Below are 55,905 nucleotides of genomic sequence, written 5' to 3' on the forward strand. Positions count from 1 at the left end.
ACCGACATGTCCATCTACACCGACGAAATCTTCGGACCCGTCCTCTCCGTCGTCCGCGTCGACACCTACGACCAAGCCCTCGAACTGATCAACAACAACCCCTACGGCAACGGCACCGCCATCTTCACCAACGACGGCGGCGCAGCACGACGCTTCCAGAACGAAGTCGAAGTAGGCATGATCGGCATCAACGTCCCCATCCCCGTCCCCATGGCCTACTACAGCTTCGGCGGCTGGAAAAACTCGCTGTTCGGCGACACCCACGCCCACGGCACCGAAGGAATCCACTTCTTCACCCGCGGCAAAGCCGTCACCTCCCGCTGGCTCGACCCCAGCCACGGCGGCATCAACCTCGGATTCCCCGAAAACAACTAGACCCCACGTGAGTGGAAATGTAGGCCAGGGCTCAGGAGCGAAGCCCGCGAAGCGACCAGCGGCACCTACATTTCCACTCACGACGGGGGTCAGGCCGCGTCGGTGGCCGATAGTGTGCAGGTAAGTGCGCTGACGTATCTACAAAGGAGTAGTACATGGTTGCCAACATCTCGTTCCCGCGTTTTCTCAAGCTCGGGCCAGGAGCCGTGGAGAGCCTCGGTGACGTGCTGACCGACTTGAACGTGCATCGGCCCCTGCTCGTCACCGATGCGTTCATGGTGAGCAACGGCTCCGCGGAACGGCTTCTGAAGATCATTGCCGGAGCAGGCAAAGAGGGTGCACTGTTCTCCGGCACGGTCCCGGACCCCACCACCGAGTCCTTGCACGCGGGCTTGGACGCAGCGGCAGCGCACGACGCAGATGCTGTCATCGGGTTCGGCGGTGGCAGCCCGATGGACACGGCCAAAGCCCTCGCGGTGCTGTCGAAGCAGGGCGGCGAGATGCGCGATTACAAGGCGCCACGCCAGTACACCGGGCCTGCGTTACCCATCATCGCGATCCCGACGACCGCCGGAAGCGGTTCGGAGGCAACGCAGTTCACGATCATCACGGACGTCACGTCGGACGAGAAGATGTTGTGTCCCGGCCTGTCGTTTCTTCCCATAGCGTCGATCGTGGATTCCGAGTTGACTGCATCCATGCCGCCCCGCTTGACGGCGGACACCGGCGTCGACGCGTTGACCCACGCGATCGAGGCCTATGTGAGCAAGAAAGCCAACCCGATCTCCGACGGACTCGCTTTGTCCGCGATGCGGACCATCGGCCGGTTTCTGTTGCGCGCGTACCGGGATGGCTCCGACACCGAAGCGCGCGAGGCAATGATGCATGCGTCGACTCAGGCGGGTATGGCGTTCTCCAACGCCAGTGTCTGTCTGGTTCACGGTATGAGCCGTCCGATCGGAGCGCACTTCCATGTCGCACACGGCCTGTCGAACGCGATGTTGCTCACCGCCGTCACTGCGTTCTCCATCCCCGGGGCTCGCGACCGGTACGCCGAGTGCGCTCGCCAGCTCGGGGCGGCCGAACGCACGGATTCCGACGACATCGCGTCCGCGCGGCTGATCGAGTTCATCGACACTCTGTGCGCCGACGTGGAGGTTCCACGCCCGAGCACCTACGGTATCGACGAAGCCAAGTGGGACAGTCTGATTCCGCTCATGGCGGAGCAGGCATTGGCGTCGGGATCGCCGGGCAACAACCCCGTCGTGCCGACGGCCGACGAGATCGCAGATCTGTATCGCACCGTGTTCTGACCGCTCACGGCCACAGCCCACGCGCACAACCAGTACGGCGCTGGGCTTGACCTCGAGTGCGGTCGAGGTTCGAGGATGGTCATGTACCGATCGAACAGACCCGAAAGCGAGATCATGACCACCGACAAGTACGTACTACCCGAACTGTCGTACGACTACGCTGCCCTCGAACCGCACCTCAGCGGCGAGATCATGGAGCTTCATCATTCGAAGCACCATGCGGCCTACGTCGCGGGCGCGAACACCGCACTCGAACAGCTTGCGGCTGCACGTGAATCCGACGATCATTCACGGATCTTCCTGCACGAGAAGAATCTTGCGTTCCATCTGGGCGGGCATCGCAATCACAGTCAGTTCTGGACCAACATCTCCCCGGACGGTGGTGACAAGCCGGTCGGCGAACTCGCAGCCGCCATCGACGATCAGTTCGGGTCGTTCGACAAGTTCCGTGCACAGTTCACCGCTGCGGCGAACGGACTTCAGGGTTCCGGCTGGGCTGTTCTCGGCTGGGACGAACTGGGGCGGAGACTGCTCACTTTCCAACTCTACGACCAGCAGGCAAACGTCCCTGTCGGGATCACTCCCCTACTGCTGTTGGACATGTGGGAGCACGCGTTCTATCTCCAGTACAAGAACGTCAAGGCGGATTACGTCACGGCGTTCTGGAACCTGGTCGACTGGGCGGACGTCGCACGTCGTGGACCGTGGAACGACTAGTGTCTCGCGTATGAGGATTTCGGGACGGCGCTCGGTGTCGACGACGAGCCGATCGTGAGCACCGGGCGAACTCCGGTCACCATCGTCGGCGCGGGAATGGCCGGCGCCGCATGCGCGGTCGCGCTCAGGGACGGCGGCGTCGAGTGTCGTCTCGTCGATCGCGGCCGTGCGGTGGGCGGGCGGATGGCGTCTCCGCAACTGCACGGTCGCCGTGTGGACATCGGCGCGGGCTATTTCACCGTCCGCGACGACGGTTTCGCCGAGCTGGTCGAGGCGTGGGAAGCAGCCGGTCTGGCCAGGCCGTGGACCGACACGTTCGGAGTACTGGCTCCCGACGCTGACACCACCACCACCACAGGTCCGACGAGGTGGGCAACTCCGGGCGGGCTGCGTTCACTGGTCAGGGACGTGTTGGGCGCCGCCGGCCCGGGCGAGATCAAGGCCGAATCCACCGAGCTCACCACACTTCCCGACGGCATCGTCGTGTTGGCGATGCCGGATCCGCAGGCATCGAGACTCGCCGACGTGCCGGACCCGGTGAGCTACGACGCGGCTCTCACCCTGGTCGCCGGGTTCGAGAACATGCCGTTGCCGTTCGAGAAAGCAGCGTTCGTCAATGCGCATCCCGTGATCGAGTTCCTCGCCGACGACGGAGCGCGGCGGGGCGATTCGGCGCCGGTACTCGTCGCGCACACCACGGCGGAGTTCGCCCGTGCGCATCTGAGTGACCCGGACTCGGCGGTGGCGCAGACTGTGGCGGCGGTTCGATCTGTGACCGGGCTGCCGGCACCGTCGTGGACGCACGTTCATCGGTGGACCTTCGCGAAGCCGGCGCAGGCACACGACTCGACTTTCGGTTCGGTCGATCTCGCGAACGGAACCGTGTACTTCGCGGGCGATCAGTGGAGTCCGTCGGCGCCGCCTCGTGTCGAGAGTGCGTGGAGGTCGGGTACGGACGCGGGCCGCGCGATCTGCGCCAGGTTGTCCTAGCTCACGCGAGAGGCCGCATGCGGCTGGTCGAGCTGCATCGATTCGATGTCGTCGTCTTCGTCGTCGGTGAGGGTGAACAGCGCAGCGATCGGTGCCGCGAGCGCCAGGAGTCCGATGACGAAGACCGGGAACAGGAATCCGAACACTTCGAGCCCCGCGGGTACAGGTGCGTCCGGGTCGACGGTGACGCGCATGGCGGCCATTCCGGTGTAGTGCATTCCGACGACGGCGACGCCCATGACGAGACCTGCGGCCAACAACAACATCGGTTTCTGCAGGACCAGGGTGAACCACAGGGACAATGTGCCTGCGACGACGGCGATGGCCACGGAGACAGCAACGAGAGTCGTGTCGTAGGACACCGCGCCCTGGATACGGACCGCGTTCATTCCGGTGTAATGCATGACGTTGACGGCGATTCCCATCACGACGCCACCGACGAGGAGCGTCCAGATGTTGACCTTGCGGCCGATGATGAGCAGTCCGACGAGGGTCGCTCCGATCGCCAGCAACGCCGAGACGACGGTCCACAGAAGGTCGTACCGTGCGACGCTGCCGGTCACGGTGAATCCGAGCATGGCGATGAAATGCATCAACCAGATACCGATGCCCCCGATCGAGACCGCCGCCATCGCCAACCATCCGAATCGAGCACGTGGTGACGAGACGACCGCGGATTGCCTGGTGCAGGCGAGGCCGACGACACAGCCCACGACGGACACCCCGTAGGCGAGGAACACGAGCCAGATGCCCATCGAGAAATGCTGCATCTCGTGTGAATGATCCATGGTGCTGCTCCTAGGTTGCCGAGTGCACGCGGTCGAGGGCGTACTCGGTGAGGATGATGAGGGCGCCGCGTACGGAATCCGCGCGTCGCGCATCGACTTTGACTATCGGCACGAACGGGGCGATCGCGAGCGCTTCGCGGATGTCGTCGATCTCGAAACGCTGCGCACCGTCGAACTCGTTGACGGCGACGACGAAGGGAAGTCCACGAGCTTCGAAGTAGTCGATCGCCGCGAAGCAGTCGTCGAGACGACGCGTGTCGATGAGGACGATCGAACCGATGGCTCCGCGAACCAGGTCGTCCCACATGAACCAGAATCGCCGCTGGCCCGGAGTACCGAACAGGTAGAGCACCAGGTCGTCGGAGAGTGTGATTCTGCCGAAGTCCATGGCAACGGTCGTGGTCGATTTACTGCCCGCGGAGTCCAGTTCGTCGATTCCTTCGGATTCGTCGGTGATCATCGCTTCGGTTCGGAGCGGCACGATCTCCGACACCGCGCCGACGAGTGTCGTCTTGCCGACACCGAATCCACCTGCGACGACGATCTTCGTCGAAGCCGCTGTCCGACCTCTCGTGTCAGAGTGCGCGTAGTCCACGAAGTGTCCTTCCGATGAGTTCGCGGCGCTCGGCCGCGGTGGCGTCGTCGTCGAGAGTCGCCGACACACGCAATGTTCCAGATTCGACGAGGTCGCCGACGAGTACGCGGGCGACACCGAGGGGCAGGCTCAGGCGCGCGGAGATCTCGGCCACGGACGGGCTCTCCGTGCACAGCGCGACGATTTTCGATCTCATGTCGCTGGGCGGCCACATACTCGTCACGACCGGGGAGACGGTGTGCACGGGAGCTTCGAGAGGAAGGTAGACCTCGGATCGGGTTCGGCCCGCGGTGAGGGTGTACGGCCTCACCAGATTGGGAGTTGGTGCCGCGGCGTCGAACTCGTCCGAATCGTCCACGTTCACAGGAGCTTCGGGTGCAGACTCGTCGGTCGACTCGGATGCGCCCGATCGATCGGGTGAGGCGACCTCGACCAGCGCGTCGTCTACTTCAGGTATTTCCGACGGTGCCACCGTGCATCACCGATCTCGTATCCGCGCGGCCGGCTGCACCATACTGCCCACACGATCGACCAGCACGGCCATCTCGTAACCGACTTGGCCGATGTCGCACGATGCCGCCGTCAGTGCGGCTAGGTGCGATCCATCGCCGACGCTCATCAGCAGCAGATACCCGTTCTCCATCTCGACGATGGATTGGAGTACCGGACCACCGTCGAACAGTCGCGCTGCGCCGGAGGACAGGCTCGCCAGCCCGGACGTCACCGCGGCCAGCTGCTCGGCGCGTTCGCGAGGAAGTTGTTCGCTGGTGGCCATCAGCAACCCGTCCGCCGAGACCAGGACGGAGTGCGCGACTCCGACGATGTCGCGTGCGAAGTTCGACACGAGCCAGTCCAGGGACCGATCGGGGGTCGACGCGATGGGGTGGTTCATTCGCCTTCTTCCGTTCTGTGTCGGCCGGTGACGTCTTCGGCGCGCCCGGTGCGGACACCGGTGAAGTGACTGGTGAGTTTCTCGCGTACGGCGTCGGGTGACCGTGTGCGCGACGACGTCGGCGCGTCGTCACGGCTGTGCGTCGGGGTTCGTCCGGTGTCCACGGCGCCCGGGACCAGGCGGGCACCTGGCTTACGCAGCGGCAGCCCGGAGTCCGTTCTGGTGCGTGCGCGTGCGTCGTCGGCGTTCTCGGCGGCGGCCCAGCCTGCGTCCGCCGGTGACGACCAGGTGCGCGAACGGCCTTGTCCGGTAGCAGGGTCGACGAGCCACTCGGAGACCATTCGCTGGTAGATCGGCATCGCCTGGGTCGGCGGTGCCAGCGGATCCGGCGGTGGTGGGGGCGCATCCTCGGTACCCTGTGCGGTGTCGTTCTTCGCCGCGAGTGCCGCCGGGCGGGCGCCGAAGAACGACGAAGTGTCCGAGGTCCGTCTGACGGCTGCCATGTCGCCGGACGGGGCCGATTCTGCTCTGCCGGACGACAGGGCGATGTGTTCGTCGACGCCGCTCGCGCCTGGACGACGCCGGGGCAGCGATGCGGAGGTGACGTCCTTGGTGTCGGAACGACCGTTCCGCGTCTGGGCGACGTATCCGTTCTGCTCGGCAGGCGCCTGTGCGTCGGCACCTGGGGACGGCACTCCGGCCGTCGCGAGTCCGTCGAGCGCCATGAGCGACACCGGACCCGTGCGCTCCGTGGCGGTTTCGGCGTCCGTCGCGGTGTTCGGAGGTGCCCCGTTGCGCGGTGGCAGCGCAGATGCCGATCGACCGGCCGACAGATCCCTGCGGTTGGCGCGGACGTTCTCGGCCGTCGGGAATGCCGTCACGACGAGTGACACGGGGATGTGAACGCTGACGGTCACTCCCGACGCTCCTCCCTGCACCTGTGTCGCGCGTAGTCGTACCGTCACTCCGTGGCGCTGGGCGAGACGTCCGACCACGAACAGGCCCATTCGACGCGCAGTTTCGGGCGTGACTTCGCCGCCGGCAGAGAGACGTTCGTTGGTTTCGTCGATGTCCGCTGCAGGCATTCCCAGCCCGCGGTCGGCTACTTCGAGCAGGATTCCGCCTTCGACTGCGCGCGCGGCGGTGACGGCGACGGCACTGTCGGGCGGTGAGTAGCGCAGCGCGTTGTCGATCAACTCGGCGACCAGGTGCACGATGTCGGCTGCTGCTGCCGCGGTCAGTGCGGCTTCCGGCACGTCGAGCATGAGCACGCGGCGGTAGTCCTCGACCTCCGACACGGCCGCGCTCATCACTGCGTCGAGTGCGACGGGGCGGTCACCCTGTGCGCGGCGCGACGGGGTGCCTGCCAGCACCATGAGGTTGGCACCGTTTCGGCGCATCCGGGTGGCCAGGTGGTCGAGGCGGAAGAGACTGTCGAGGCGGCGCGGATCGTCCTCGTCGCGTTCCAGCTCTTCGATCAAGGCCAGTTGCTGATCGACGAGCGATCGGCTTCGGCGAGAGAGCGTTTCGAACATGTTGCCGACCTGCACTCGAAGTCGCGCCTGTTCGCCGGCGAGCTGCAGCGCTTCCTCGTGGATGGCGTCGACTGCGCGGGCAAGCTGCCCGATCTCCTCCTGTGTGTGGACGGGGATCGGCACGATCTCCGGGGTGTGTCCACCGGATCTGATCCTTTCGATCTCAGCCGGGAGCGCGCGTCGAGCGACACCGAGAGCGCCCAACCGGAGCCTGCGGATGGGGCGGACGAGAGAGCGAGCGACGATCAGCGCGAGCACGAGCGCGGTGAGGACCGAGCCGAGTACGAGGGCAGTGTCGCGCAGCGCCACCGATCGACTCTCGGTGGCCTCGGATGTCAGTGTCTCGACGAGGCGGCCTGCGTAGCGGTCCGCGATGGAGGTGTAGATGTCGGTGGACCGTCCGGCCGAGAGGAACGGATTGGTGGGTCCACCGCTTGCGGCCGCAGAGTACATTCCGAGCCTGGTGTCGAATTGTGCCTGCAGCGCTTGCACTTCGGCGGACTCCGGACCGAGCACGGTCGAGAGTGCCGCGATGTCGGCGGCCTCACTGCCCGCGGCCCGGTTGACCTCGTCGAGAATCGTGACGTCGGGGGTGGAGACGAGTAGCTGCTGGGTCTGCGCGGCGCGACGGCCGGACATGGCGTCGACGATCGTGGACGTGAGGGTTCGAGGCTCGGCGCTCTCGACGGACAGGCCGTCGGCGATCAGCTCTGCAATCGATTCGGTGACGGCCGATGCGACACCGACGCGCTCGACGGGGGCTACCGGGCCTTGCCGCAGCCTGTCGCTCAGTTGCTCCGCGCCGGAGACGGCGCTCTCGAAGTCGACGAGGGCGCCTGCCTCGGGGCCTCCGCCATCCTGGTCACCGCTGGTTCCGAGTGCGTCGCGCACGGCGGTGAGACCGGATTGCACTTCCTCGCCCGAGCCCGGCACACCGCTCAGCGCGAGATCTCCGACTGCCCGGTCGAGGGCGAGGAGTGGCGCCACGATTCGTGAATTGTCTGCAGCGGCAGACAGATCGGCTGCGGCGGACAGTTCGGTCTGGATGCGCAGGGCTCCGAAACCCATTGCGAGGATCAACGGCAGCGCGACGACGGCCGCGACCTTGGCCCGAACGGGCCATGCCGAGAGCGACCACGTGCGCTCGGTGGGCACCGTGTTCGGTGGTTCGGTTCCTATTTCGACCACTAGCCGGACTCGCTTCGACTCTGCCAAGGGGCGGGCGGGGACAAGGGCGGGCTGACAGCTCCCGTGAACACAGACCCGTCCGTGCAGGCTGTGAATAACAACAAACCGCACGGACTTATTCTGTCCCGAGAACATATACCAAGATCCTGTTTCAGGAAAGATTTACGACTTGATGACTTTTTGAGCGTTCTTTGCTGATGAACACGCCTCCTCCCGCGTCCAGTCCGGGCGGTCAGTCCAGCGAACTTGCCGCCGCGACGGCGATCACCGACGCCAACTCGGCCAAAGCGGCCGTTTTCAACGTCCACTGCTGCCAGTAGAGCGTGACGTCGACGCCGGTGCCCGGCGCGAGGTCGACGACGTCCACTCCTGTGCGCATTCTGTCGATCTGCTGTCGGGGCAGGACGGCCCAGCCCATTCCGAGCCTCACCGCTTCGGCGAAGTCGGCCGACGACGGCACGAAGTGCGTGGGACCTGCACGCCTCGTCACACCCCACTGTTCGAGATATCGGTGTTGTAGATCATCGGAGCGGTCGAACACGATCATCGGAGCACGGGACAATGCGTCGCCCGACGGTCCGTCGCGAAACCATGTGTCCCGGAACTCCGGCGAGCACATCGGCCGATACTTCATCACCCCGAGTCGGGTCACGGAGCACCCCTGGACGGCATCCGCCGACGTGGTGACCGCCGCCACGACAACTCCCTGACGTAGCAATTCCGCGGAGTGATCCTGGTCTTCTCTCTTGATGTCGAACTCCATGCGGTGCGACAGCTGTGCCACTGCAGGAAGAACCCAAGTGTTGAGCGAGTCACCGTTCACGGCAATCGGTACCGACGCGGGCGCGCCTGGAGTCAGCTCTGCGACGAGCGTTCCTATTTGCTGCGCCAGCCGCAGGTAGGGCATCCCCGCCTCGGTGATCCGGGCCGGCTTGGAGCGGTGAACCAGCACCGTCCCCACCGATGTCTCCAACGCTTTGATCCGTTGACTGACCGCCGAAGGAGTGATGTGCAATTGCGTGGCTGCGGAATCGAACGAGCCCTCGGAGACGACGGAGGCGAGAGCGTGAAGCTGCGACAGGTCGGGTTCGCGCATAAGTAATACTAATCATGGTGAAGATATATTCGCTGTACTTCAGATCTGACCGTTCTTAATCTTTGCTTCATGACGTGCGCACTCGGTCCTACCCTCGCGGGCCTGGCTTTCGGCCTGTCGCTCATCGTGGCCATCGGAGCTCAGAACGCGTTCGTTCTGAGGCAGGGGATCGCGCGGACGCACGTGCTTCCCGTCGTCGCGGTCTGCGCGGCGTCGGACATCGTCCTCATCGCGGCCGGCGTGGCCGGGGCAGGTTTCCTCGTCGACAACTCCCCCTCCTTGATGACGATCGCCTATTGGGGCGGCGCTGCGTTCCTTCTCGGATACGGCGCATTGTCGATGCGTCGCGCTCTGCGCCCGTCCGCCATGTCCGCGGATCGTGCGTCGCAACCGGCCAGGATCGGCACCGTCCTCGCTACAGCGGTGGCGCTGACCTGGCTGAATCCGCACGTGTACCTGGATACGGTGGTCCTCCTCGGATCAGTGGCGGCAACGTACGACACCGCGCGAATCTGGTTCGGAATCGGTGCGTGTACCGCCAGCGTCCTGTGGTTCACCGCGCTCGGATACGGTGCCCGCCTTCTGCAACCGGCATTTGCGAAACCGATGGCCTGGCGGGTCCTCGACGGCGCGATCGCAGCGTTCATGGTCGCTCTGGGCTCGACGTTGGCAGTACAAGCAGTAAATAGTTAGTGCACTAACCATTCGTGTACTATCAAAAGCGTGTCCGACGACGATCCACTCGCTCTCGACAGGCAGGTCTGTTTCGCACTGGCGGTTGCCAACCGAGCCGTTCTCGCCGTCTACCGGCCCCTCCTGGAGCCGATGGGGCTCACTCATCCTCAGTACTTGGTCATGCTGGCGCTCTGGGAGTCCTCGCCGCGGTCGGTGAAAGAAATCGCAGCGGCATTGCAACTGGACTCCCCCACCCTGTCCCCGTTGCTCAAACGGCTGGAGGCAGCCGGTCTCCTCGTTCGAACCCGCAGCCGTAGCGACGAGCGTCAGCTCGCCGTCGAGTTGACCGCAGACGGTGCCGAACTGAGGACGCAGGCGGAGAACATTCCCCCTGCCGTCGTCGAACGACTCGGAGTGGAGATCACCGAACTCGAAGAACTTCGCACGGTGCTCGGGCGCATCAACCGAGCCGCTATCGATGCAGGGGCGCTGCAATGAGCACGACACCACGAACACGACCGAACTTTCTGCAGTGGCTCGGCTACGTGGCCGGGCGCAGGCTTCCGATGTCCATGCAGGATTGGGTCCGCAACGACCTGATCGGGCGAGGGGCCGTTCCGAGACACCTTCTCCGATCCATGATTCCGTTCCTCCCGATCTTCATCGGGTTCTTCGTGCTGTTTCCCGGCGCACTGTGGTTGCGCGGAGCGATGGTGTTGCTGAGCGTGCTGCTCGCACTCTTCTACACCGTGGCGTTCATGGAGCTCAACCGCGCCCGCCGGCTCGAATTACACGGTCTCCCATCGAATCTCCAGAGCGATCGCAAGACGGCGGCACTCGAGGACGAGCGCGTTCGATACGAGCGCCTGCACCTCAGGAATCGTCAGCCGCCCCCGCGCCGACGATGATGCGTTGGCCGACCGTCACCACGGCACGGCTCAAACTCTTGGATGCGTGCTTGCTCAACGGACCTTCGTCCATGCGGAGGGCGTGCACGATCATCAGCAGTTCGATGAGCGTGCGAGTGGACAGGGTATGCGTGGCATGCTGACTCGCGGCAGCGCGCCGGCTCAGTGGTGTGGGGCTGGGCGGCAGGTACTCGAACGCGCGTTGCACGTGAGCTTCCTCGAACTCACGTCGTAGCACCGACGCCTCAGCCGTGGCACCGGGCAGATGGTAGTGCAGCAGGCGTGACTCGTCGGGATGCGACTCGACCCATTTCCACACGGCGAGGATCACGGCCTCGAGCGACGGATCGTCGTCGCCTTCCTGGGCACGAACCTGGGCTACGACAGCGTCGACCATGTCGAGCACCTGCCGCATGGCCAGCTCGAACAGCTCGTCCTTACCCGCGAAGTGGTAGTAGACGGCCGATGGAACGACGTCTGCTTCGAGCGCGACGTCCTGAATACTCGCGTCCGAGAAGCTCTTTGCTGCGAAGACTTTGATTGCCGCCGACACGATCTCGTGCCGCCTCGATGGTCTGTGCGGTGATTTCTTGCCCATGCCGACGCCCGCCCCCTTCTCGCTCACCTGGAAGTCTCACCTCTCGTTCGCCGAAGCACTAGTGTTGCATGACCCCGTTACAGAGGAGATCGAATGTCGGCAACAGTCAAGCGGCCCGCTCACCGTCCGTCGCGGCGGGGCGTCATAGTCTCCACCGCTTTCGAACTGTTCGCCGCTCGACCCGCTGATTCGATCACTGTCGCCGACATCGCGGCCGCCGCCGACATGACATCTGCGGCCATCTACTACCACTACCCCTCCCGTGAGGAGATTCTTCTCGAGGGTCTGCGGGAGTTCGCCGCCGACTACGTGAACGAAGTGGAACGCATTGCAACGGAGGTCGTTGTTCCCGAGCGGCAAATGGGAGCACTCGTCGCGCCGTTCGTGAAGTGGCTCGGCGACAACCGAACAGCCGCAACGGTGTATTTCGTCGCCTCCCGCGGCGCGAGCCAGCAAGTGGAGGCGATTCGGCGCGAGAACGCGCTCGTTCTGATTCCCGTCCTGGCGGCAGCCGCGAAGAAGGTCAGAGGGAAGGTGCCGGCTGCGGAAGCCGGAGTCATCGCGGTGGCGACGATCTCCGAGATCGAGATTTTCGCGTCGGCGTTCCTGTCCGACGACCGATCCTTCACGACCCTGGGGCGCCGCCGTTTCATCGAAGAGGGTGCGCGTCTGGCGGACCGCATTGCCGGAACAACGAAGCCGACGGACTGAGGTTCTGCACACAGCACTACTCAGGGCGGTAGGCCTGTAAAGCATTCTGCGGCAGCTCGATTGCCTGCCGACTTGCGCGAGACCGGTCGTCGAACCCAGACGATCGACGAAATGTGGTGGGCGCAGAGGGGTTCGAACCCCCGACCGCTGGTGTGTAAAACCAGAGCTCTACCGCTGAGCTATACGCCCGGATCCCGATGACCGAGGCCACCGGAACACGGAGAAAAACTTATCCTGTCCGCCGGGAATCTACAATTCCGCAGGTCAGCCCACGTGAGTGGAAATGTAGGCCATCGCCTAGTTTCCACTCACGTACGGACTGTGCTGAGAGCTGTTTCCCAAGCGGTCTGGTCACGCGCTTCGCCGGGCTCTTTCATCTCGGCGAAACGAATGATGCCGTCGGTGTCGATGACGAAGGTTCCGCGGTTGGCGAAGCCTGCTTTGTCGTTGAACACCCCGTAGGCCTGTGCGACCGAACCGTGTGGCCAGAAGTCGGACAGCAGGGGAAATGTGTACCCCTGTTCTGCTGCCCAGATCTTGTGCGTCGGCGGTGGACCGACCGAGATGGCAAGGATCGCGGTGTCGTCGTTCTCGAACTTGGGTAGTTCGTCGCGAACCTTGCACAGCTCGCCCTGGCACGTGCCGGTGAAGGCGAGTGGATAGAACACGAGCAGTACGTTCTTGTCGCCTCGGTACGAGGACAACGTCACGTCCTGATTGTTCTGATCCTTGAGGGTGAAGTCCGGCGCCTCCGCGCCCACCTCGAGTGGCATGGAATCAAACTTCCTTGTCGACGGATCGTTAGCGCTTGACCGCGCGAGTCTTCGGCTGCACCAACCTGCTGCCGATCCAGTCACCGAGGTTGGCGGCCGACGTCTGAGTCAGTCCCGCCGTGGGGGCGGACTCGGCGATCTCGCTGGGCTCGACGTGGCCGGGAAGGCCGGTCTTGGGGCTGAGGACCCAGACGAATCCGTCGTCCGACAACGGACCGATGGCGTCCATCAGTGCATCGACCAGATCACCGTCGCCGTCGCGCCACCACAGCAGCACCACGTCGATGACTTCGTCGGAGTCCTCGTCGAGGGTTTCACCGCCGATGGTGTCCTCTACGTCGGCCCGCAGATCGTCGTCTGTGTCCTCGTCCCAGCCCAGCTCCTGAACGACCAAGTCGCGGGTGATTCCAAGTTTCTGAGCGTAGTTCTGAGCGTCCGCCGCGGCGACCACGGTGGTGACCTCCTTGCATAGTGGGTGAAGTAGTGCAAGCGAACAGTGTTTCTCCCGTTCGCGCAAGCTGACCGCGCCGAAATTGCGTACATAAATTTCTACTGGTGGGTATTGGGACTCCGTACTACGTCGGTGAAACATATGTAGGAGGATTGAGCGGAGTCACCGAGAAACCGAGAAGTAGCTCGCCGTCACAGAGCGCGAGTTGCATGGACCGGCCGCCGCACCGAGCGACCGCCACATGGAGGAGTACACACGTTGTCCGAGTTGAACCAGGACGATCGGCAGAGCACACAATCTGCAGGCAAGACGAACGGGCCCATCGGCTCGGAGGGTCGGGTACGCGTCATCCGTGAGGGTGTCGCCTCGTATCTGCCCGACATCGACAACGACGAGACCAACGAATGGATCGAATCGTTCGACGGCCTCCTCGAGCGGTCGGGTCCGAACCGCGCGCGCTACCTGATGCTGCGTCTGCTCGAGCGCGCAGGAGAACGACGTGTTGCGCTGCCGTCCCTGACTTCGACCGATTACGTCAACACCATCCCGACCGAGAACGAGCCGTGGTTCCCCGGTGACGAAGAAGTCGAGCGCCGCTATCGCGCGTGGATCCGCTGGAACGCCGCGATCATGGTGCACCGCGCTCAGCGGCCAGGAGTCGGCGTCGGCGGACACATCTCGACCTACGCGTCCTCGGCCGCTCTGTACGAGGTCGGCTTCAACCACTTCTTCCGCGGCAAGGACCACCCGGGCGGCGGCGACCACATCTTCATCCAGGGCCACGCCTCCCCCGGCATCTACGCCCGCGCGTTCCTCGAGGGTCGTATCCCGGCCGAGCGGATGGACGGATTCCGTCAGGAAGCCAGCCACGAGACGCAGGGTGGCGGACTGCCGTCCTACCCGCATCCGCGTTTGATGCAGGATTTCTGGGAATTCCCGACGGTGTCGATGGGCCTCGGTCCGATGAACGCCATCTACCAGGCGCGTTTCAATCACTACCTGAACGACCGCGGCATCAAGGACACCTCGGACCAGCACGTCTGGGCGTTCCTGGGCGACGGCGAGATGGACGAGCCGGAATCGCGCGGCCTCGCACACGTCGCCGCGACCGAGGGCTTGGACAACCTCACGTTCGTGGTCAACTGCAACCTGCAGCGCCTCGACGGCCCGGTCCGCGGTAACGGCAAGATCATCCAGGAACTGGAGTCGTTCTTCCGCGGCGCAGGCTGGAACGTCATCAAGGTCGTCTGGGGCCGCGAGTGGGATGCGCTGTTGCACGCCGATCGCGACGGCGCCCTGGTCAACCTGATGAACACGACGCCGGACGGCGACTTCCAGACGTACAAGGCCAACGACGGCGGCTACGTGCGCGACCACTTCTTCGGCCGCGACCCGCGGACCAAGGAGCTCGTCAAGGATCTCTCCGACGGCGACATCTGGAACCTCAAGCGCGGCGGTCACGACTACCGCAAGGTCCACGCTGCGTACGCCGCTGCGATGGCACACAAGGGCCAGCCGACGGTCATCCTGGCGCACACCATCAAGGGCTACACGCTCGGCAAGCACTTCGAGGGTCGTAACGCCACGCACCAGATGAAGAAGCTGACGCTCGACGACCTCAAGACCTTCCGCGATCTGCAGCACATCCCGATCTCCGACGAGGAGCTCGAGAAGGATCCGTACATGCCGCCGTACTACCACCCCGGTGCGGATGCTCCCGAGATCCAGTACATGCTCGATCGTCGCAACAAGCTCGGCGGGTTCGTCCCGGAGCGTCGGGTCAGCCCCAAGCCGCTTCCGCAGCCGGGCGATGCCACCTACAAGACGCTGCTCAAGGGCTCCGGCAAGCAGGAAGTCGCCACCACGATGGCGCTCGTGCGCGTCATGAAGGAGCTGCTGCGCGACAAGGAGATCGGCCACCGGATCGTGCCGATCATCCCGGACGAGGCGCGCACGTTCGGTATGGACTCCTGGTTCCCGTCGCTGAAGATCTACAACCGCAACGGCCAGCTGTACACGTCGGTCGACTCGGAACTGATGCTCGCCTACAAGGAGAGCTCGGTCGGTCAGATCCTGCACGAGGGCATCAACGAGGCCGGCTCGACGTCGTCGTTCACGGCGGTCGGAACGTCCTACGCGACGCACGGCGAGGTCATGATCCCGCTGTACATCTTCTACTCGATGTTCGGCTTCCAGCGGACCGGTGACGGCCTGTGGGCAGCGGCGGACCAGATGGCCCGCGGCTTCGTCCTCGGCGCCACTGCGGGACGTACGACGCTCACCGGTGAGGGTCTGCAGCACGCGGACGGTCACTCGCTGCTGTTGGCGTCGACCAACCCGGCCGCGGTCGCCTACGATCCGGCGTTCTCCTTCGAGATCGCGCACATCGTCAAGGACGGTCTGCGACGGATGTACGGCGGCACCGAAGGTGTGGACGGCTTCGGCGGCGAGAACATCTTCTACTACATCACCCTGTACAACGAGCCGTACGTGCAGCCGGCCGAGCCGGAGAACCTCGACGTCGAGGGCCTCCTCAAGGGCATCTACCGGTTCGAGGCTCCGCAGGACGGCGACGGACCCGAGGCACAGCTCCTCGCGTCGGGCGTCGGTCTCGTGTCGGCCCGCAAGGCTCGTGAGCTTCTGCTCGACGAGTGGGGCGTCCGGTCGGCGGTCTGGTCGGTGACGTCGTGGGGCGAGCTCCGCCGCGACGGTGTCGAAGCCGAGCAGGAAGCACTTCGCAATCCCGGTGCGGACAAGCGCGTCCCGTTCGTGACGACGGCTCTGCAGAACGCTGCCGGACCGGTCGTCGCGGCGTCGGATTGGATGCGGGCCGTTCCGGATCAGATCCGCCAGTGGGTTCCGGGCGACTACGTCACCCTCGGAACCGACGGATTCGGATTCTCGGACACGCGTCCCGCGGCTCGACGGGTGTTCAACGTCGACGCCGAGTCGATCGTCGTCGCGACGTTGTCCGCTCTCGCGGCCTCGGGTGAGATCGACAAGTCCAAGGCTGTCGAGGCCGCGGAGAAGTACAAGATCGACGACGTGACGGCGGCTCCCACGTCGTTCGCGGACACCGGCTCGGCGTAACGACCGACCGGAGACCACCAGTGCGCCCGTCCATTCGTACCGCTTCCCCGCGGACGAGTGGACGGGCGTAGGTTTTTCCTGTGGTCGCAGACAGAACGCCGACCGGCGCCGGTGACACACCGCCCGGAGTCGGCGACAGAACGGCATCCGCCGCCGGGGAGGAATACATCACCGACAACGAGGTGCATCTGCCGGTGACGGCGTTGACGTCGGCCCGCCAGAAGCGCGACCCCCTTCCCGACGCATTGCTGCGGCGCGTCAAGCAGTTCTCGGGGCGGCTCTCCACCGAGGCCGTGACCGCGATGCAGGATCAGCTGCCGTTCTTCGGTGGTCTCGATGCCGCGCAGCGTGCGAGTGTGCAGTTGCTGATCCAGACGGCGGTGGACAACTTCCTGGAGTGGTTGAAGAACCCGCAGAGTGATATCCGCTTCAGCCTGGACGCGTTTCAGGTGATCCCGCAGGATCTGGCCCGACGGTTGACGCTTCGCCAGACGGTGGACATGGTGCGGGTCGCGATGGAGTTCTTCGAGCAGTGGCTTCCTGCGTTGGCTCGAAACGATCAGCAGCTCGTTGCACTGACCGAGGCTGTCCTGCGGTACGGACGCGAGCTCGGTTTCGCTGCGGCGTCGGTGTATGCGAGTGCCGCCGAGTCCCGAGGCGCATGGGACACCCGCCTGGAAGCTCTCGTCGTCGACGCTGTGGTGCGAGGTGACACGGGTTCGGACATGCTCTCGCGTGCCGCAACGCTCAACTGGGACGCGACAGCGCCGGCGACGGTTCTCGTCGGTACACCGCCGGACGATCAGGGGGTGTCGGTCGTCGGCACCGTTCACGCCGTCGCACAGAAGCACGGTCGAGCGGCGCTCGCGGTGGTTCAGGGCACTCGGTTGGTGATGGTGGTCAGTGGGCAGCTCGTGGACGATTCTGCGAGCGCGGCGTTTCTGGCGGACATGTTGGAGAATTTCTCCGACGGCCCGGTCGTCATCGGGCCCACGACGAGGACTCTGGGCGCCGCACATTCCAGCGCGGTGGAGGCGTTCGCGGGTATGCAGGCCGTTGCGGGGTGGCGCGGTGCGCCCCGTCCGGTGCACGCGGGCGAGCTTCTGCCGGAGCGCGCACTGTTGGGTGACTCGGCTGCGATCAGCGCTCTGAACGACCTGATCGTGCACCCGCTGTCGAGCGCGGGCCCCGGCCTTGCCGACACGTTGGACGCTTACCTCGACAGCGGGGGCGCTGTCGAGACTTGTGCACGTTTGCTGTTTGTTCATCCAAATACGGTGCGGTATCGCTTGAAGAAAATCACAGAGGTCACGGGCCGCGACCCCACGACTCCGAGGGATGCGTACGTGCTTCGAGTTGCGGCAACGGTGGGCAGACTGACTCAAACGCATCACGAACCGCACTATCCAGCCCCACAAATCCCACACGTCACATTCGGGGAAATCGTCACGTAACGCGAATGCGGACCGTGGCGATGTCGCGACTCCGGCCGAGCATTTGTTGGGACCCTACAAATTGGGCGGTAAGAGTTCATCGAGAGCGACATCTCCCAAACGGGTAGTCACGGTGTTCTCTTAACGATGTGATTGCGTTGCTTGCGCCCGGCCAGGGCTCCCAGACACCCGGCATGCTTCTGCCATGGCTCGAACTACCCGGAGCCGCCGACCGCGTGGCCCTGTGGTCCAAGGCGTCCGGACTCGACCTGGCACGGCTCGGTACCACCGCGACGGCCGAGGAAATCACCGACACGTCGGTGACCCAGCCCCTCGTCGTCGCGGCGGCTCTCCTCGCGTTCGAGGAGATCGCCGGCCAGGACCTGCTGCCGCAGGACGCGCTCATCGCCGGACACTCCGTGGGTGAGCTTGCCGCTGCCGCCGTCGCCGGCGTCATCTCCGCCGACGAAGCCGTCACCCTCGCTGCCGTGCGCGGGTCCGAGATGGCCAAGGCGTGCGCTCTGGAGCCGACGGGCATGTCCGCTGTGCTCGGCGGAGACGAGGCCGCTGTGCTCGCTCGGCTGGAGGAGCTGGGACTCGAACCCGCCAACATCAATGCTGCCGGGCAGATCGTTGCAGCCGGGTTGCACAGCGCGCTCGAGGAACTGGCCGCCAACCCGCCGGAGAAGGCACGGGTCCGCTCGCTCCCCGTGGCCGGTGCTTTCCACACTCGCTTCATGGCGCCCGCGCAGGAAGCAGTCGCCGCTGCTGCCGCCGCGATCACCCCGTCCGACCCTGTCCGCACCCTGCTGTCGAATTCCGACGGCAAGGCGGTCACCAACGGTGCGGACGCACTCACCAAACTCGCAGCACAGGTCACCAAGCCTGTGCGGTGGGACCTCTGCACCGCGACGATGCGTGACGCCGCCGTCACGGCTGTGGCAGAGTTGCCGCCGGCCGGAACGCTCGTCGGTATCGCCAAGCGCGAACTGAAGGGCACACCGAACCTGGGCCTCAAGACACCCGAGGACATCGCCAAGCTGGCGGACCTGATCTGACCGCACCCGCGGCCGCCGATGACAGGCAGCCTCGCCGCGCACTCGCTCGATGAACGTACGAGTGCGCACCCATGACTTCGGTATGCCGATTCACGGCGTGCCGACCCGAAAAAGATAGACACCAACAAGAAGGGAGCCACTCAAGTGGCCAGCCAGGAAGACCTCATCGCCGGACTTGCAGAGATCATCGAGGAGGTCACGGGTATCGAGCCCTCCGAGGTGACCATCGACAAGTCCTTCGTGGACGACCTCGACATCGACTCCCTGTCCATGGTCGAGATCGCAGTGCAGACCGAGGACAAGTACGGCGTGAAGATCCCCGACGAGGACCTCGCCGGTCTTCGCACCGTCGGTGACGCAGTGTCGTACATCCAGAAGCTCGAAGCGGAGAACCCGGAAGCCGCAGAGGCAATCAAGGCCAAGCTCGACGACTCCGCGAGCGAGTGAGTCGGACCGTGACCAACCCATCCACCAACAACGGACGCTTCCCGAGTGTCGTCGTCACCAGCCTCGCTGCGACCACGTCCATCGCCGGTGATGTGGACGCAACGTGGAAGGGTCTACTGAACGGCGAGAGCGGAATCGGAGTGCTCGAAGACGATTTCGTCGCCGAGTACGACCTTCCCGTTCGAATCGGCGGACACCTCGCGGTGAACCCGGCGACGCTTCTGAGCCGAGTCGAGTGCCGCAGGCTGAGCTACGTGGAGCAGTTGTCCACGGTTCTCGGTCGCGAGGTGTGGAAGAACGCCGGCAGCCCCGAGGTCGATCCGCTCCGTCTCGGAGTGTCGATCGGCACCGGTCTGGGCGGCGGTGACTCCCTCATCGACGCGAACGACAAGATGAAGTCGGGCGGCTACCGCAAGGTGTCTCCTCTCGCGGTTCAGATGGTCATGCCGAACGGACCCGCAGCGGTCGTCGGCCTGGAGCTGAAGGCACAGGCAGGCGTCATCACGCCTGTGTCGGCATGCTCCTCCGGATCGGAAGCCATCGCGCATGCGTGGCGGATGATCGTCATGGGTGACGCCGACATGGTGGTCACCGGTGGCGTCGAGGGATACATCGACGCGGTGCCGATCGCGAGTTTCTCCATGATGCGAGCGATGAGCACCAACAACGACAACCCCAAGGGCGCGTCGCGACCGTTCGACAAGGATCGCGACGGATTCGTCTTCGGCGAGGCAGGCGCACTCATGGTCATCGAGACCGAGGAGCACGCCAAGGCTCGTGGGGCGACGATTCACGCCCGGCTGCTCGGCGCAGGCATCACTTCGGACGGTTTCCACCTCGTGGCACCCGACCCGGAGGGCAAGGGTGCTGCTCGTGCCATGCAGCGGGCAATCGAGAACGCTGGTCTGCAGAAGTCCGACATCAAGCATGTGAACGCGCACGCAACGGCAACACCTATCGGTGACACCGCCGAAGCGCTCGCGATCAACAAGGCAGTCGGTACCCATGCAGCGGTGTACGCGCCGAAGTCCGCTCTCGGACACTCGATCGGCGCTGTCGGCGCCCTCGAATCGGTGCTGACCGTTCTCTCGGTCCGCGAGGGAATCATTCCTCCCACGCTGAACCTGGATAACCAGGATCCGGAAATCGATCTCGACGTGGTCAAGGGCGAAGCCCGCAGCCTCGAAATCGATTACGCGATCAACAACTCGTTCGGATTCGGTGGGCACAACGTCGCGCTCGCCTTCGGTCGGGCCTGAACCGGCTCGACACCGTCGTAGCACCCGGGCGGGAGCGCACTCTCGCTCCCGTCCGGGGATCGCCCCTTCGATCGTGCGAGGGGCATGTAGAAGGAGAACGCGATGACCATCCTGTCCCCCGCCACTCGCTCAGGTCAGTCCACCGACCCCCGCGATCCCGTTACCCGCCTCGAGAAGCTGTTCGACGCCGGGACGATGACTCCTCTGCACGATCGTGACAAGTCCGGCCTTCTCGCCGCTGCAGGCGACATCGACGGCGTCCACACGATCGCCTATTGCTCCGACGCCACGGTCATGGGTGGCGCCATGGGTGTCGACGGTTGCGCACACATCGTCGACGCCATCGACGTCGCCATCGAACGCCGCGCACCGATCGTCGGAATCTGGCATTCCGGCGGTGCCCGCCTTGCCGAGGGCGTCGAAGCGCTGCACGCCGTCGGCCTGGTATTCGAGGCCATGGTCCGCGCTTCCGGCCTCGTCCCACAGATTTCCGTCGTTCTCGGTTTCGCAGCCGGTGGCGCCGCGTACGGTCCAGCGTTGACCGACGTCGTCATAATGGCTCCCGAGGGACGCGTGTTCGTCACCGGTCCCGACGTGGTTCGCAGCGTCACCGGCGAGCAGGTCGACATGGCGTCGCTCGGCGGCCCGGACACCCACTTCAAGAAGTCGGGCGTGTGCCACATCGTCGCCGACGACGAACTGGATGCACTGACCCGCGCACGCCGGCTCGTATCGATGTTCAGCGAACAGGGCACCTTCGACATCGCGGCAGCCGAGCACGGTGACACCGATCTTCGCGCACTGCTGCCCGAGTCGAATCGTCGTGCCTACGACGTGCATCCGATCATCGACGAACTTCTGGACAACGTCGAGGGTGAGTCGACCTTCGAAGAATTTCAGGGCGGTTGGGCTCGCAGTATCGTCGTCGGTCTCGGTCGTCTCAGTGGACGTACCGTCGGCGTCATCGCCAACAACCCGATCCGGCTGGGTGGGTGCCTCAACTCCGAGAGCGCCGAGAAGGCAGCGCGTTTCGTTCGCCTGTGCGACGCCTTCGGCATCCCGCTCGTCGTCATCGTCGACGTTCCCGGCTATCTGCCGGGTGTGAGCATGGAATGGGAAGGCGTCGTACGCCGGGGAGCGAAGCTTCTCCACGCCTTCGCCGAAGCGAAGGTCGCTCGGGTGACGCTGGTGACCCGCAAGATCTACGGCGGGGCCTACATCGCCATGAACGCCCGAGCATTGGGTGCGACGGCGGTCTACGCGTGGCCCGGATCTGAGGTCGCGGTCATGGGCGCCAAGGCGGCCGTGGGCATTCTGCACAAAAAGGCGCTGGCCGCTGCACCCGACACCGAGCGTGATGCGCTCCACGACCGTTTGACGGTAGAACACGAGGCGATTGCCGGCGGTGTCGATCGAGCGGTGGCCATCGGTGTCGTGGACGAGGTCATCGATCCGGCGAAGACGCGCTCCATCGTCGCGAAGGCGTTGTCCTCGGCACCGGCACTTCGCGGAAATCACAAGAACATTCCGCTCTGATCAGGGGCGAACAGCACTGTGCCCCGGCGACTTCGGTCGCCGGGGCACAGACGTTCGTTCCACCGACTCGTTCAGCCCTCGAGCCACTTGTGCGACTGCGCGATTCGCATGACGACCTGCCGGACGTCGAGGATCTGTTCGGCAGTCAGTCCGCGATTCGCACGCAACAGACCTTCGGTCAGTTCGGCCGAGAACTCCTGCAGCGACAGAACGTCGCACACGACGTCGTCGTACTCCGTCGTTTCCGCATTGGGGACGACCGCAGGAACCGCTGCACGAGTTACTGGCTTCGGCGAATCGATGATCTGAACCTGGGCGGCCTTGAGACCGCGGTCGCCTTCCTCGACGACGTACTCGACGCGCACGCCGGGCGCCAGCAGCCGCTTGTCGAAATCCAGATCGTTGACGTGGATGAACACATCCTCGCCGCCCTCGTCCGGAGCAACGAATCCGTAACCCTTGAATTCGTCGAATCGGATGACCTTACCGGTCGACAACATCCCAACCACCCTGTCTCACTACTCAGCCACACATACCAACCCACATGCCCACCTCGGACACGGTCGTCACGTTACCGGACGTGCGACGGCCGGTGCGGTGAGTCGGTCAGCCGGCGTTACGGCTCAGCCAGGTCACTTCGGCGCCTGCGCCGCCCGTTCGATAGGGCTCGAGGGCCTCGTCCCAGCTGCTGCCGAGGGCGTGTTCGATTTCGGCAGCGAGGTTGCCGGAATTGCCGTCGATCATCGACTTGAGCCTCATCTCGCCGAGGATGACGTCGCCGTTGGCGCTCGTCGTCCCACGCCACAGACCTAGGCCGGGAACGTGGGCGAATCGCTCACCGTCGACGCCGTCGCTCGGGTCCTCGGTCACCTCGAAGCGCAGCATCTGCCACGCACGGAGAATCCCTGCGAGTGAGGCGGCGGTACCGACCGGGCCGACCCAGTTGCTCGTCGCGCGCAGTTGTCCGTCCGAGGACGGCTGCGCGGACCACTTCAGGTTGGCCCTGCAGTTCAGGGCGTCGGACAGTGCCCATTCCACGTGCGGGCACAACGCGGCAGGCGACGAGTGGATGTACACAACACCCGACGTCGCATCCGCGAATTGGTTGGACTCGCGCATTAGAAACACCTCCAGCTTCGACGAGGGACGTCTTCCCCAACGACCTCGATCTGCTGCGATGTGTCTCGTACACGCGTGTGCATGTACCAGTGTGCCCCGAGTTACCCCTGTTGCGCCAGTGCACCGGCGTGTCGCGATGGACTAGCGGGGGTTGTTGTGCAGAATCTCGTCGGACAACTCCGGCCAGAGCGGCTTGGCCCACTCCCCGAACGCAAGGTCGGTGAGTACCACCGTTGCCAGACCTGCATCCGGGTCCACCCACAGGAACGTTCCGGACTGACCGAAGTGTCCGAACGTTCGCGGCGAGTTCGCAGCCCCGGTCCAGTGTGGAGTTTTGCCGTCCCGAAGCTCGAATCCGAGCCCCCAGTCGTTGGGCTTCTGGTTGCCGTATCCGGGCAGGATTCCCGGCAGCCCGTCGAACTGGATGGACGTTGCAGCCTGGAGAGTCTCCGCGGACACCAGCGTCGGCGTGAGGAGTTCGGAGGCGAAGACCTCCAGGTCCTGCACCGTTGACCGTGCGCCGTGTCCGGCCGATCCCGGGAGCGTCGAGTCGGTCATCCCGAGCGGTTGAAAGACGGCCTCGTCGAGGTAGTCCGTGAACGCGATCGACGTTTCAGCAGCAATGGTGTCCGCGAGGACCTCGAATCCCGCGCTGGAGTAGATCCGCTTCGTTCCCGGATCTGCCTGCACCTTCTGCTCGGCGAACGCCAGACCCGAGGTGTGCGCGAGCAGATGGCGAACCGTCGAGCCAGTGGGTCCGGCGGGCAGGTCGAGCGAAATGGCTTCTTCTTCGAGGGCGACCAACGCCGCGTACGCCACCAGGAGTTTCGTCACCGACGCCAACTCGTAGATCCGGTTCTGGTCGCCGTAGTGTTCTCGCGTCCCGGCCGTCGACACCACCGTCGCCGACGCATTGTCCACGGGCCATCCTGCGATCAAATCCAGACTGTGCACGTGGGCAACTCTAGTGTGCCCCCGGCTGGTCCCGAATTCGCTGTCAGTACTGCGTGCAGGTGTCGAACACAGTACGAACGAATCCGGAGCCCGGCCCGCCGAAGAAGGCGTTGACGCGATCGACCACGGCCGGCTGCGAAGACAGGAAGATCTGACGCTGCCACGGCGGCGCGGCAAGGAACGCGGCGAAGGACGACGAGAGGGGCGACGATGCGAGGGCCGCGCCTTCCTCCGGGCTCACGGCGTACGTCGCGGCGACGATCTGAGAGAACGAGCACGGCGAGTTGACGATGGTGTCGGAGGGGGCAGCACTGGCCACCGAACCGAACACCAGCGATCCTGCGGCGACAGCGCCCAGGACTGCTGTACCTCTGATCGTTGCTGTGCGAAAGTCCATGAGGATCCCCAGACGTGTAGTGCATGTGGTGGTCGACAGATCCGCCGACAGGGCAAACGATACCGCCCGGCCGGGTATCGCGTTCGGGTTAAGCTCGGCCGGGCGAGAGTGGAGCCAGCAGAAACGACCTGACAGAGGCGAGAGTGGAGCCTGCAGGCTGAGTGTTCTGGGCGTGACCGGGACGATGGGAGAACGAGATGACGGTCGAGTTCGGGACGTGCAATCTGTGCGAGGCGATGTGCGGTCTCGAGTTCACGGTCGAGGACAACGCCGTCACCTCGATTCGCGGTGACAAGAAGGACCCGTTGTCTCGGGGTCATATCTGCCCGAAGGCATTGTCGCTGATCGACCTGCATGCCGATCCCGACCGGTTGATCAAGCCGGTACGCCGCACCGATTCGGGGTGGCAGGAAATCGAATGGGACGAGGCCTACCGCATCGTCGTCGACGGTCTGGTGTCCACGCGCCGTGATCACGGCGCCAACGCGGTCGGGATCTACCAGGGCAATCCGAACGTGCACAGTCTCGGCGCGATGACCCACGGTATTCCGTTCACGTCGATGCTGCGGACCCGAAACAGGTACTCGGCGACGTCGCTGGATCAGCTCCCCCACCAGTTGGTCAATCACCTCATGTACGGGCATCAACTCGTACTCCCCATCCCGGACATCGACCGGACGGATTTCTTTCTGGTTCTCGGGGGCAATCCGATGGCGTCGAACGGTTCGATGATGACCGTTCCGGATTTTGCGCAGCGTGTTCGAGATCTGAAGGCCCGCGGGGGGACACTCGTCGTGGTCGATCCGCGTCGAACCGAAACTGCTGACGTCGCCGACGAGCATCATTTCGTACGTCCCGGCACCGACGCGTTGTTGCTGCTCGCACTTGTCAACGTCGTTCTCGAGACAGGCGCGACCCGCGTTGCCGACTACGTCGACGGGGTGTCCGAGATCGCTTCTCTCGTGCGAGATTTCGCACCGGAAGCCGTCGCTCCCGTCGTCGGCATGGCGGCCGAGGCCATCACCGATCTGGCAACCCGGTTCGCCGGCGCCGAGTCTGCCGTCGCATACGGGCGGATGGGCGTGTCCACGCAGAAGTTCGGGACCGTGTGTCAGTGGGCAATTCAGGTCCTCAACATTCTCACCGGCAATCTGGACCGCGTGGGCGGGGCGCTTCTGACGGACCCCGCGATCGATCTGGTGGAGCGAAAGATCGTGGGCCGCGGCCACTTCGACAAGTGGCGCTCACGGGTGCGTGACCTGCCCGAGTTCGCCGGTGAGTTCCCCAGTTCCACACTTGTCGACGAGATGACGACTCCCGGAGACGGCCGCATCCGTGCGATGGCGGTGTTTTCCGGCAACCCGGTGCTGTCGATGCCCGGTGGCGACACACTCGACCAGGCCTTCGCCGATTTGGACTTCATGGTGTCGTTCGATTTCTACATCAACGAGACCTCGCGTCACGCCGACGTGATCCTTCCTCCGACGATGTCGTTGGAACGCGATCACTACGATCTGATCTTCTCCACCTTCGCGGTACGCAATACCGCCAAGTTCATGCCCGCGGTGTTGCCGAAGAAACCGGGCGCGAAGGCGGACTGGGAGATCTTCCGCGACCTGGGCATCCGGTATCAGGCGGCGCTGGCGCAGTCTCCGGTGGACCGCGTTCGACGACGCCTGTCACCGAAATCGGTTGTGGCCGAGGCACGTCTACGCCTCTCGCCGCGTCGAACGGTGGATGCACTGCTACGCAGCGGAAGGAAGGGACTGTCGGTCCGGGCTCTGTCCAAGTCCCCTCACGGCACCGATCTCGGCCCGTTGAGGCCTGGGCTTCCGGCCAAACTGCGTACCCGCGACAAGCGCATTCAGCTGGTTCAGGATGTCGTAGTGGGCGATCTGCCTGCCGTGCACGACATGCTGACGACGGCGTCCGTGCCCGCGGACGGTCAGTTGCTCATGATCGGGCGACGACACCTCCGCAGCAACAATTCCTGGATGCACAACACCGCTCGACTGACGAAGGGCAAGCCACGGCACCAGCTGCTCGCCCATCCCGACGACCTGCGCGCACGCGGGATCGGCGACGGGGCGCTGGTGACGGTCACGTCCGCAGCAGGCTCGGTCAGCATCGAAGTGCTCGCATCGGATCGTATGATGCCCGGAGTGGTCAGCATGCCCCACGGCTTCGGCCACCAACGCACAGGCGTCGAACTGTCCGTCGCATCGACCGTGAAGGGTCCGAGTGTCAACGACATCACCGACCCTCAACAGGTCGACGCGGTCTCGGCCAACGCAGTTCTGAACGGTATCCCGGTCACCATCGCAGCTGTGTGATTGTTGTAGCATTCGTAACCGCTCGCCTCGCGCGAGATGGGGCGGTAGCTCAGTCGGTTAGAGCCGTGGACTCATAATCCATTGGTCGCGGGTTCGAGCCCCGCCCGCCCCACGCCAGATGGCCTGTAAGGACCTCAGCATCCTGCAGCTCATCGTTTATTCACCACTTATGACCGTGCGTTCAAGTAGATCCGCGACCTCGGTGTGGATGCGGCCACGTGCCATGTACCTGTCCTGCGTCATGCTGACGTTGCGGTGTCCGAGATGATCGGCGCCCATCCGCGCCGGCAGCCGCTCGTCGTCGATAAGCGTCGCCAAAGCCTTCCTGAACGAGTGCGTCGTCGTGTCGGGTACATCGAGCAGATCGCGGGCCTTCCGCCACTCTCGGCCGAAGTTGTTCGGATCTCGTAGCGTCCCGGCCGTCGACGGAAAGATCACGCCGTCGTTTGTCGGGTGCGCCTCCCCTGCTCTGCGCTCGAGCATGTCGATCGCGAAATTTGGCAGCGGGATCGTACGGGCACCGGCCGCCGTCTTCGTCGCGGGCACCCGGACCAGACCGGATCCTTTCACCCTGACGACCTTGCCTGTCACCTTGATCGTCGACCCGTCGAACTCGGACACCAGCAGACCAAGTAACTCGGATCGCCGTAAGCCCGTCGCAATGAGCATGGTGACTGGGTCCACAAGATCGTGCTGGCGGCAGTACTCAGACCTCGAGAGGTCGGTGAACAACTTGCGCAGCTCGTCCGCGCTGATCGCCTTCGCGCCAGTCGGGCCGACCTTCCCCTTGATCGGTCGGACGTCTCGCAATGGGTTCGTTGGGACTGCATCAGCGAGCACAGCCATGCCAAGGGCGCCCCGCAGTACCGTCTTCGCCTGTCGAGCCATTGTCGCGCCGTGTGTCTTGCTCATCGACCGCAGAACCGTGTCCATGCGTCCCGGCTTCGCCTCCTGGACGCGCAGACCGGCTGTCCAGGTGTTCAGCTTCGCCATAGCGAACCGGTACGTGTCGAGGGTCGCTGCGGAACGGCCTTCGTCTTCGAGTCGCTGCAGGTAGGTCACACATAGAGCTGAGACAAGGGTGTCGCCGGTTATCTCTTCCTCGCTCGGCGCATGGCGTGCTGCCAGTGAGTCGAGCAGAGCATCCTCGGCCTGCTTGCCGTGCTGATCGTCTCCCATGCCCGCAGGCGTGCGGCGCTCCACGATCCGAACCACTCCATCGTCGTCACGATAGCGGCACTTCGCTAACCACACTCCCCCGCCAAGGTCTTTACGAGTTATCTTCCCGTGCTGGCCTATTCGTAACGGCGGTCTACCTGCCACCGAACAGCAACCCATCTAAGAACCCCGGGTCCCCGTCACTGGCAAGCGCGCGAACCGTAGGTTCCTCGATGCCATCGACCGTGAATTGGTAGGCACCGTCGGGTTGGTCGAAGGTTAAGCCGGGGAACTTTCTGGAAAGTAGTCGATTGTAGTGATCGATGTGCTCTTTGTTGGATGCATCGTCGTCATCGGATTGATCGAAACTTGGGGGATCCTGTTCGTCGTCTTGGATGTCGAGCAACGCTAAGCCGTCTTCCATTTGGTATGCGCTGTAGGGGATTCCGTTTCGGTTGTTGTTGGACCAGCGAGCCAGGATGTCGATGAACTCGTACCCGTTTCCCCGTACCACGAAATTAGTTTTGCCGGCCTGCAATTCAGCCGCTAGAGCGTGTGCATACAGGGCTTCGACAATTCGTCGGCGGTTGTGGATCGCACCCGCAACATGCTGATCGGTTTCCCGTAGCCGCAGCATCAAACTCTCGATCCGGTAGCCCAAGGCTGATTGCACTGGACTCAGTTGAGCGGGGTCTACGCCGAGAGCATCAGCGACCGCGAATCCTTCCGATAGCTTCATGGATCGTTTCCCAGACTCGATGCGCGAGAGGACGGTTGGCGACCACGACACGCCGCGACTTTCCAGCATTCGTAGGAAGTCTTCCTGCCTCATTCCTCCGCGTTTTCGCAGTTCAGCCAGGCGTGCGCCTACTCGTTCTTCCGGATCCATAACGAACAGCATAAGCGAGAACCGAAAGTGCGGGTTGCGCTCTGGACGCGACTGGTCCATGCTGGAAACCGCAAATCGCACATGCGAGTTCCGCAATAGGAGAAACAATGCCCACAGAGCACATCTCAGCCCCACCCACGTCAGAACAGGATTCGTGGCTGACGCGTAAGGAGGTCAGTGCCCGACTGAAGGTCCCAGAGAAGACGGTGGCGTACTGGGGACTCAAGGGCCCCAAGTACGCAAAGATCGGCCGATTCGTTCGCTACCGACTCAGCGATGTCGTCGCATGGGAAGACGCCCAGTTCGGTGGATCGGACGCAGCCTGACATGCCACTGACGCCAGACCCGTATGAACTTGAAAGTGACACAACGTCACGCTCAAACAAAACACCCCCCGACCACGGAGCGGCAACTCCTGATGTGGCCGAGGGGCGTCGAACTCAACCTCCAGTAGATGCCTCAACCGAAGGAGTAACTCGATGAGCACCATTATAGATCAGACCACCGGTGTGTGCCCGATAGGGGGCCGAGCATGACCATCGTCGCCGACGCACCGACAAGCGCAGAGGTCATCGCCCGACTCGGCTACAACGGCATGGAGCTGACTCTCTTGGCTGAAGCCATCCGCGGACCGTTCACCGCCCGCATCCAAAGGCATGACGCCAAGGATGGAGACGACCCCTACTCCGACGTACCGCAGATCGAGATCGATTGCAGCGAGCAGGATGGCGGTCAATGCTTCTGCGACCTCACAGTCCTGCCGCAGCACGTCGACGACTTCCTGCACGTCGCCGTCGAGATCTGGTCCGACTACACCGCGCTGACCGACAACATCGAGACCGAGCATCAAGACGGTGCATTCGAGGGTGAGTTTCATCGGTCGTCCGGCACCGTTGGTACGCCAAGCATGATCCTCAGCTCCGACAACAAGGAGGTCTACGCGTCAACGTTCTGGCAGGAAGACAGTGCAGGGAGAATCACGCAGCCGTATCTATCGATGAACTGTGGCGCTGACGTCGGATTTTTGCCACGCGAAGCACTTGCATTCTCTTTTCAGTTGATCCGTGAAGCCAGCCATGCCGTTGCTGTCGAGACCAAGTCGCAGGTCGTATCGTGATCGGCGTCGGCGGCACTGTTCGAGTCAGCCGCAACATCGTGGTCACGGCAGCGCTCAACCCAATGCTCGGGATTGATCTCGACATCGGTGCTGGCGCGGTTCGGCTCGGATTCGACGATGCCGAGCAGCTCGCAGGCCTGCTCACCGACCTTGCCCGGATCGTTCGGCACACCACGGGTGTTGGCGCACTGGAGGTGGTCTGAGTGCCGATGTTTACAGTGCACGCCGACTGCACCCACCCCGACATCACACGCACCGGGTCCTACTTCACGATCAGGTGGGACTCGGGCCTGGCGGTCCAGCTCGACGAAGCCGAGTGGGTCGCGCTAGTCGACGCCGTAGCCACCAATGCACCCGGCCTGCAAGAAGTTATCGCCGCCCGCATTCTGCGTCGTGACGAGAATGAAATCCGCAGTGCAGCTGAGCTAAGGGAGGCGTTGTGAACCTGAACGCAATGACCTCAGCCGAGCTGAGGGCACTGAAAATCAACAACCTGACCCAGGAGCAGCGAGACCGTTTGATCGTCACCCTCGACATGATTATCGAGCGGTACTCGCGTCAAAACAGCCGCACGACAACTGAATAGCTCAACTGCTGGTCCACATGTCGGACAACTAACAGCAAAGGCGGGGTCGGCTTAGCCACCCCTGGCACCGACCCCGCCACACCGAACGAAAGGCGAACACCGCCAATGCTACCCAGTGAAGGCCCCGGCCTTCTACCCGACGACAATCAGCCATCGCTGACCGGACTGCAGCAGGCCATCGACAACGCCACTCCATGGGATATGGAACCCGCTCTCGACGCCATCCGGTTCCTCGCTCAGACCCGCAAAGATTTCGAAGCGTACGACCTCACCGAATCCTGCGGCATCGAGTTCGACCACCCCGCCAGATGGGGCGCCGTGTTCTCCAAAGCCCAAGACCAGGGCCTAATCGTGTGCGTCGGTTACGGCCGATCCCGCCGACCCACCCGATCCGGCGGCCTCACCCGATTCTGGCGAGGAGTTGATGCCGCATGAGCACACCTATCCCGTTCGCCCCGCTGCTTATCGGCGGGCCGGAATCCAGAGAAGTGGACTTTCTTGCCGTGCACGAACGCCTTTCGCCGATCCTCACAAGTGCGCAAGCGCTCGGTGGTGTCCCAATCATCGGTTCACCGTCGTGGGTCGAGCTCGACGATCAGGATGTTCGCTGGCGCCACGCCGTTGTAGTGAGCGGCTACAGGTGGGCGCTGGAGCAATGGCTGCGGCAAGACGCTGCCGTAGATTTCTCGCACGAGTTTTCTCAATCCCGTGATTGGGCTGCTACCTCGAGGTACATACGCCAGCGCCGCGAATGGCTAGCCAACAATTCGTGGTACTCATCCAGGAGGTCTGCGTGATCTCCAACGAGTTCTTCGACGCAACTCCCGAGCTGCAAACCATCCGACAATGGGCACACGCCCGCTATGCCGCAGTATGGGCAGTTTTCGGCGGCGTCCTCCTCAGAGTCGCCGCGAGTGTCGGACCGGAGGTGCAACTCCCCGGAGTGATCGGCGGCCGCGCTTCGCTGAATCTCTTGTGCGCGTTCGTGGCGCCATCAGGTGGAGGTAAGGGCATCAGTGACAAGGTGGCTCGCCTTGCGTGGCCGACGCCCATCATCGAGCGGCCGATTGGATCGGGCGAGGGCATCGCAGCGACTTTCATGCCGCCGAAGAAGGAAGGCGTCGAGCGGATCACCCGGGCGATCATCAACGTCCCCGAGATCGACACCCTCACCGGCGTCTCGGAGCGACAAGGGTCCATCCTGCTGCCTCAGCTCAAATCCGCCGCGATGGGCGAGCAGCTCGGGCAGGCGAACTCCAGCGAAGCCACCACGCGGATCATCGCACCGCACACCTACCGCCTGTGCCTGTCGGTCGGCGCGCAGCCAACACACACGAAGGTGTTGTTCGCGGACACCACCGGCGGTACACCGCAGCGGTTTCTGTGGTTTCCCACCATCGATCCCGACATGCCCGCCGATGTCATCGCCGATCCCGAGCCGCTGAACACTCGACTGCCGTTCTGGCGGCCAGGCGAGGACGGTGTACTCGAGATCGTCTACGGCCCCGAGCACATCAAGCAGACCATCATCGCCGCGCACATCGCACGGCAACGCGGACAGCAGGACGCCCTCGACGGCCACGCCATGCTGACCCGGCTGAAAGTAGCCGCCACCCTCGCAGTCCTACATCACCGTCATGTCGTCTCAGAGCTCGATTGGGAACTCTCGGGTGCAGTCCTGGACAAGTCGAACGAGACACGAGAATGGGTGCTCGGCGAAGCGCGTCGGGCCGACAGGGCGAAGGTACGAGATCGGGCGATCAGTCGCGCCGTGGGGGAAGAGGCTGTCGATCTGCGCAGACTGACCACGGTCCGAAAGCGCATCCTGTCCGTGCTCTCGGACGGATCATTGGCAGGTGCAAAGTTGCGTGCCGCGCTCGGTCGCCGGGAGTACCGCGACTTGTTCGATCAGGCCATCATGGGCCTCGCTTCAGAGGGGATGATCCTCGTTGATTCGAGCGGCCGCGGCACCGAGTACTCGCTGTTCTCAGGGATGAACACTGAACACCCTGTTCATCCCTCATATCCGCTGGTCAGAAGGGATGAACAGGGGATGAACACTGAACAGTTGGGTATATCCGATCATGTTGCTCCTCAGGTTCACGGTGAACCACAGTTCACCCCACAGATTGCCAGTTCAGACGGGGTGAACCTGAGTTCACCGGTGAACTCGGAGATAAGTATTCACACACCATCACCAACCACACTCCGATCCGTTCCCGACACCGCTAAGGACGCACCCCGAACTTGCCGGGAATGGTTCGAGCGACACATCCGAGAACTTGTCGACCAAGGCCACTCGACCGCAGACAGTCTCGCCGTATACACCGCCGGGCAGGACGCCGGATGGAACCTCCAGAATTTGCGCAAGGCCGCCAGTCAGTCTCCCCTCGTCGCCATTGCCGAGAAACGCGCTGGAGGCACTGCGTTATGGAACATCGGGGAGGGCGCTACAGATACGTGGGTCAGCGCTTCGCAGTGGCTCCTGGCGTTCCTCAGGGCGCACGGGGGTTGGGTCCGTGCGAGCGAGGTGTATGCGGCAGCCGAAGCCGATCGGTCCGGTCCCGAACGCACAGCGCTGAAGTCCGCAGCACTTGCCGCGCACGTCCAGAAACGGGGCAGTTCAACAGCCACCGAGTGGCGCCTCGACCCCTCTTACGAAAAGGCATCGGCATGAACAACCCTGTACCCATCAGCGAGCTCGACCAGAAGCGCTTCACGCGTGAACTAATGGCCAACTCCGAATCTGGTGAACTTACCTGCGGGGACCTAGAGGCCGCGCTCTCCGAATTCATCGGAATGAACGTCACTGCGGCAGCCATCTCGATGTGGCATAGGGGTGAGCTCAAGTTCGGATGGTCTGACGGGCAGATGGTCTGGAGCTTGCCGTGACCGCAACCTGGGCTGCGCTCGCCGCCGCCGTCAACGCCGCCCCAGACCTCCACGGCGCCGCATGCGCAGGGCAATGGGGTCTGTTCGATCCAGCAGACCATGATGCCAAGGAAACTGCGGCGTCGACGCAGCAGCGACACGAGCGGGCGATAGCGATCTGCCGGGATTGCCCGGTGCTCGCCGAGTGCGTCACGTGGGCGTCGACGCTCCGGCCGGGTGAAGTCAGCGGTGTCGTCGCCGGCGTCGTATACCGACCACCCACGCGATCACTGCCACCGTTTCAACGACGCGAAACCGCCTGACCAACAGACCCGGGAGTGCGCCATCCGTCGCACACCCACCAACAAAAAGAAGGAACCACCCTATGACGAACGAGACACCCCACGATCAGCCTGAAGTGGTCATCGGCTCAGACGGTTTCCCCGAAGCGTCAGTCCTACCCTCGCAGGTTCGTGAACAGGCACTCCAACTCACCACGCTGCTACTGCAGAACTCGTCGGCCGCTGAATACCACGATGCGCACACAGCGGTACGAGCAAACATTCAAGAAGCCATTGACGTACATGGGCCCGCGTGGCGTCGTGTCGCAGAATTCGGATTGCAGGACATCGCTCTGTGTGTCGTCCGTCCGCTGCTGCTCGAGCTTCAGCGCGTCGGCTACACCCAGGACACGATTCGAACTCTCATCCAAGCGGCCGCCGACGAGCGATCTCAGCACTGAGTAGACGGATCACACGCTGAGTCGTCGGGTGCAGGGGCGATCCCTGTACCCGACGACCAGCACCAGGCAGATGAGGCGCGATGCCTCTCTCAGCGCGACGCCGAGGCCGAACAGTGACACCCGACCGTGAGTCGGGTCCATTCGGGCACACCTTGAAAGGCGCATCGCCGCAATGCTTCCCCCTCCGATCGACCCCGCGCACTATCCCGTGCCTCCCGCGCAGGTACACGGTGAAACCCTCCTCGTGCAGGGCGAAGCCCTGGCGCTCGTCCACCGTGCACTACTTCTGATGGCCACCCGAAACGGGCACCGGCCATCGACGCCCACGTTCGATCTGCTGACACGGCGCACCAGGCAGGCGATGGACTCACAGCTCGCCCTGTCGCGTACGCGCCAACGCGACACGACATTCGATGCGCCTGCACCACACTCACTTCCGACCGAAACAATCGGGACTCGGGAAGCGGCCGAGATCCTGGGAGTGAGCCAACGAAGTTGCCAGCGATTGGCCTTCGAAATCGGCGGAGCGCGATGCTCCTCCAGATGGATCTTCACCCGGGCCGTCGTTGAGGCGTATCACGCCGAACGCATCGCACGCACCGAGGACTGACACAACGCAGGAGCGCCCAGCTCCGCCAGTCTCTCAGGAGCATCCAGTGCCACAGGTTTATCCAGCAGGCCCCCCCGTGATTTCGGGTGACCGCGCATCCATCTCCCGTTACCTCAACTCCCCGTCGGTCGTCGCGAAACGCGTCAACGAGATCGCGAAGCAGCGGTTCATCGCAGACCGTCTTCTGCTCGGCCGCACCGAAGTCAGCGGTGGATCCGTCATCGTCGAGCAGGACGATCCCCTGTTCACGTCCCGCCCACCCGAGGCCGTGACCCCTGGTGGTGAGTACCCGCTGGCGAACGTCGGCAACGGCACGGCTGTTGCGGTGAACGTTGTGAAATGGGGCCAGGACGTCCCGATCACCGACGAACAAATCAAGCGCTCGAACTTTTCCCCCGTCGAGCGGGCGCAGGAAACTGTCGTCAACACACTGATCCGAACCGTAGACGGTCTCGCACTGAGCTTGATCGCATCGACCGTGACCCAGACACAGCCGGTGACCGACGGCCAGTGGTCCACGTCGACGAAGATCCTCCGAGATGTCATGCGGGCCAGGGCCAAGATCCGGAAGCTGAACAAGGATTACGATCCTGACCTACTCGTCGTCGACGATGACACCTGGGCCGATCTGGCTTCGGATCCGACTCTGGCGCTCCAACGTGCCCGCGAGGACACCACGAACGCGGTCTACACCGGCGAGTTCTTCCAGCTGGCAGGGTTGACGATCCTGCCGACGCCGAACATTCCCGGCGGATCCGGCGTCTGGGTCATCGACTCGCGCAACCTCGGTGGCATCGCCGACGAGAAGCTCGGCGAGGGGTACACCGGCGACGTCATCGAGACGAAGTCGATCCGTGACGACGACAACGACCAGTGGCGCATCCGCGGGCGTCGTGTCTGCGTCCCCTACATCACGGCACCTGACGCCGCGATCAAGATCACCGGCGCAACCGCGGCCGGCTGACCCGCGATGACCGACCAGCCCACAGGCGGCATCGTCGTACTCGATGCGGAGAACAACCCCGTCGCCGTAACGACGAAGGACGCAGTCGCGAGCGATGCGTTCCGCCTCGCCTTCAACGTGATGGACGAGGCAAGCTTCGCGGACAGCTGCGAGCTGGTCAGAGCAACGATGTCGGGCTCCCCGGATGTGTTTCCGTTCACTGCTTCCTACGCCATCGCCGTTCTCGGCAACTGCGTCGTCGGCAACCTCATCGAGCAACTAGCCGAACTCGGGGTTCAGAAGAGCGACGCGATTGCCAGAGTGGGCGACAGCATCAACCGTCTCAGCATCGGTGGTGACTGCTGATGCCGGGTGGACGCATTGACGTCGAAGTTGCCGTTAACGGCCGGGACGCTCCAGCTCAGCTTCAGAGGGCGATGCAGCCTGCGATGACGCAGGCGAAGGCTTTCGGTGCCGCGATGGGCTTGGCGATCGGCGGCGCGACTGTCGCGGCCGGGGTCAAGGAAATCATCTCGATCGGTAACGACTACACGGTCACGATGAACACCCTTCAGGCTGTGTCGGGAGCGACTGCTGAGCAGCTCGCAGCCGCTGGGCAGCGGGCGAAGGAACTCGGCAACGACATCCAGCTGCCGGGTACCTCCGCAAACGACGCGGCGGCCGCGATGACGGAGCTCGCCAAAGGCGGTTTCTCCGTTCAGGAGTCGATGGACGCTGCGAAGGGCACGCTGCAGATGGCGGCGGCCGCGCAGATCGACGCCGCATCGGCGGCGACCATCCAATCCCAGGCGCTGCAGTCGTTCGGCTTGAATGCTGACTACGCGGCGAAGGTCTCGGATGTGCTGGCGAACGCTGCGAACGCGTCGTCGGCGGAGATCACCGACGTTGCGAGTGGTTTGCAGCAGTCCGGCGCAGTCGCGAACCAGTTCGGGTTGTCGATCGAGGACACGGCCGCGACGCTTGGTTTGCTGGCGAACGCCGGCATCCAGGGATCCGACGCTGGCACGCTGCTGAAGTCGACGCTGCTCGCGCTCACCGATCAGTCGAATCCCGCGCAGGGTGCGATCGAGGAACTCGGTCTCACGGTGTACAACGCGCAGGGTCAGTTCGTCGGAATGTCGGAACTGTTCGGGCAGCTCGACGCCGCGGCGGCATCGATGAGCCCCGAGCTGTACCAGGCTGCGACTGCGACACTGTTCGGGTCCGACGCTATGCGTCTGGCTGGTGTGGCTGCTGAGCAGGGTCGTGAAGGTTACGACTCGATGCGAGATGCGGTCGACCGACAGGGTGCAGCCGCCGAGGTGGCTGCCGCCAAGGTCCAGGGCCTGCCTGGTGCGATGGCATCGGTCCAGAACTCGGCCGAAACCCTCGCCCTGGGAATCTACGATCTCGTCGACGGCCCTCTCGAAGGACTGGCGACCAAGGGCGCCGACTTCGTCACCAACGTCACCCCCGGCATCATCGACGGGTTTTCCACCATCGGCAGCACGTTGGCCCCAGTTGCCTCGCTCGTCGGGGATGTCGCATCGGCATTCGGCGACCTGCCCGGCCCTGTTCAGGCAGTAGCCGTCGCCCTGGCCGCGGTCAAGGTCACCGGCATCGACGACACCATCGGCGAAACAATCAGCGGCTGGCGCGATTCGATCTCCGAGTTCCGGGAGGAATTGGCCGGCGAGGTCGAGATGCAAGCCGCGCTCGCTGGGATATCCGACGCCGATACTGCGAACCCGTTCGCCGGTCTCACCGAAGATGCGAGCGAGCTCACCGGCGCCATCGAAGAAAACGCCGAGCCCATCTCAGAGCTTGCAGCCGGTCTCGCGACCCTGGAGCGACGTTCTCCAGCGATCCGGAACATGGCTGAGGGCTACCGCGGCGTCACTGATCGGACTCGGGAGTTCGCCAACCAGCAACGTGCCGCCGCAGGGAACTCCGGCGTTCTGGGTTCGGCCCTACGCAACGCGACCGCACGCGCATCCGAATTCGGTGGCGTCGTCGGTGGCGCTGCAGTAGCAGGAATGCGAGGCCTCAAGTCCGCAGCCAGCGGAGTGATCGGCGCCCTTGGCGGTCCGTGGATGCTCGGCATCATGGCTGCCACTGCCGCGGTCGGTGGGATCATCTCCGAGAACGCCAAGGCGACCCGCCAGCAGGATCTTCTCGCCGACTCGTCGTCGAAACTCGCTGTAGCGCAGCGCGATGTGGCGAAAGCATTCCAGGAATCTCAAGGCGAGATGTCCGACACCGCCATGTCCGCGATCTCGGCATCCATCGGAACGGTGCGCGCCGACCTGCAGGGCCTCGCAGACACAGCACCGGGATTCTGGGCGCCGTTCGCCGCACTGGGCAAGGACATCGCAGCGCCGTTCCAAGGTGAATGGTGGACTGGTACCGAGCAGTACGACTCGCTCGAGCAAACCGCGGAGGCCGCAAAGCGCACCAAGGACGCATTCGACTCACTGAACATGTCGGACGCCGACCTGGCCGCAGCAGTATCCGGAACCGACCTCGAATTCGCGCAACTCACATCGCAGCTGCGATCGTCCGTTGACGGCGGTGTCGAGGCCGCCGCCAAGCTTCGTGAGGTGCGCGAGGGTATCGAGCAGGCCCGCCAAGTCGCCAAGAACACCACCCCAGGGTTCTACGACCTACAGGTCGCGGTGGCGACACTGTCCGACGAGTCCGCGACAGCCGGCGAACGAATCGACGCGATGCGGGTGGCACTCGACGTGCTCGCAGGCAAACCGATACCTCTGTCCGACGCCCTCCAGAAATACAACGACCAGGTGCGTGCAACCGCCGACGCTGCGGCAGGGTGGGATCCGGCCGGTGGCATCGGCGACGCACTGATCGGTGAGGGTGGCACCGTCAACACCGCGACCGCCAACGGATCACGGCTCCGCGACGTTCTCCTGAACATCAAGGACGCAACGTTGGGCGTCGCCGAGTCCGGCGGCGACCTCACCCAAGTGTGGGCACAGAACGACTCCCAGCTGCAGCAGCTCTCCCAATCGACCGGCGTCAGCGTCGATGCGCTGCGACGGATGCTCGAAACCGAAGCGCTCATCCCGAAGAACGTCGAGATGCTCGCAGCGCTCAAGGGCGCAGACACTGTCGAACAGCAGCTGCAGATCATTCGCGGACTGCTGGACCAGAACGCCGAAGGTGTCGAGATCCCAACTAAGGCTTTGACGGCGGACGCCAAACGGGAACTCGAGATCGTCGGAGCGAAGGTCGAGGAGGTCGACGGCAAGCCCGGTGTGGTCAAGATCAGCGCACCGAACGCAGAGGTGCTCGCACAAATCCAGGCCGTGATCGACCGCAACATCCCGGACAAGACCGTCGGGGTGAACGTCGTCGTCAACAACCCAGGTGAGGTCGATCGACGGGTCAACGATGCAATCCGCGCCGGCATCGCTGTGCCCGGACAGACATTCGCCGAGGGTGGCGCGCAGATCCCGAACGGTGCTCTGAGCGGACCGGGGACAACCACTTCGGACTCGATGCTGATGTACTCGCCGGGGTACGGGTACTGGCGCGGATCGACCGGTGAGCATGTCCTCGACGCAGGAGACGTGCAGGCGATGGGCGGCCAGGACGCCGTCTATCGATTCCGAGAAATGTTGCACAGCAACAAATCCAGCGGTCCGATGGTGGGTCTTCCAGGTTTTGCTGAGGGTGGCGCCCTGGACCGTGTTCGTGACGTCGGCCGCCGCGCGAACGGCAACCCGTATGTCTGGGGTGGCGCAGAGGTTTCCGGTGCCGACTGCTCTGGTTTCGTGGCAATCCTCCAGCGGGCGGCCATGGGACAGGGCGAGTCCGGGCGCCTCGGCACCACCTACTCACTGCTCGCCGGTGAGTGGCCTGGGCTAGTCCCCGGTACGCAGGGTCCGTTCGTCGTGGGCACCAGTGAAGAGCATATGGCCGCCACGATCGGCGGCGTCAACTACGAATCGGGTGGCGCGAACAACGGCATCACTGTCGGCGGTTCCGCTGCGGGAGCGTTCGATTCCCAGTTCGGCAGTCAGTACTACCTGCCTTGGGAGTTGTTCGCTCCTCCGTATGATCCGGCTTCCGGGGGCGCAGCAGTTGGCATGTCCGGCCTCGACTCTGCGAGTACGTACACCACTTCCGGTGGGTATTCGTCGAAGCGGAAGGCAACGTGGGCTGAGAAGGACGATCTGGCGCTCGAATCAGCCCGGATCGCGATCACCCAAGCCGAGGAAGACCTGCAGGCTGCCCTCGGCAATCCGAAGAAGTCCGAGGCTGACAAGGACCAGGCGCGGATCAAGGTCGAGAAGGCGAAACAGAAGGTCAAGGACCTCGAAGCGAAAAAGGACGCCGCAGCGAAAGGGCTCGACGCTCCCCCAGCGCCTGATGCCCCAGAGCTCACGACGAACTACAGCGACGAGCAACTCTCGGCGCTCGATGCAGAAGCCGCAGTCGTCGACGCCAACCTCAAACGCAACGAAGTGTACGCAGACCCCGAGTCCACAGACGAAGACAAGCGTGCCGCCGATCGAGCTCTGCAGCGCGCAAAGAACGCCCTCGCGAAGGACAAGTCCGGGTCGTCGTCGAGCAGCAGCACCGGCGCGTACACAGCCGACCAGTGGTCCTCCGTCGCCGGAGACCTCGCTAAGAGCTTCGTGTCGGAGACCTTCGCCGATGTCCTCGGATACTACGAGGCAGACAACATGGGTCCGCTCGCGAAAGCAGCCGTCGCATTCGGAATGGGCGCCCTGGACCTGCAGAAGCAACACCTCGAAGACAACGCGAAGCTCCTCGACAACGCGAAACCAGGTACACCCAACGAGATAGCCGGGCAGCTCCCCACGACACCCGGCACACCGGACTGGATCGAACTGTTGCGCAAGGGCCTGATCCCTACCCCGAAGCTGTTCGACAACGGCGGTGTCTGGAAGTCAGGGACGTTCGGCCTGAACATGTCCGGTCAGGACGAGGAAGTCCTGACCGGGTCCATGCGGCGGAGCGTCGCGCAGGAGCTGGCGTTGTCTCGTGCGGCTCGGTTGGCGCCTGCAGCGTCGGTGTCCGAGCGCCGCGAGGCTCGGCCGATCACGGTGAACAACAACGGCTACGACCGCCGTGAAGTCGCAGCAGGTATCCGTCAGGCCCGGCAAGAGGACGAATGGTTCTCGCGCGCAACCAGGATCGGAGAATCGTGACGACCTACCGGCCGCGGGCAGTCATGGTCAAACGGCCCACAACTGCCCAGTCGTGCCCAGACACCCCCAGGGCCTATACCCCTTCGAGCTCCGTTCTGCTCTTCACCGCGTCTGAGGTGAGCCGGTGATGGGGATAGTTCAAGATTTTCGGCTTCTCGGCAACTGTGGCGAATCCTGCGATGGTTCAACACACGAAGGCGTGCGTGACGAACATCGTCACGCATGGCCCGAGTCAATATCGGCGTCAAGCTCACCGCAGGTGCTCGTCATGGCATCACCGCGGAAGTATGGCCGGCTAGACGGCGAACCCCATGCGCTTCGGCGCAGCCTCCTTCGCGCCGTCAACAATCCGACCAGCGCCCTCCCCGGTGCGAACCACTCGCACCGCGACACGCCGAAAGGTGTCCCCAATCAGTGGACGCCTTTCGGTGTGCACTACCGTTTCCGATCAGAAGCTGCTGGCTGTGGGCCGGGCGACACTCCCGATCTTGGAGACGCCTCATGTGCAGCAATCTCCCCACCGAGCGCGGTCGCCTGATGCCGCTACCCGACGCAGCCGGGAACTACTGGCTCGGACAGCAGAAGATCACCTTCGCCACCCTCGCTGTGGCGAAACGGCTGTGGCTCAAGCTCGACGAGAAGAACTTCGACGAGTCCTGGGATCGAATGTCCCCGACTCTCATCCAAACCGTCGAGCATGCCCAGGCCGCCGCGATCACGCGGGCAACGGCCTACGTGCCCAATGTGCTCGAGGAAATGAACATCGACGTCGATCCGGTCGCCGAACTCGAACCCGCCGCACTGGTCGGAGTCACCGGCGCCGGTATCCCCATCGAAGAAGCTGCATACAGCTCGGTCATCAAAGCGAAAAGCGCTGTCATGCAGGGCGTCCCAGCTGAAGCGGCATTAGCTATCGGCGGGGAGTACCTGCAGATGCTCGTGCAGACAGCTCTCGCCGACACAGCCCGAGCCGCCGAGTCGATCCAAACCGTCTCCCGACCCGGCCTCGGGTACGTGCGGATGCTCAACCCGCCGTCGTGCTCGCGATGCGTCATCCTCGCCGGACGGTTCTATCGATGGAACGCCGGGTTCAAACGCCACCCACGGTGCGACTGTAAAAGCATCCCCGCACAGGAGTCGATCGCCGACGACCTGACCGTCAACCCTCAGCGCTACTTCGAGCGCCTCACCCGCGACGAGCAGGATCGGACATTCGGCGTCGCCAACTCCCAAGCCATCCGCGATGGCGCCGACATCAATCAAGTCGTGAACGCAGGACGTGGACTGCAGCAGGCGCAGGTCTACGGACGCCAGCTCGAGTACACCACCGAGGGAACCACGCGACGTGGTGTCGCCGGCCGCATCATCCGCGCACGCGGCCGCACACCCAACACCACGCCCCGACTGATGCCCTCCGCAATCTACGACATCGCCGAAGACCGCGCCGACGCCCTCCGACTGCTACGACTCAACGGATACCTACTCGACCGTGGAGGAGTCCCACTGTCCGGTCGCGGATCCCGGACAGGTATCACTGCCGCGCCCGATGCAGTTGTGTCGAATTTCGACACACGTGAACCGCTGCCGCTGCCCGCGCCCGTCGAGACGCAGCTCTACAACGCCGACATGGACGCAGCCACCTATTGGGCCGTCAAGGACAACGTCGAACGCTACCCCGAGCATCTGCGTGAACGACTCGGAGAAGCAGGCGTCACCGTCCAGCTCTCACCCAAGCTCACCGAAACAGCAGGCGGCGCCAAGTGGGCAGGCGTCCAGTACGCAGACGGCCGCACCTTCGACGACATCAACGCCGTCTACGACGAGACCGCCAAAGCTGTCCTACTCAACGGCAACCTCGCAAGCGGATCCACCAACACCGTCTTCCACGAGATGAGCCACGCCGTCGACGACACCGCCCTCAGCGCACGACCACTCGACGTCGACTGGCAAGAGCCCGGCCAACCAGTTGTGACGAAGACCGTCACAACTGTGTCCGACGACCCATACCTCGTCTGGGCACACGATCGCGTCCACGACGCGGGGATGGCCGACGCGTACTACCGAGTCGGCAGCATGAACAACAAAGCATCCGGCCGATCCGAGTGGTTCGCCGAGTCCGTCGCGGCCATCATCAACAACGATCCCGTTCAACTCCTCAAGGTCTCAGCCTTCGACAGCCAAGCAATCGACGTGCTCCGCTGGTCCCTGACCCGTATCCTCGACCTATGAGAACGCCCGTGCTGATCCTCGACGACGGCCGGTACCTCACCTACCAAGGCGACGTACTCCCGGCCGCACCCGTCGACCCCGAGCAACTCTCGGCACGGCAAGCGATCAACCCCGACTACACCCAGTACGACTGGTATCGAGAGCACGCCGACGGCGACGCACTCACTCTCGGCGAAGTCTTCGAGACGACACTGCAGACCGGCCGCGTATCGTTCTCGGCCCAGTGGTTCACAGCGGCTCGCAGACAGGGTCGCGAACTCGCAGACCTGAGCATCCTCCCCGAAGGAATGGCAGACATCGATCCCGGTGCAGCCGTGGAGAAACTCTCCATGGCTGAAGGACCGACACCTCAGCCAGTGGCCGCGCCGCCACGGCCCTGACAAGCATGTGCCCGGCACCAACCACAGCGTTGAACACCGTGGTTGAGAGTGCGTGCCTTCCGACCAGCCACGATGCCGACGCCAACACACTGCGTGACCTTTTTGTCGACGCCAACAAAATGATCCTGACCAGCGCAAACACCACCCAGGGGCCAATACCTTCCCCACCCCCTCTCGAGCTTCGCCGCGGGGGAGACCGGTCGGAGGTCTGTCAGGTTCAGAGGATCTCGCCGAACGGGCTTGAAACGCACCGCATGCGCCGGTCGGACCGCTTGCACCACTTCCAAACAGGCGCCTCCTCAAAGCGGTGAACCGCCCTCGGTGGAGAGGTTCTCGGCGAACCGCTCTCCGCGGTGCACGGTGCTCAAGTCCGCGCACGGGGGTAGGGGGAAGGACCTCTGAGCCGCAGCCGCCGGCACCCCGGGTAAGGCAAACTCCCACTGCCGCGAATTAGACGGTTCTGGTGGGAGGCTGCTCCTCAAAGGCGGCTCCCCGATCGAAAAGCTCTATCCTGCGGCAGCGAGAGTTCTGCTTACCCGGGGTGGCGACCCAGACGGTGTCAGGGCTCCTGCCCCACCCCTTTCCGAGGAATCCCCAGACCCGTACACAACAAGATCTGCCTCAGACGGGGTGGCAGTCTGGCTGACCATGGGAGGGTGCGTGCCCCTGGGGGTCAGTCTTTGCGATTCTCAAGCTCGACGATTCGTTGCTCGAGGTCGCGCAATGCGGTGACGATGCGGACCTCGGCCACGCCAACGTATAGGTCGATGGTGTCGTAGTCGTCGTCGAGTTTGAGCAGGCGGAGCGATTCCGCGAGTGAGTACGTGGTGCGCAGTTCGGCCGGAATTTCGGGGAGTTGTGGGTATTGCACGCTCATCTCACCCCGCCGTCGAGCATGCTTCCGCCAGGAACGTAGTCGGCTTGGCGGAGGTGGGCCGCGATTTCACGGATAGCGGTTTGGTAGGCGCCGTCGCTGTTTGGTGGCTGAGTGTGGTCTTTGTCGATGGCCTCGGCCCATGCGTCGAGGTGTTCGGCGATCTCAAGGTGGTTGAGGTAGATCGCGGGGTGGTCTCGTAGCGCTTGGTCGACGGTTGTCTGGTCGTAGGACGCAAGTTCGTCGGTGTCGAAATTGAAAAAGGATGGGGTGGGCATGATGTGGGTTCGCCGTTCTGTCGTGTTGGGATTCGAGTCTGTGCCTCAGCCAAGTGTGAATGAAAGGGGTTGTTGAATCTCGGTTTCGTCGTAGGTCAGGCCTCCTCGGTGTGAGACCTCGACCTCGTAGAACTTCTCTCCTGCGGGTACCGAGTCGACGGTGAAGGGAAAGGTGCATGCGCCGGAATCTGTGACCCCGTCGCGTAGCCGCCCGGTGGCGAGGACGGTTCCTGACTCGTTCGAGACTTTGATTGCGGCCCCGGCGTAGATGTCGTCGTAGCCGCCGTCGCCTACACAGCCTGTTCCGCCGTACTCCCAGCCGCTGGATTTAGTCAGAGACATCGTCCCGTTTATGGCGAACGTGGCGGCTTCGCTCGTTCGGTTGAGGAGGAGAACGCCTCCTGTGATGACGCCCCCGACAGCTAGAGTCGCCAACGACCCTATGAGCATGTAGATGGCGGGGTGGAGACGCCGCGGTTGTCGTGTTGGAGTTTGGGCCGCCGGTCCGGAAGTGGACGGCGGAGGTGCGTCGGGCGGTGGAATGGTCATAGACAGCTTCTACCAGACCGTGGCGACTGTTTCTCTACTTGTCAGTCACGCGAATGACGGATGCGCGTCCACCGACTCATCGTTTATCCATCTTTTATGAATCGGAAACAACCGGAATTAACCAGAACTGACCAGAACAACGGAGCGCCGAGAATGCCAGCTGCACAGTTCTTTTCAGGTAACAACAAAAATTGTTCAGTCGTCGCTGCCGATAATCCATTGGTCGCGGGTTCGAGCCCCGCCCGCCCCACGTCTGGTCCACCGCGCACCGACACGCCTCGGTAAAACCATATGGTTTCGTGTCAAAATTCGCCGGTGAACTCAGTACGCGTCCGAGTCCAGTCGGCGTCGGCGAAGCAGATATCCGCGGTCATCGATGTTCCCGGTGGCGGCAGTTTCGACGTCTCCACGCAGTCGAACTACACGTTGGATCACTCTGCGACACCGTGGCTTGCGCCGGCGCTGGCAGCGGGTATGCGTCGGCACCGAGATCTCGTCATCGACGGGACGGTAGACCCGACGGCTCTCGATGGTGCGACGAAGGCCCAGAAAGTGTTGGCCGACTGGTACAGGACCTATCGTCGGATCGAAGTTTCTGCAGCGCAATCACCGCCCACCAGGGCGCTTCCTGAGCGGGCGACCGGCGTCGGCTGTTTCTTCAGTGGTGGCGTCGACAGTTTCTATTCGGCGATCACGCAAGCGGATCGCATAACTCACCTGATTTTCGTTCACGGTTTCGATATCGCTGTCGGCGATTCCGAACTGGCCCGGAAAGCGTTGACCGGCGCCCGCGCTTCTGCTGCAGAACTCGGTAAGCCCCTCATCGAGGTCCAGACCACGGTCCGGTCGGCACTCGGGGACCCTTTGGCTCTCGATTGGGGGCACGTCTTTCACGGGCCGTCGCTCGCCCACGTCGGACTTGCACTGTCGAAACACTTGGGGACGGTTGTGATTCCCTCGTCCTACAGTCGCGATCAGTTGCACCCATGGGGCTCGCACCCGTCCCTCGACCCGTTGTGGTCCAGCGACTCGGTGTCGTTCGAGCACCACGAACTCGACGTCGGCCGGTTCGGGAAGATCAGGAGAATCAGCAATTCGGACACTGCGATGAACAACTTGCGTGTGTGCTGGCTCAACACCGACGGGGCTTTCAATTGCGGAGAATGCGGCAAGTGCGTTCGAACGAAGCTCGGTCTCAGGACAGCGGGAGTAAAGAGCCCCACGCTCCCCGGATCCATAAGTCCTGAAGCTGTCCGGACCATGTATGTCAGCGAGGGTGAGCGCACGTTCTTGCGGGAAGGTCTCGCCGCAATGCAAGACGCTGGAATTCGAGACGAAGCGCTGACCAGAGCACTCCGGTATGCCATTCGCCGCAGCTACGTTCGACGCTTCATTCCGTTCTCTCGCTGATCGAGCTCGATATGTCCACCGTTGCCTGGATCAGCGGCAAGCTTCACGGCACCACGGTCACCGGCCATCGCCCGGCTTTGACCAATCGCACGGCGACGGATCCGAACATTCGATGGCCTGCGTGCTCGGAGGCGCCGACGACGATGGCGTCGGCGCGTAGTTCGTCGGCGACGGCGACGAGGCCGTTGAAGGGGTCACCGGTCGCGGTGCGGAATTCCCACCGGATCGCGTCGGTGTCGTGGGTCGACTTCTGAATGTAGGCGAGGAGTTCGTCGGCGATTTCCTTGCCGGTTTCGACGAGAGAGATTCCGGCTTGGCCCCAGGCGGCGGTTGCGATGGGTTGGACGTAGACCAGGACGAGCAGCGAGCCTTGCCGGCGAGACAGTCCGGCGGCATAGGCTGCGGCACGCCAGGCCGAATCGGAGCCGTCGATCCCGGCGAGGATGACCTTGGGCCCGTCCACTCCGTACTCGAAGACGGAGGAATCGGGGGCATGCGCTGGCTCGTCCACCCTTGCAGGTTACCCAGCCTCACGATCGCGTCGGTCACTCCTCCCGACTCCGCTCTCGGCCGCGGAAATTTCGATACCGACTCCGCGATTGACCTGCGTATCTACGCTGGGTGCGGGTCGGCCCTTCCACGAGAGGTGAACCACATGTCCGTGCTTTCTCGCTGTGCCGCGGTAGGCGTGTCCTGTGTCGCGTTGGCCGGCCTCTCCCCTGCTCTTGCCGGTGCGACGCCTCCGGCCGGAGTGACAGCGGAAACTCTGGCTCATGTTTCGTTTCCGCTGATCGCCGGCAGCGCAGAGTTCGCCGGCACCGATTTCACTGCGCGCCGGATCACCATTGCACCCGGCGGAACCACGGGATGGCACTATCACGACGGTCCGGTGTACGCGTACGTCGAATCCGGTGTTCTGACAAGGACTTTGCACGACTGCACCAGGGTGTCGACGCCTGCGGGTCAGGTTGTTGCCGAGGAGGTCGACGCCAGCCACGTCCATCAGGGCGCCAACCTCGGCGACGTCCCCGCGGTTCTGTACGCTGCCTACATCGAGCCTCCGGGCAAACCGTTTGCCGAGGATGCGCCGGCGCCCCTGTGCGCCGGGTGATCGATCCACTGTGACCACTCGGTATCCTTGACGGTCGAATGCAGCTTCTCGAGTCCAGGGCAGCGACACCAGACCCTGTGCGATATCCGCACACCCCGATCGGAGTGTTCATGACCGGTGATTTACACGCCAACGGAATCGCGTCGACCGATCCGGCGACGGTGTTCGCGGCTCTTGCGGACATCGTGTATCGCGGTACCAGCGCCGACGAGGTGTACTCAGCCATCTGTGTTGCTGCGACGCTGCTGGTCGACGGGTGTGACCATGCGAGTTTGATGGTCGTTCAGCGGGGTCAGCCGGTCACTGTGGGTGCGTCCGATCAGGTGGCGCGGACGGTGGACGACATCGAGCGCGCCACCGGCGAGGGCCCGTGTCTGGACGCGATCGAACAGGAATCTGCTCAGATCGAACCCGATTTCCTGTCGCCGACGCAGTGGCCGGCGCTTGCGCGAGGCGTGGTGACGCGGACTCCGGTCCGCGGAGCGATGGGTTTTCGGTTGTTGCTGGGCACCAAGAAGGTGGGCGCGCTCAACCTGTTCAGTGACACCCCTGGGGCGTTCGACGGTGCCGTCGCGGATCGCGCCATCGTGATCTCGGCGTTCGCCGCGGTGACGGTGTCGGCGATCGCGAGCGGCGAGGAAGCCAGCACCCTGCGTGCCGGGTTGGAGAGCAACCGTGAGATCGGCAAGGCGATCGGCCTTCTGATGGCGACGCACGACGTCGGCGACGATCAGGCGTTCGAGATGCTGCGCAAGACGTCGCAGGACATGAACGTGAAGATCGCTGCGCTTGCGCGATCGGTGATCGAAGCGCACAAGCGCAGCCTCCCCTAGTAGGGGTCACTCACTCCGGACAGGTGGCCCTGGTGCGTCGACTCGCTTGGGCAGAGCGAAGACGAGCAGCAGTGCCGCGACACCGAATGCCGCACTGACGGCCATTGCGACGGACGCGGCGTGCATGAATCCGCTGGCCACGGTGTCGGGGCCGGTGATCGTCAGCGATCCGAAAAGGACACTGCCGATCACCGCGATGCCGACGGCGCTGCCGATGCGCTGCATCGTCGAGATCACGCCGCTGGCCGCTCCCGCATCCTGACGGTCGACCGTCGCGACGATGAACTGCGCGTTCGGTGCGATGAAGGCGCCGTTGCCGAGTCCGCCGATGAACAAGGGCAGCAGCAGTTTCCAGTTGGTGAGGTCTGCGGCCTCGGTGGTCGCGAGAACGATCCAGATCCAGATCAGACCGATGGCGACGAACGACGTCCCGAGCAGCAATACTGTGCGCCCGAGGCGTTGGGTGAGCTTGTTGCTCTGCGACGACGCGATGATGCTTCCGATTGCGAACGGCAGCATCACTGCTCCCGACGACAGCGCGGAGTTGCCCAGACCTGATTGCCACAGCAGCGACAGCGTGAAGAAGATACTGGTGAACGACGCGAAGTACACGAGCGCCAGGATGGTGCCACCGGTGAAGGCCGGGTGGGTGAAAAGCTTGGGCGGCACCAGCGGGTTGCGTCCGCGTCGTGTGTATCGGACTTCCCATACGGCGAACGCAGCGATCAACAGCACACCTGCGACGAGCGTCAGATACGTCCACAGTGGCCAGCCCTGGTCCTGGCCTTCGATCAGCGGTACGAGCAGCGCGACGAGACCTGCGGTGACGAGAACGAGGCCCACCCAGTCGATTCCGGATTGCGGCGTGGTCTCCGTCTCGGATCGCTTCGGCAGCAGAACCGCGGCGGCGATCAGTCCGACGATGCCGATGGGCAGGTTGACCCAGAACACTCCGCGCCAACCGTTCTCGTTTCCGAACGCCTCGATGATGAGACCGCCTGCTATGGGACCGAGCGCGGTGGAGACGCCGATGACTGCGCCCATGATCGCAAAGGCCTTGCCCCGCACCTGCCCTGGGAACAGCAGCTGGATGAACGCGGTCACGGCGGGGACGAAGATGCCACCGGCCAGCCCCTGGACGATACGGGCGACGACGAGTTGGATGTCGTTCTGAGCCAACCCACATGCGAAGCTGGCCACGGTGAACAGTGCCAATCCGGCGAAGAACACCCATTTGTGACCGATTCGGTCACCTACTTTTCCGGCTGGAATGAGCGCAAGCCCGAACGCGAGGGCGTACCCGGAGATGATCCAGGACAGCGTGGCCTCGGACGCGTCGAGACTGGTTTCGATGGTCGGGAGTGCGACGTTGACGATGGTGGTGTCGAGCAGCGCCATGAACATTCCGAGCAGCAGCACCACCAGCGCCTGCCATGAGCGGCGCGGCACCACCGCGGCCGGTGCCGAGGCTCGTGAGTTGATTTCGGTCATGGTGTGGAAGAGCCCTTCGATCGGTGTGATGGCGGTGAGTGACGTGGTGGCGGAAAGTGTGTGCGTGCACGTTCCTCGGCGACGAGGTCGGGTAAGGCGTCGACGAGGCTTTCGTGCCAGTCGATTTCTGCGTGCAGGCGTTTCTCGCGATGTTCCAGAGCGAACGTCTCGGCCCTCGACAAGTACGGCCGCGCCCGTGCATTTGCTTCTCGGGCGGTGTGCAGTAGTTCTTTCAGCATCGCGATGCGCCCGGTGACGATGCCGGGAAGCTCGTCGAGACGGTCGGGGTCGAGCCTGCTCAGGGCCAGGTCGAACGGATCGGGTCGTAGCACGTAGTCGGTCAGTCCGTCACGTCTGAGTTCGCTCAGTGCGACGCGACCGGCCTCGGTGATGCCGTACACCTGGCGAGCCGGGAAGTTGCCTTCCTGCTCGGTGCGTACATCGGAAATCAGACCTTCGGCATGCAACCGCTTCAGCGCGCCGTACAGCCCGCCGACGGAGATGTCGGTCCACATGTGGACGTGCTCTTCCTCGGCCAGCAATTTGAGGTGATGTCCGTGCATCTCACCACGCTGGGCAAGAGACCCCAGGATGAACAGGCGGATGGACGACACGGAACTACTCTCGCAGGAGTACTCGCGCAAGTCAAAGCGTCTACCAGCGGAAATATCCCATTCATCGGATTCGTCCGGATCCGATCCGGTCGACTTCACGTCGTGCACCGGGCAGCCGTGAGGACAACGTCACATCGGCCTAACCGACAGGTCATCGATGGGAATCCTCGGACGATGATCGTGGGTTCGTGGCAACAGAAACAGTCGACGTCAGTGTGGACACCGTCAAGACGGTGTGTGCGTACTGCGGCGTCGGATGCGGAATGACGTTGCAGATCACCCGGGGACCCGACGGCCCGGCGACGGTCGAGAGGTCCGTCGGAGACAAGTCTCATCCGTCGAACTTCGGCCGACTCTGCACGAAGGGTTCGACGACGTCGGACATGCTGCTGGCTCCCGGGCGCCTCACCACTGCGCTGACTAGAGCCAGGCGTGGGGACGACCCGGTGCCTGCGGACACACGTCGGACGATCGAGGAGACGGCGCGGAGGCTGCGGGCGATCCTCGACGAACACGGACCCGACTCCGTTGCGATCTACGTGTCCGGGCAGATGTCCTTCGAGGCGCAGTATCTGTCGAACAAGTTGGCCAAGGGTTTCATCGGCACCAACCAGATCGAGTCCAACTCGCGGCTCTGCATGGCCAGCGCAGGTACCGGCTACAAGCAATCGTTGGGAGCGGACGGCCCTCCCGGCTCGTACGAGGATTTCGATCACGCGGACGTGTTCTTCGTCACCGGGGCGAACATGGCCGACTGTCACCCCATCTTGTTTCTACGCATGATGGATCGGGTCAAGCAGGGCGCCAAGCTGATCGTGGTCGATCCTCGGCGCAACGCAACCGCGGACAAAGCTCACCTGCATCTGCAGATCACCCCCGGAACCGACCTGGACCTGTTGAACGGTCTCCTGCACCTTCTGGTCGCCGACGGTCACGTGGATCGCGAGTTCGTCGACGAGTTCACCGACGGCTGGGACGCCATGGAGAGCTTCCTCGCCGAGTACACGCCGGCCGAAGTGAGCAGGAGAACCGGCATCGACGAGCAGGCACTACGGACGGCCGCGACGTGGATCGGCGAGGCCGACAACTGGATGAGCTGCTGGACAATGGGTTTGAACCAGTCGACGCACGGAACCTGGAACACGAACGCCGTGATCAATCTACATCTGGCGACCGGGGCGATCTGCCGTACCGGCAGTGGTCCGTTCTCTCTGACCGGTCAGCCGAACGCCATGGGCGGCCGCGAGATGGGGTACATGGGCCCCGGTCTACCGGGTCAGCGGTCCGTGCTGTCGGAGGAGGATCGGACGTTCGTGGAGAACCGGTGGGATCTTCCTCCGGGAACACTCCGCACCGAGGTCGGCGGCGGCACCATCGACATGTTCTCACGCATGGCCGACGGCGACATCAAGGCATGCTGGATCATCTGCACCAATCCTGTTGCCTCGGTGGCAAACAGGAAGACAGTCATTGCCGGACTCGAACGTGCCGAGTTGGTGATCACTCAGGATGTGTTCGCGGACAACGAGACCAACGGATACGCCGACGTCGTCCTTCCCGCCGCACTGTGGACGGAATCGGAGGGTGTCATGATCAACTCCGAACGCAACCTCACACTGTTCCAGAAGGCCGTCGACGCTCCGGGGCAGGCGTTGCCGGATTGGCAGATCATCGCAGCGATGGCGTGCGAGCTCGGATTCGCCGACGCTTTCACCTATTCGAGCGCCGAGGAGATCTTCGAGGAGATCAAACAGTTCTCCAATCCGCGAACCGGGTACGACCTGCGCGGAGCGACGTACGACCGTCTGCGCGCCACCTCGTTGCAGTGGCCGTGCCCGCCGCACGACGACGCCGACCGGCATCCCATTCGCTACGTCAACGACGGGATCAGCCAGACTCAGCGCGTGCTGAGCGACGGATCGGTTCCGCGCCTGTCATTTCCTACGCCGACCGGCCGAGCGCAATTCTTCGCTCGACCGTCCATGGCACCGGCGGAGATGCCCGACGACGACTACCCGTTCCTGCTCAACACCGGCCGACTTCAGCACCAGTGGCACACCATGACGAAAACCGGAAAGGTGGCCAAACTGAACAAGCTGAACCCTGGTCCCTTCGTCGAACTGCATCCCCTCGATGCCGAACGGCTCGGCGCTGCGAACGGCGACCGGATCGAAGTAGCATCCCGGCGTGGCCGAGCAGTGCTGCCTGCCGTGATCAGCGATCGCGTCCGACCGGGAGACTGCTTCGCGCCGTTCCACTGGAACGACTCCTTCGGTGAATACCTGTCCATCAACGCCGTGACCAACGACGCGATCGATCCGTTGTCCCAACAGCCCGAGTTCAAGGTGTGCGCCGTGACGTTGACCAAGGTTGCCGGGGCCGTCGAGAAAAGCGACCCCGTGCCCGCTTCGGCTTCGCCTTCGGCAATCGACGCGTTGGCCGGCCTGGTCGGCGATCACGCCGGACCGGCGCTACCACTTCCCGTGCACGAACAGCGTTACATCGCAGGCCTTCTCGCCGGTCTCCGCGCGGATGGTTCGTTGGCCGGCACTCCCATGTTGCCCGCCACTACTCCCCTCTCCCCCGAGACCCGAGCGTGGGTGGAAGGACTGCTCGCAGGCCTGTTCTCGCGCCAGGACGTAGCCGCACTGGACGCACAGGCGGGGAGCGACGCGCTCGGGCGGGATGCATCGGACAAGGCAGCGGTGCTCGTCCTGTGGGCGTCGCAGACCGGCACGGCCGAGGAGTTCGCCTACTCCAGCGTGGATGCGTTGAGAAACGCCGGCATCGCGGTGACGGAGCACGTCATGGACGATTTTCCGGCCGCTCGTCTGTCGCAGTACACAGACGTGCTGCTGATCAGCAGCACGACCGGTGACGGTGACGCACCCGACAACGGCGCGACGTTCCTCGACGGACTCAGCGGGGACGACGCCCCGGATCTGACCGGACACCGCTTTTCGGTGCTCGCATTCGGAGACTCAAACTACGACGACTTCTGCGGCAACGGGCGTCGACTCGACAGCAGATTGGCCGATCTCGGCGGCGAACGCCTCGTGGGCCGAGTCGACTGCGAACCCGACCACGAGGAAGCGTCGGCGATGTGGCTCGAACGGGTGCTGGCCAAGCTGAACACGGCATCGCAGCCCGTCCCGCCGGCCGTGATCGCTCCGACGTCAGCATCGGCCGCCGGAGCGCCGTCGTACGGCAAGAAGGCGCCGCTGCCCACTGCACTGGTACGAAACACCCCACTGAGCGCGGCCGGCTCGAGCAAGGACGTCAGGCAGTTCGGATTCCACTTGCCGGAAGGCACGCTCACCTACTCGGCGGGTGACGCGCTCGGCGTCTGGCCGCGCAACAGTGACGTGTTGGTCGAGGAATGGCTGGGCGCAACGGGTCTGGACGGAGACACCGTCGTCGACCTTGCCGGGCACGAGTCGATGCCGCTTCGCATCGCTCTCCGCGACCGGCTCGAGATCGCGAAGGCCACACCGGACCTGCTGAAGTTCGTGCACTCCCGCACCAACGACGCCGACCTCGAACGAATGCTGATGCCGGAGAACAAGAGTGCGCTCGCGGACTGGATGTGGGGTCGGCAGTCCATCGACGTACTGGCTCACGCTCCGGTGACAGCGGACGTGGACCAGTGGCTGACGGTACTGAAGCCGCTGCAGCCGCGGCTGTACTCCATTTCGTCGAGCCCGAAGGAAAGCCCGAGCGAAGTGCAACTGACCGTGTCCACGGTGCGGTTCAACGTGCACGGCATACCGCGTCGCGGTGTGTGTTCGACGTATCTCGCCGACCACGCCGAGGGTGTGGACGTGGGAATCTTCGTTCAGAAGTCGGCGCATTTCAAACCCCCGGAGGACCCGACCGTACCGATGATCATGGTCGGACCAGGGACGGGAATCGCCCCTTTCCGCGCCTTCCTGCACGAGAGGCGCGCTCTCGGCCACACCGGCCCGAACTGGCTGTTCTTCGGTGAGCAACATGCCGCAACGGACTTCTACTACCGCGACGAGCTGACGACGATGCTCGACGACGGTTCCCTCACGCGCCTCGACGTCGCGTTCTCTCGGGATCAGGCATCCAAGGTGTACGTGCAGGATCGGATGGTCGAGCACGGTCCTACGCTGTGGAAGTGGCTCCAGGAGGGCGCACACTTCTACGTCTGCGGCGACGCGTCACGCATGGCGAAGGACGTCGACAACGCACTCAAAGGAATTGTCGCTCAGCATGGTCGGCTCGCTCCAGCCAGCGCCGACGCCTACGTCAAGTCGTTGTCGGCCGAGAAGAGGTACGTCCGCGACGTGTACTGAGTATCGTCGTCGCATGACGATGTGGAAGGACCGCCCGCGTACCGCGCTGCTCGTCGTCGACGTTCAGGTCGACGTAATGGCGGCGTCGATCGATTCCGACACCGTGGTGGGTCGCATCGTCGACTTGGTGGAGAAGGCACGCTTCGCTGGTGCGCCGGTGGTGTGGGTTCAGCACTCGGCCGACGACCTCGTCGTGGGATCTCCGGGCTGGGAGTACGTGCCACAGTTGAGACGGGACGCGTCCGAACCCGTGATTCACAAAACGTACGGCGACTCGTTCGAGGACACCGATCTCGACGCCGTCCTCGCGACGTCGGCCGTCGGCAGGATCGTCGTCGCGGGCGCCCAGACGGACTTCTGCATCAGAAGCACACTGCACGGCGCGCTCACCCGCGGTTACGACACCGTTCTGGTCGGTGACGCGCACACCACGGAGGATTTGACCGAGTGGGGTGCGCCGAGCCCGGAACAG

The 55,905-nt window shown here is 63.8% G+C and carries 59 protein-coding genes and 2 tRNA genes (1 of these 61 only partly in view); 38 read left to right on the forward strand and 23 right to left on the reverse strand.

Annotated features, from left to right (window positions below; all coding sequences use genetic code 11):
- The 4 genes from H292_RS27110 to H292_RS0111980 form a co-directional block, all read left to right on the forward strand.
- A partial coding sequence (locus tag H292_RS27110) for an aldehyde dehydrogenase family protein (protein WP_020111570.1) occupies window positions 1–375 on the forward strand: 375 nt, incomplete at its 5' end.
- A gap of 155 nt (window positions 376–530) precedes the next feature.
- A complete protein-coding gene (locus H292_RS0111970) occupies window positions 531–1,688 on the forward strand; it encodes an iron-containing alcohol dehydrogenase (protein WP_020111571.1) in 1,158 nt (385 codons plus the stop codon).
- Between the two features lie 114 nt (window positions 1,689–1,802).
- Window positions 1,803–2,405, forward strand: coding sequence for a superoxide dismutase (locus H292_RS0111975; RefSeq protein ID WP_033190626.1), 603 nt, complete (start codon window positions 1,803–1,805; stop codon window positions 2,403–2,405).
- 54 nt (window positions 2,406–2,459) lie between these two features.
- The gene (locus H292_RS0111980; RefSeq protein ID WP_020111573.1) at window positions 2,460–3,395 is read left to right on the forward strand and encodes an NAD(P)/FAD-dependent oxidoreductase; all 936 of its coding nucleotides are present in this window, start codon (window positions 2,460–2,462) and stop codon (window positions 3,393–3,395) included.
- Here the strand turns inward: H292_RS0111980 and H292_RS0111985 are convergent.
- The 6 genes from H292_RS0111985 to H292_RS0112010 form a co-directional block, all read right to left on the reverse strand.
- Window positions 3,392–4,183, reverse strand: coding sequence for an MHYT domain-containing protein (locus tag H292_RS0111985; protein WP_020111574.1), 792 nt, complete (start codon window positions 4,181–4,183; stop codon window positions 3,392–3,394). The genes H292_RS0111980 and H292_RS0111985 overlap by 4 nt on opposite strands.
- Window positions 4,184–4,193: 10 nt before the next feature.
- Entirely contained in the window at window positions 4,194–4,778 is a 585-nt protein-coding gene (locus H292_RS0111990) for a GTP-binding protein (RefSeq protein ID WP_020111575.1), read from the reverse strand.
- Window positions 4,759–5,136, reverse strand: coding sequence for a DUF742 domain-containing protein (locus H292_RS0111995; RefSeq protein ID WP_051127756.1), 378 nt, complete (start codon window positions 5,134–5,136; stop codon window positions 4,759–4,761). The genes H292_RS0111990 and H292_RS0111995 overlap by 20 nt, the downstream gene beginning before the upstream one ends.
- 120 nt (window positions 5,137–5,256) lie before the next feature.
- The gene (locus H292_RS0112000) at window positions 5,257–5,670 is read right to left on the reverse strand and encodes a roadblock/LC7 domain-containing protein (RefSeq protein WP_019667414.1); all 414 of its coding nucleotides are present in this window, start codon (window positions 5,668–5,670) and stop codon (window positions 5,257–5,259) included.
- On the reverse strand, window positions 5,667–8,360 hold the full coding sequence (locus H292_RS0112005; RefSeq protein WP_231383826.1) for a sensor histidine kinase: 2,694 nt from the start codon (window positions 8,358–8,360) through the stop codon (window positions 5,667–5,669). The genes H292_RS0112000 and H292_RS0112005 overlap by 4 nt, the downstream gene beginning before the upstream one ends.
- 265 nt (window positions 8,361–8,625) lie before the next feature.
- Complete coding sequence (locus tag H292_RS0112010) at window positions 8,626–9,489, reverse strand: LysR family transcriptional regulator ArgP (protein ID WP_019667416.1); 864 nt, start codon at window positions 9,487–9,489, stop codon at window positions 8,626–8,628.
- A 69-nt stretch (window positions 9,490–9,558) separates the two neighbouring features.
- Between H292_RS0112010 and H292_RS0112015 the strand changes: the two genes are divergently transcribed.
- The 3 genes from H292_RS0112015 to H292_RS0112025 are packed head-to-tail and all read left to right on the forward strand — an operon-like array spanning window position 9,559 to window position 11,072.
- Complete coding sequence (locus H292_RS0112015) at window positions 9,559–10,182, forward strand: LysE/ArgO family amino acid transporter (RefSeq protein ID WP_020111578.1); 624 nt, start codon at window positions 9,559–9,561, stop codon at window positions 10,180–10,182.
- A gap of 30 nt (window positions 10,183–10,212) precedes the next feature.
- Complete coding sequence (locus H292_RS0112020; RefSeq protein ID WP_020111579.1) at window positions 10,213–10,662, forward strand: MarR family winged helix-turn-helix transcriptional regulator; 450 nt, start codon at window positions 10,213–10,215, stop codon at window positions 10,660–10,662.
- Complete coding sequence (locus H292_RS0112025; RefSeq protein ID WP_019667419.1) at window positions 10,659–11,072, forward strand: DUF5313 family protein; 414 nt, start codon at window positions 10,659–10,661, stop codon at window positions 11,070–11,072. Before H292_RS0112020 ends, H292_RS0112025 begins: the two co-directional genes overlap by 4 nt.
- Here H292_RS0112025 and H292_RS0112030 read toward each other — a convergent pair.
- The gene (locus H292_RS0112030; RefSeq protein WP_019667420.1) at window positions 11,038–11,697 is read right to left on the reverse strand and encodes a TetR/AcrR family transcriptional regulator; all 660 of its coding nucleotides are present in this window, start codon (window positions 11,695–11,697) and stop codon (window positions 11,038–11,040) included. The genes H292_RS0112025 and H292_RS0112030 overlap by 35 nt on opposite strands.
- Before the next feature lie 66 nt (window positions 11,698–11,763).
- Here H292_RS0112030 and H292_RS0112035 point away from each other — a divergent pair, with 66 nt between their 5' ends.
- Window positions 11,764–12,381 (forward strand): TetR/AcrR family transcriptional regulator, encoded by a 618-nt coding sequence (locus tag H292_RS0112035; RefSeq protein WP_020111580.1) that lies wholly within the window; start codon window positions 11,764–11,766, stop codon window positions 12,379–12,381.
- 114 nt (window positions 12,382–12,495) lie between these two features.
- Here H292_RS0112035 and H292_RS0112040 read toward each other — a convergent pair.
- The 3 genes from H292_RS0112040 to H292_RS0112050 form a co-directional block, all read right to left on the reverse strand.
- A tRNA-Val gene (locus H292_RS0112040) sits at window positions 12,496–12,570 on the reverse strand.
- A gap of 119 nt (window positions 12,571–12,689) precedes the next feature.
- Window positions 12,690–13,154 carry a peroxiredoxin gene (locus tag H292_RS0112045; protein WP_019667426.1) on the reverse strand — a complete coding sequence of 155 codons (465 nt, stop codon included), beginning with the start codon at window positions 13,152–13,154 and terminating at the stop codon, window positions 12,690–12,692.
- A gap of 28 nt (window positions 13,155–13,182) precedes the next feature.
- The gene (locus tag H292_RS0112050; RefSeq protein WP_026348189.1) at window positions 13,183–13,605 is read right to left on the reverse strand and encodes a DUF3052 domain-containing protein; all 423 of its coding nucleotides are present in this window, start codon (window positions 13,603–13,605) and stop codon (window positions 13,183–13,185) included.
- Between the two features lie 321 nt (window positions 13,606–13,926).
- Between H292_RS0112050 and aceE the strand changes: the two genes are divergently transcribed.
- From aceE to H292_RS0112080, 6 genes are all read left to right on the forward strand, one after another.
- Window positions 13,927–16,695, forward strand: coding sequence for a pyruvate dehydrogenase (acetyl-transferring), homodimeric type (gene aceE / locus H292_RS0112055; protein WP_230594158.1), 2,769 nt, complete (start codon window positions 13,927–13,929; stop codon window positions 16,693–16,695).
- A gap of 167 nt (window positions 16,696–16,862) precedes the next feature.
- Window positions 16,863–18,149: a PucR family transcriptional regulator gene (locus tag H292_RS0112060; RefSeq protein ID WP_371828068.1), complete on the forward strand. Its 1,287-nt coding sequence runs from the start codon at window positions 16,863–16,865 to the stop codon at window positions 18,147–18,149.
- A gap of 128 nt (window positions 18,150–18,277) precedes the next feature.
- Complete coding sequence (locus tag H292_RS0112065; RefSeq protein ID WP_020111582.1) at window positions 18,278–19,186, forward strand: ACP S-malonyltransferase; 909 nt, start codon at window positions 18,278–18,280, stop codon at window positions 19,184–19,186.
- A gap of 144 nt (window positions 19,187–19,330) precedes the next feature.
- On the forward strand, window positions 19,331–19,633 hold the full coding sequence (gene acpM, locus H292_RS0112070) for a meromycolate extension acyl carrier protein AcpM (RefSeq protein WP_019667431.1): 303 nt from the start codon (window positions 19,331–19,333) through the stop codon (window positions 19,631–19,633).
- A gap of 8 nt (window positions 19,634–19,641) precedes the next feature.
- Entirely contained in the window at window positions 19,642–20,892 is a 1,251-nt protein-coding gene (locus H292_RS0112075; protein WP_026348190.1) for a KasA/KasB family beta-ketoacyl-ACP synthase, read from the forward strand.
- A 102-nt stretch (window positions 20,893–20,994) separates the two neighbouring features.
- A complete protein-coding gene (locus H292_RS0112080; protein ID WP_020111583.1) occupies window positions 20,995–22,428 on the forward strand; it encodes an acyl-CoA carboxylase subunit beta in 1,434 nt (477 codons plus the stop codon).
- A 71-nt stretch (window positions 22,429–22,499) separates the two neighbouring features.
- Here H292_RS0112080 and H292_RS0112085 read toward each other — a convergent pair whose 3' ends face one another.
- From H292_RS0112085 to H292_RS0112100, 4 genes are all read right to left on the reverse strand, one after another.
- Window positions 22,500–22,928, reverse strand: a complete 429-nt coding sequence (locus H292_RS0112085) for a cold-shock protein (protein ID WP_019667434.1) — start codon at window positions 22,926–22,928, stop codon at window positions 22,500–22,502.
- Between the two features lie 106 nt (window positions 22,929–23,034).
- Entirely contained in the window at window positions 23,035–23,547 is a 513-nt protein-coding gene (locus tag H292_RS0112090; RefSeq protein ID WP_019667435.1) for a DUF3145 domain-containing protein, read from the reverse strand.
- A gap of 141 nt (window positions 23,548–23,688) precedes the next feature.
- Window positions 23,689–24,501 carry a serine hydrolase domain-containing protein gene (locus H292_RS0112095; protein ID WP_019667436.1) on the reverse strand — a complete coding sequence of 271 codons (813 nt, stop codon included), beginning with the start codon at window positions 24,499–24,501 and terminating at the stop codon, window positions 23,689–23,691.
- 43 nt (window positions 24,502–24,544) lie between these two features.
- On the reverse strand, window positions 24,545–24,898 hold the full coding sequence (locus tag H292_RS0112100; protein WP_019667437.1) for a hemophore-related protein: 354 nt from the start codon (window positions 24,896–24,898) through the stop codon (window positions 24,545–24,547).
- A gap of 197 nt (window positions 24,899–25,095) precedes the next feature.
- Here H292_RS0112100 and H292_RS0112105 point away from each other — a divergent pair, with 197 nt between their 5' ends.
- The gene (locus H292_RS0112105; protein ID WP_020111584.1) at window positions 25,096–27,231 is read left to right on the forward strand and encodes a molybdopterin-dependent oxidoreductase; all 2,136 of its coding nucleotides are present in this window, start codon (window positions 25,096–25,098) and stop codon (window positions 27,229–27,231) included.
- Window positions 27,232–27,269: 38 nt separating this feature from the next.
- Window positions 27,270–27,343: transfer RNA gene (locus H292_RS0112110), tRNA-Ile, on the forward strand.
- Window positions 27,344–27,387: 44 nt separating this feature from the next.
- Here the strand turns inward: H292_RS0112110 and H292_RS0112115 are convergent.
- Together H292_RS0112115 and H292_RS0112120 are read right to left on the reverse strand one after the other, a co-directional pair.
- Window positions 27,388–28,554 carry a site-specific integrase gene (locus H292_RS0112115; RefSeq protein ID WP_027498778.1) on the reverse strand — a complete coding sequence of 389 codons (1,167 nt, stop codon included), beginning with the start codon at window positions 28,552–28,554 and terminating at the stop codon, window positions 27,388–27,390.
- A complete protein-coding gene (locus H292_RS0112120) occupies window positions 28,544–29,278 on the reverse strand; it encodes a helix-turn-helix domain-containing protein (RefSeq protein ID WP_196806167.1) in 735 nt (244 codons plus the stop codon). Before H292_RS0112120 ends, H292_RS0112115 begins: the two co-directional genes overlap by 11 nt.
- A gap of 107 nt (window positions 29,279–29,385) precedes the next feature.
- On the opposite strand from H292_RS0112120, the gene H292_RS0112125 reads away from it, so the two are divergent.
- The 11 genes from H292_RS0112125 to H292_RS0112170 all read left to right on the forward strand — a co-directional run bounded on the left by H292_RS0112125 (window position 29,386) and on the right by H292_RS0112170 (window position 34,594).
- The gene (locus tag H292_RS0112125) at window positions 29,386–29,604 is read left to right on the forward strand and encodes a helix-turn-helix transcriptional regulator (RefSeq protein WP_020111587.1); all 219 of its coding nucleotides are present in this window, start codon (window positions 29,386–29,388) and stop codon (window positions 29,602–29,604) included.
- Window positions 29,605–29,810: 206 nt separating this feature from the next.
- Window positions 29,811–30,395 (forward strand): hypothetical protein, encoded by a 585-nt coding sequence (locus tag H292_RS0112130; protein ID WP_020111588.1) that lies wholly within the window; start codon window positions 29,811–29,813, stop codon window positions 30,393–30,395.
- Complete coding sequence (locus H292_RS0112135; protein ID WP_020111589.1) at window positions 30,392–30,598, forward strand: hypothetical protein; 207 nt, start codon at window positions 30,392–30,394, stop codon at window positions 30,596–30,598. Before H292_RS0112130 ends, H292_RS0112135 begins: the two co-directional genes overlap by 4 nt.
- Before the next feature lie 6 nt (window positions 30,599–30,604).
- Window positions 30,605–30,838 carry a hypothetical protein gene (locus H292_RS0112140; protein ID WP_196806168.1) on the forward strand — a complete coding sequence of 78 codons (234 nt, stop codon included), beginning with the start codon at window positions 30,605–30,607 and terminating at the stop codon, window positions 30,836–30,838.
- Entirely contained in the window at window positions 30,835–30,981 is a 147-nt protein-coding gene (locus H292_RS28155; RefSeq protein WP_020111591.1) for a hypothetical protein, read from the forward strand. Before H292_RS0112140 ends, H292_RS28155 begins: the two co-directional genes overlap by 4 nt.
- Before the next feature lie 105 nt (window positions 30,982–31,086).
- A complete protein-coding gene (locus tag H292_RS0112150) occupies window positions 31,087–31,416 on the forward strand; it encodes a hypothetical protein (protein WP_020111592.1) in 330 nt (109 codons plus the stop codon).
- Window positions 31,413–31,778: a DUF2742 domain-containing protein gene (locus H292_RS27885; protein WP_081631867.1), complete on the forward strand. Its 366-nt coding sequence runs from the start codon at window positions 31,413–31,415 to the stop codon at window positions 31,776–31,778. Before H292_RS0112150 ends, H292_RS27885 begins: the two co-directional genes overlap by 4 nt.
- Window positions 31,775–33,658, forward strand: a complete 1,884-nt coding sequence (locus H292_RS27115; protein ID WP_037188404.1) for a hypothetical protein — start codon at window positions 31,775–31,777, stop codon at window positions 33,656–33,658. The genes H292_RS27885 and H292_RS27115 overlap by 4 nt, the downstream gene beginning before the upstream one ends.
- A complete protein-coding gene (locus tag H292_RS0112160; protein ID WP_020111594.1) occupies window positions 33,655–33,873 on the forward strand; it encodes a hypothetical protein in 219 nt (72 codons plus the stop codon). Before H292_RS27115 ends, H292_RS0112160 begins: the two co-directional genes overlap by 4 nt.
- A complete protein-coding gene (locus tag H292_RS0112165; protein ID WP_020111595.1) occupies window positions 33,870–34,175 on the forward strand; it encodes a WhiB family transcriptional regulator in 306 nt (101 codons plus the stop codon). The genes H292_RS0112160 and H292_RS0112165 overlap by 4 nt, the downstream gene beginning before the upstream one ends.
- 62 nt (window positions 34,176–34,237) lie before the next feature.
- Entirely contained in the window at window positions 34,238–34,594 is a 357-nt protein-coding gene (locus tag H292_RS0112170; protein ID WP_020111596.1) for a hypothetical protein, read from the forward strand.
- A gap of 9 nt (window positions 34,595–34,603) precedes the next feature.
- On the opposite strand, the gene H292_RS28750 is transcribed toward H292_RS0112170, so the two are convergent.
- Window positions 34,604–34,735, reverse strand: a complete 132-nt coding sequence (locus H292_RS28750; RefSeq protein WP_269210583.1) for a hypothetical protein — start codon at window positions 34,733–34,735, stop codon at window positions 34,604–34,606.
- A 31-nt stretch (window positions 34,736–34,766) separates the two neighbouring features.
- Between H292_RS28750 and H292_RS0112175 the strand changes: the two genes are divergently transcribed.
- The 6 genes from H292_RS0112175 to H292_RS0112200 all read left to right on the forward strand — a co-directional run bounded on the left by H292_RS0112175 (window position 34,767) and on the right by H292_RS0112200 (window position 43,954).
- Window positions 34,767–35,204, forward strand: coding sequence for a helix-turn-helix domain-containing protein (locus H292_RS0112175; protein WP_020111597.1), 438 nt, complete (start codon window positions 34,767–34,769; stop codon window positions 35,202–35,204).
- A 76-nt stretch (window positions 35,205–35,280) separates the two neighbouring features.
- Window positions 35,281–36,168: a phage major capsid protein gene (locus H292_RS0112180; RefSeq protein ID WP_020111598.1), complete on the forward strand. Its 888-nt coding sequence runs from the start codon at window positions 35,281–35,283 to the stop codon at window positions 36,166–36,168.
- Between the two features lie 6 nt (window positions 36,169–36,174).
- Window positions 36,175–36,513, forward strand: a complete 339-nt coding sequence (locus H292_RS0112185; protein ID WP_020111599.1) for a hypothetical protein — start codon at window positions 36,175–36,177, stop codon at window positions 36,511–36,513.
- A gap of 83 nt (window positions 36,514–36,596) precedes the next feature.
- Window positions 36,597–41,345 carry a phage tail tape measure protein gene (locus H292_RS27690; RefSeq protein WP_231383828.1) on the forward strand — a complete coding sequence of 1,583 codons (4,749 nt, stop codon included), beginning with the start codon at window positions 36,597–36,599 and terminating at the stop codon, window positions 41,343–41,345.
- Window positions 41,346–41,846: 501 nt separating this feature from the next.
- Entirely contained in the window at window positions 41,847–43,574 is a 1,728-nt protein-coding gene (locus H292_RS28160; protein ID WP_020111601.1) for a VG15 protein, read from the forward strand.
- Entirely contained in the window at window positions 43,571–43,954 is a 384-nt protein-coding gene (locus tag H292_RS0112200) for a hypothetical protein (protein ID WP_027498781.1), read from the forward strand. The genes H292_RS28160 and H292_RS0112200 overlap by 4 nt, the downstream gene beginning before the upstream one ends.
- Before the next feature lie 673 nt (window positions 43,955–44,627).
- Here H292_RS0112200 and H292_RS0112205 read toward each other — a convergent pair.
- The 3 genes from H292_RS0112205 to H292_RS28430 are packed head-to-tail and all read right to left on the reverse strand — an operon-like array spanning window position 44,628 to window position 45,655.
- Entirely contained in the window at window positions 44,628–44,831 is a 204-nt protein-coding gene (locus tag H292_RS0112205; protein WP_020111603.1) for a hypothetical protein, read from the reverse strand.
- Window positions 44,828–45,106, reverse strand: coding sequence for a hypothetical protein (locus H292_RS0112210; RefSeq protein ID WP_020111604.1), 279 nt, complete (start codon window positions 45,104–45,106; stop codon window positions 44,828–44,830). Before H292_RS0112210 ends, H292_RS0112205 begins: the two co-directional genes overlap by 4 nt.
- A gap of 45 nt (window positions 45,107–45,151) precedes the next feature.
- Window positions 45,152–45,655 carry a hypothetical protein gene (locus H292_RS28430; protein WP_196806169.1) on the reverse strand — a complete coding sequence of 168 codons (504 nt, stop codon included), beginning with the start codon at window positions 45,653–45,655 and terminating at the stop codon, window positions 45,152–45,154.
- Window positions 45,656–45,970: 315 nt separating this feature from the next.
- On the opposite strand from H292_RS28430, the gene H292_RS0112220 reads away from it, so the two are divergent.
- Window positions 45,971–47,065, forward strand: coding sequence for a hypothetical protein (locus H292_RS0112220; RefSeq protein ID WP_020111606.1), 1,095 nt, complete (start codon window positions 45,971–45,973; stop codon window positions 47,063–47,065).
- 43 nt (window positions 47,066–47,108) lie between these two features.
- Here H292_RS0112220 and H292_RS0112225 read toward each other — a convergent pair whose 3' ends face one another.
- Window positions 47,109–47,576, reverse strand: coding sequence for a universal stress protein (locus H292_RS0112225; RefSeq protein ID WP_019667440.1), 468 nt, complete (start codon window positions 47,574–47,576; stop codon window positions 47,109–47,111).
- Between the two features lie 144 nt (window positions 47,577–47,720).
- Here H292_RS0112225 and H292_RS0112230 point away from each other — a divergent pair, with 144 nt between their 5' ends.
- Together H292_RS0112230 and H292_RS0112235 are read left to right on the forward strand one after the other, a co-directional pair.
- Window positions 47,721–48,176, forward strand: coding sequence for a cupin domain-containing protein (locus H292_RS0112230; RefSeq protein ID WP_020111607.1), 456 nt, complete (start codon window positions 47,721–47,723; stop codon window positions 48,174–48,176).
- A 110-nt stretch (window positions 48,177–48,286) separates the two neighbouring features.
- On the forward strand, window positions 48,287–49,009 hold the full coding sequence (locus tag H292_RS0112235; protein WP_170947465.1) for a GAF and ANTAR domain-containing protein: 723 nt from the start codon (window positions 48,287–48,289) through the stop codon (window positions 49,007–49,009).
- Window positions 49,010–49,015: 6 nt separating this feature from the next.
- On the opposite strand, the gene H292_RS0112240 is transcribed toward H292_RS0112235, so the two are convergent.
- Entirely contained in the window at window positions 49,016–50,500 is a 1,485-nt protein-coding gene (locus H292_RS0112240) for a DHA2 family efflux MFS transporter permease subunit (RefSeq protein ID WP_020111608.1), read from the reverse strand.
- Window positions 50,497–51,114: a PadR family transcriptional regulator gene (locus tag H292_RS0112245; RefSeq protein WP_230594142.1), complete on the reverse strand. Its 618-nt coding sequence runs from the start codon at window positions 51,112–51,114 to the stop codon at window positions 50,497–50,499. The genes H292_RS0112240 and H292_RS0112245 overlap by 4 nt, the downstream gene beginning before the upstream one ends.
- A gap of 188 nt (window positions 51,115–51,302) precedes the next feature.
- Between H292_RS0112245 and H292_RS0112250 the strand changes: the two genes are divergently transcribed.
- Together H292_RS0112250 and H292_RS0112255 are read left to right on the forward strand one after the other, a co-directional pair.
- Entirely contained in the window at window positions 51,303–55,433 is a 4,131-nt protein-coding gene (locus H292_RS0112250) for a bifunctional nitrate reductase/sulfite reductase flavoprotein subunit alpha (RefSeq protein ID WP_020111610.1), read from the forward strand.
- A gap of 13 nt (window positions 55,434–55,446) precedes the next feature.
- Window positions 55,447–55,905, forward strand: the 5' portion of a protein-coding gene (locus H292_RS0112255; protein ID WP_019667446.1) for an isochorismatase family protein. It continues 96 nt past the right edge of the window; 459 of the gene's 555 nt are visible here — the first part of the coding sequence; its start codon is at window positions 55,447–55,449; the stop codon falls past the right edge of the window.

Origin of the sequence: Rhodococcus sp. 114MFTsu3.1 (genome assembly GCF_000383555.1) — a bacterium.
In the GTDB taxonomy this organism is placed as follows: domain Bacteria; phylum Actinomycetota; class Actinomycetes; order Mycobacteriales; family Mycobacteriaceae; genus Rhodococcoides; species Rhodococcoides fascians_E.

Excerpts from the sequence above, each read along its gene's own strand:
- H292_RS0111970 (WP_020111571.1), top strand. The coding sequence starts at position 531 with ATGGTTGCCAACATCTCGTTCCCGCGTTTTCTCAAGCTCGGGCCAGGA.
- H292_RS0111975 (WP_033190626.1), top strand. The coding sequence starts at position 1,803 with ATGACCACCGACAAGTACGTACTACCCGAACTGTCGTACGACTACGCT.
- H292_RS0111985 (WP_020111574.1), bottom strand. The coding sequence starts at position 4,183 with ATGGATCATTCACACGAGATGCAGCATTTCTCGATGGGCATCTGGCTC.
- H292_RS0112000 (WP_019667414.1), bottom strand. The coding sequence starts at position 5,670 with ATGAACCACCCCATCGCGTCGACCCCCGATCGGTCCCTGGACTGGCTC.
- H292_RS0112010 (WP_019667416.1), bottom strand. The coding sequence starts at position 9,489 with ATGCGCGAACCCGACCTGTCGCAGCTTCACGCTCTCGCCTCCGTCGTC.
- H292_RS0112015 (WP_020111578.1), top strand. The coding sequence starts at position 9,559 with ATGACGTGCGCACTCGGTCCTACCCTCGCGGGCCTGGCTTTCGGCCTG.
- H292_RS0112025 (WP_019667419.1), top strand. The coding sequence starts at position 10,659 with ATGAGCACGACACCACGAACACGACCGAACTTTCTGCAGTGGCTCGGC.
- H292_RS0112035 (WP_020111580.1), top strand. The coding sequence starts at position 11,764 with ATGTCGGCAACAGTCAAGCGGCCCGCTCACCGTCCGTCGCGGCGGGGC.
- H292_RS0112045 (WP_019667426.1), bottom strand. The coding sequence starts at position 13,154 with ATGCCACTCGAGGTGGGCGCGGAGGCGCCGGACTTCACCCTCAAGGAT.
- H292_RS0112080 (WP_020111583.1), top strand. The coding sequence starts at position 20,995 with ATGACCATCCTGTCCCCCGCCACTCGCTCAGGTCAGTCCACCGACCCC.
- H292_RS0112085 (WP_019667434.1), bottom strand. The coding sequence starts at position 22,928 with ATGTTGTCGACCGGTAAGGTCATCCGATTCGACGAATTCAAGGGTTAC.
- H292_RS0112090 (WP_019667435.1), bottom strand. The coding sequence starts at position 23,547 with ATGCGCGAGTCCAACCAATTCGCGGATGCGACGTCGGGTGTTGTGTAC.
- H292_RS0112100 (WP_019667437.1), bottom strand. The coding sequence starts at position 24,898 with ATGGACTTTCGCACAGCAACGATCAGAGGTACAGCAGTCCTGGGCGCT.
- H292_RS0112105 (WP_020111584.1), top strand. The coding sequence starts at position 25,096 with ATGACGGTCGAGTTCGGGACGTGCAATCTGTGCGAGGCGATGTGCGGT.
- H292_RS0112120 (WP_196806167.1), bottom strand. The coding sequence starts at position 29,278 with ATGGATCCGGAAGAACGAGTAGGCGCACGCCTGGCTGAACTGCGAAAA.
- H292_RS0112125 (WP_020111587.1), top strand. The coding sequence starts at position 29,386 with ATGCCCACAGAGCACATCTCAGCCCCACCCACGTCAGAACAGGATTCG.
- H292_RS0112130 (WP_020111588.1), top strand. The coding sequence starts at position 29,811 with ATGACCATCGTCGCCGACGCACCGACAAGCGCAGAGGTCATCGCCCGA.
- H292_RS0112140 (WP_196806168.1), top strand. The coding sequence starts at position 30,605 with ATGTTTACAGTGCACGCCGACTGCACCCACCCCGACATCACACGCACC.
- H292_RS0112150 (WP_020111592.1), top strand. The coding sequence starts at position 31,087 with ATGCTACCCAGTGAAGGCCCCGGCCTTCTACCCGACGACAATCAGCCA.
- H292_RS27885 (WP_081631867.1), top strand. The coding sequence starts at position 31,413 with ATGAGCACACCTATCCCGTTCGCCCCGCTGCTTATCGGCGGGCCGGAA.
- H292_RS0112160 (WP_020111594.1), top strand. The coding sequence starts at position 33,655 with ATGAACAACCCTGTACCCATCAGCGAGCTCGACCAGAAGCGCTTCACG.
- H292_RS0112170 (WP_020111596.1), top strand. The coding sequence starts at position 34,238 with ATGACGAACGAGACACCCCACGATCAGCCTGAAGTGGTCATCGGCTCA.
- H292_RS28750 (WP_269210583.1), bottom strand. The coding sequence starts at position 34,735 with ATGGACCCGACTCACGGTCGGGTGTCACTGTTCGGCCTCGGCGTCGCG.
- H292_RS0112175 (WP_020111597.1), top strand. The coding sequence starts at position 34,767 with ATGCTTCCCCCTCCGATCGACCCCGCGCACTATCCCGTGCCTCCCGCG.
- H292_RS0112185 (WP_020111599.1), top strand. The coding sequence starts at position 36,175 with ATGACCGACCAGCCCACAGGCGGCATCGTCGTACTCGATGCGGAGAAC.
- H292_RS27690 (WP_231383828.1), top strand. The coding sequence starts at position 36,597 with ATGACGCAGGCGAAGGCTTTCGGTGCCGCGATGGGCTTGGCGATCGGC.
- H292_RS28160 (WP_020111601.1), top strand. The coding sequence starts at position 41,847 with ATGTGCAGCAATCTCCCCACCGAGCGCGGTCGCCTGATGCCGCTACCC.
- H292_RS0112200 (WP_027498781.1), top strand. The coding sequence starts at position 43,571 with ATGAGAACGCCCGTGCTGATCCTCGACGACGGCCGGTACCTCACCTAC.
- H292_RS0112205 (WP_020111603.1), bottom strand. The coding sequence starts at position 44,831 with ATGAGCGTGCAATACCCACAACTCCCCGAAATTCCGGCCGAACTGCGC.
- H292_RS0112210 (WP_020111604.1), bottom strand. The coding sequence starts at position 45,106 with ATGCCCACCCCATCCTTTTTCAATTTCGACACCGACGAACTTGCGTCC.
- H292_RS28430 (WP_196806169.1), bottom strand. The coding sequence starts at position 45,655 with ATGACCATTCCACCGCCCGACGCACCTCCGCCGTCCACTTCCGGACCG.
- H292_RS0112230 (WP_020111607.1), top strand. The coding sequence starts at position 47,721 with ATGTCCGTGCTTTCTCGCTGTGCCGCGGTAGGCGTGTCCTGTGTCGCG.
- H292_RS0112235 (WP_170947465.1), top strand. The coding sequence starts at position 48,287 with ATGACCGGTGATTTACACGCCAACGGAATCGCGTCGACCGATCCGGCG.
- H292_RS0112240 (WP_020111608.1), bottom strand. The coding sequence starts at position 50,500 with ATGACCGAAATCAACTCACGAGCCTCGGCACCGGCCGCGGTGGTGCCG.